This window comes from Lacinutrix himadriensis (assembly GCF_001418105.1).
Classification (GTDB): domain Bacteria; phylum Bacteroidota; class Bacteroidia; order Flavobacteriales; family Flavobacteriaceae; genus Oceanihabitans; species Oceanihabitans himadriense.
Map to the genome: position 1 here is coordinate 346,030 of NZ_LIQI01000027.1, position 57,671 is coordinate 403,700.

The 57,671-nt window shown below is 32.6% G+C and carries 44 protein-coding genes and 1 pseudogene (2 of these 45 only partly in view); 35 read left to right on the forward strand and 10 right to left on the reverse strand.

Annotated elements, in window-relative coordinates:
* Nucleotides 1-345, reverse strand: partial view of a DUF6268 family outer membrane beta-barrel protein gene (locus AMD28_RS14765; RefSeq protein ID WP_055444898.1) — the beginning only. The gene continues 555 nt to the left of window position 1, outside the view; the window shows 345 of its 900 coding nt (coding positions 1-345); the start codon lies at nucleotides 343-345; its stop codon lies off the left edge, out of view.
* A gap of 235 nt (nucleotides 346-580) precedes the next feature.
* On the opposite strand from AMD28_RS14765, the gene AMD28_RS14770 reads away from it, so the two are divergent.
* From AMD28_RS14770 to AMD28_RS14785, 4 genes are all read left to right on the forward strand, one after another.
* A complete protein-coding gene (locus AMD28_RS14770) occupies nucleotides 581-1,879 on the forward strand; it encodes a DUF4270 family protein (protein WP_055444899.1) in 1,299 nt (432 codons plus the stop codon).
* Nucleotides 1,872-3,107, forward strand: coding sequence for a BamG family beta-barrel-assembly machinery protein (bamG, locus tag AMD28_RS14775; protein ID WP_055444900.1), 1,236 nt, complete (start codon nucleotides 1,872-1,874; stop codon nucleotides 3,105-3,107). The genes AMD28_RS14770 and bamG overlap by 8 nt, the downstream gene beginning before the upstream one ends.
* A gap of 187 nt (nucleotides 3,108-3,294) precedes the next feature.
* Nucleotides 3,295-4,638: a sensor histidine kinase gene (locus AMD28_RS14780; protein ID WP_083478330.1), complete on the forward strand. Its 1,344-nt coding sequence runs from the start codon at nucleotides 3,295-3,297 to the stop codon at nucleotides 4,636-4,638.
* A gap of 80 nt (nucleotides 4,639-4,718) precedes the next feature.
* Entirely contained in the window at nucleotides 4,719-5,642 is a 924-nt protein-coding gene (locus AMD28_RS14785; protein WP_055444901.1) for a 1-phosphofructokinase family hexose kinase, read from the forward strand.
* 77 nt (nucleotides 5,643-5,719) lie between these two features.
* On the opposite strand, the gene AMD28_RS14790 is transcribed toward AMD28_RS14785, so the two are convergent.
* A complete protein-coding gene (locus tag AMD28_RS14790) occupies nucleotides 5,720-6,463 on the reverse strand; it encodes an arylesterase (protein WP_055444902.1) in 744 nt (247 codons plus the stop codon).
* A 25-nt stretch (nucleotides 6,464-6,488) separates the two neighbouring features.
* On the opposite strand from AMD28_RS14790, the gene AMD28_RS14795 reads away from it, so the two are divergent.
* The 13 genes and pseudogenes from AMD28_RS14795 to AMD28_RS14855 all read left to right on the forward strand — a co-directional run bounded on the left by AMD28_RS14795 (nucleotide 6,489) and on the right by AMD28_RS14855 (nucleotide 26,702).
* Nucleotides 6,489-7,178 (forward strand): ABC transporter ATP-binding protein, encoded by a 690-nt coding sequence (locus AMD28_RS14795; RefSeq protein ID WP_055444903.1) that lies wholly within the window; start codon nucleotides 6,489-6,491, stop codon nucleotides 7,176-7,178.
* Nucleotides 7,179-7,222: 44 nt separating this feature from the next.
* The gene (locus tag AMD28_RS14800) at nucleotides 7,223-9,718 is read left to right on the forward strand and encodes an ABC transporter permease (protein ID WP_055445063.1); all 2,496 of its coding nucleotides are present in this window, start codon (nucleotides 7,223-7,225) and stop codon (nucleotides 9,716-9,718) included.
* A gap of 312 nt (nucleotides 9,719-10,030) precedes the next feature.
* Nucleotides 10,031-10,906 carry a leucine-rich repeat domain-containing protein gene (locus AMD28_RS14805; protein WP_055444904.1) on the forward strand — a complete coding sequence of 292 codons (876 nt, stop codon included), beginning with the start codon at nucleotides 10,031-10,033 and terminating at the stop codon, nucleotides 10,904-10,906.
* A 200-nt stretch (nucleotides 10,907-11,106) separates the two neighbouring features.
* On the forward strand, nucleotides 11,107-13,293 hold the full coding sequence (locus AMD28_RS14810) for a tetratricopeptide repeat-containing sensor histidine kinase (protein WP_241492528.1): 2,187 nt from the start codon (nucleotides 11,107-11,109) through the stop codon (nucleotides 13,291-13,293).
* Entirely contained in the window at nucleotides 13,293-14,030 is a 738-nt protein-coding gene (locus AMD28_RS14815) for a LytR/AlgR family response regulator transcription factor (protein WP_055444906.1), read from the forward strand. Before AMD28_RS14810 ends, AMD28_RS14815 begins: the two co-directional genes overlap by 1 nt.
* A gap of 414 nt (nucleotides 14,031-14,444) precedes the next feature.
* The gene (locus AMD28_RS14820; RefSeq protein WP_055444907.1) at nucleotides 14,445-15,044 is read left to right on the forward strand and encodes a DUF6642 family protein; all 600 of its coding nucleotides are present in this window, start codon (nucleotides 14,445-14,447) and stop codon (nucleotides 15,042-15,044) included.
* A 117-nt stretch (nucleotides 15,045-15,161) separates the two neighbouring features.
* Nucleotides 15,162-16,264 (forward strand): annotated as a pseudogene (locus AMD28_RS14825) (alkene reductase).
* A 254-nt stretch (nucleotides 16,265-16,518) separates the two neighbouring features.
* On the forward strand, nucleotides 16,519-18,045 hold the full coding sequence (locus tag AMD28_RS14830) for a T9SS type A sorting domain-containing protein (protein WP_055444908.1): 1,527 nt from the start codon (nucleotides 16,519-16,521) through the stop codon (nucleotides 18,043-18,045).
* Nucleotides 18,046-18,781: 736 nt separating this feature from the next.
* Nucleotides 18,782-20,788 carry an ATP-dependent nuclease gene (locus AMD28_RS14835; RefSeq protein ID WP_055444909.1) on the forward strand — a complete coding sequence of 669 codons (2,007 nt, stop codon included), beginning with the start codon at nucleotides 18,782-18,784 and terminating at the stop codon, nucleotides 20,786-20,788.
* Complete coding sequence (locus AMD28_RS14840; protein WP_055444910.1) at nucleotides 20,781-22,640, forward strand: UvrD-helicase domain-containing protein; 1,860 nt, start codon at nucleotides 20,781-20,783, stop codon at nucleotides 22,638-22,640. The genes AMD28_RS14835 and AMD28_RS14840 overlap by 8 nt, the downstream gene beginning before the upstream one ends.
* 17 nt (nucleotides 22,641-22,657) lie before the next feature.
* Nucleotides 22,658-23,518, forward strand: a complete 861-nt coding sequence (locus tag AMD28_RS14845; protein WP_055444911.1) for a hypothetical protein — start codon at nucleotides 22,658-22,660, stop codon at nucleotides 23,516-23,518.
* 1,158 nt (nucleotides 23,519-24,676) lie between these two features.
* On the forward strand, nucleotides 24,677-25,297 hold the full coding sequence (locus AMD28_RS14850) for a YqaA family protein (RefSeq protein ID WP_055444912.1): 621 nt from the start codon (nucleotides 24,677-24,679) through the stop codon (nucleotides 25,295-25,297).
* A 142-nt stretch (nucleotides 25,298-25,439) separates the two neighbouring features.
* Nucleotides 25,440-26,702 (forward strand): mechanosensitive ion channel family protein, encoded by a 1,263-nt coding sequence (locus AMD28_RS14855; protein ID WP_055444913.1) that lies wholly within the window; start codon nucleotides 25,440-25,442, stop codon nucleotides 26,700-26,702.
* Nucleotides 26,703-26,820: 118 nt separating this feature from the next.
* On the opposite strand, the gene AMD28_RS14860 is transcribed toward AMD28_RS14855, so the two are convergent.
* Complete coding sequence (locus AMD28_RS14860; protein ID WP_055444914.1) at nucleotides 26,821-27,282, reverse strand: cold-shock protein; 462 nt, start codon at nucleotides 27,280-27,282, stop codon at nucleotides 26,821-26,823.
* 111 nt (nucleotides 27,283-27,393) lie between these two features.
* Nucleotides 27,394-28,332 (reverse strand): pyridoxal-phosphate dependent enzyme, encoded by a 939-nt coding sequence (locus tag AMD28_RS14865; protein WP_055444915.1) that lies wholly within the window; start codon nucleotides 28,330-28,332, stop codon nucleotides 27,394-27,396.
* A gap of 204 nt (nucleotides 28,333-28,536) precedes the next feature.
* Between AMD28_RS14865 and AMD28_RS14870 the strand changes: the two genes are divergently transcribed.
* The gene (locus tag AMD28_RS14870; RefSeq protein ID WP_055444916.1) at nucleotides 28,537-29,265 is read left to right on the forward strand and encodes a DUF6928 family protein; all 729 of its coding nucleotides are present in this window, start codon (nucleotides 28,537-28,539) and stop codon (nucleotides 29,263-29,265) included.
* 365 nt (nucleotides 29,266-29,630) lie between these two features.
* A complete protein-coding gene (locus AMD28_RS14880) occupies nucleotides 29,631-31,925 on the forward strand; it encodes a type IA DNA topoisomerase (protein ID WP_055444918.1) in 2,295 nt (764 codons plus the stop codon).
* A 312-nt stretch (nucleotides 31,926-32,237) separates the two neighbouring features.
* On the opposite strand, the gene AMD28_RS14885 is transcribed toward AMD28_RS14880, so the two are convergent.
* The gene (locus AMD28_RS14885; protein WP_152975626.1) at nucleotides 32,238-33,794 is read right to left on the reverse strand and encodes a DEAD/DEAH box helicase; all 1,557 of its coding nucleotides are present in this window, start codon (nucleotides 33,792-33,794) and stop codon (nucleotides 32,238-32,240) included.
* Nucleotides 33,795-33,874: 80 nt separating this feature from the next.
* Complete coding sequence (locus tag AMD28_RS14890; protein ID WP_055444919.1) at nucleotides 33,875-34,528, reverse strand: hypothetical protein; 654 nt, start codon at nucleotides 34,526-34,528, stop codon at nucleotides 33,875-33,877.
* Nucleotides 34,529-35,117: 589 nt separating this feature from the next.
* Here AMD28_RS14890 and AMD28_RS19050 point away from each other — a divergent pair.
* Both AMD28_RS19050 and AMD28_RS14895 read left to right on the forward strand, forming a co-directional pair.
* Nucleotides 35,118-35,252 (forward strand): hypothetical protein, encoded by a 135-nt coding sequence (locus tag AMD28_RS19050; RefSeq protein ID WP_275077410.1) that lies wholly within the window; start codon nucleotides 35,118-35,120, stop codon nucleotides 35,250-35,252.
* 216 nt (nucleotides 35,253-35,468) lie between these two features.
* The gene (locus AMD28_RS14895) at nucleotides 35,469-36,026 is read left to right on the forward strand and encodes an ExbD/TolR family protein (protein ID WP_055444920.1); all 558 of its coding nucleotides are present in this window, start codon (nucleotides 35,469-35,471) and stop codon (nucleotides 36,024-36,026) included.
* Between the two features lie 114 nt (nucleotides 36,027-36,140).
* Here the strand turns inward: AMD28_RS14895 and AMD28_RS14900 are convergent, their stop codons facing one another.
* From AMD28_RS14900 to AMD28_RS14910, 3 genes are all read right to left on the reverse strand, one after another.
* A complete protein-coding gene (locus AMD28_RS14900) occupies nucleotides 36,141-38,300 on the reverse strand; it encodes a S9 family peptidase (RefSeq protein WP_055444921.1) in 2,160 nt (719 codons plus the stop codon).
* A gap of 153 nt (nucleotides 38,301-38,453) precedes the next feature.
* Nucleotides 38,454-39,077: a hypothetical protein gene (locus AMD28_RS14905; RefSeq protein WP_055444922.1), complete on the reverse strand. Its 624-nt coding sequence runs from the start codon at nucleotides 39,075-39,077 to the stop codon at nucleotides 38,454-38,456.
* A gap of 23 nt (nucleotides 39,078-39,100) precedes the next feature.
* Nucleotides 39,101-41,101 carry an alpha-ketoacid dehydrogenase subunit alpha/beta gene (locus tag AMD28_RS14910; RefSeq protein WP_055444923.1) on the reverse strand — a complete coding sequence of 667 codons (2,001 nt, stop codon included), beginning with the start codon at nucleotides 41,099-41,101 and terminating at the stop codon, nucleotides 39,101-39,103.
* Between the two features lie 115 nt (nucleotides 41,102-41,216).
* Here AMD28_RS14910 and AMD28_RS14915 point away from each other — a divergent pair, with 115 nt between their 5' ends.
* The 5 genes from AMD28_RS14915 (at nucleotide 41,217) to AMD28_RS14935 (ending at nucleotide 45,296) form a co-directional block, all read left to right on the forward strand.
* Nucleotides 41,217-42,167, forward strand: a complete 951-nt coding sequence (locus AMD28_RS14915; protein ID WP_055444924.1) for an isopenicillin N synthase family dioxygenase — start codon at nucleotides 41,217-41,219, stop codon at nucleotides 42,165-42,167.
* A gap of 72 nt (nucleotides 42,168-42,239) precedes the next feature.
* Complete coding sequence (locus AMD28_RS14920) at nucleotides 42,240-42,569, forward strand: translation initiation factor (RefSeq protein ID WP_055444925.1); 330 nt, start codon at nucleotides 42,240-42,242, stop codon at nucleotides 42,567-42,569.
* Entirely contained in the window at nucleotides 42,570-43,511 is a 942-nt protein-coding gene (locus AMD28_RS14925) for a DUF1835 domain-containing protein (protein ID WP_055444926.1), read from the forward strand.
* Complete coding sequence (locus tag AMD28_RS14930) at nucleotides 43,501-44,370, forward strand: nucleoside phosphorylase (RefSeq protein WP_055444927.1); 870 nt, start codon at nucleotides 43,501-43,503, stop codon at nucleotides 44,368-44,370. Before AMD28_RS14925 ends, AMD28_RS14930 begins: the two co-directional genes overlap by 11 nt.
* A gap of 71 nt (nucleotides 44,371-44,441) precedes the next feature.
* Nucleotides 44,442-45,296 (forward strand): substrate-binding domain-containing protein, encoded by an 855-nt coding sequence (locus tag AMD28_RS14935; protein WP_055444928.1) that lies wholly within the window; start codon nucleotides 44,442-44,444, stop codon nucleotides 45,294-45,296.
* Nucleotides 45,297-45,579: 283 nt separating this feature from the next.
* Here the strand turns inward: AMD28_RS14935 and AMD28_RS14940 are convergent, their stop codons facing one another.
* Nucleotides 45,580-46,245, reverse strand: coding sequence for a uracil-DNA glycosylase (locus AMD28_RS14940; RefSeq protein WP_055444929.1), 666 nt, complete (start codon nucleotides 46,243-46,245; stop codon nucleotides 45,580-45,582).
* 77 nt (nucleotides 46,246-46,322) lie between these two features.
* Between AMD28_RS14940 and AMD28_RS14945 the strand changes: the two genes are divergently transcribed.
* From AMD28_RS14945 to AMD28_RS14985, 9 genes are all read left to right on the forward strand, one after another.
* A complete protein-coding gene (locus AMD28_RS14945) occupies nucleotides 46,323-47,816 on the forward strand; it encodes a YfcC family protein (RefSeq protein ID WP_055444930.1) in 1,494 nt (497 codons plus the stop codon).
* Between the two features lie 289 nt (nucleotides 47,817-48,105).
* A complete protein-coding gene (locus tag AMD28_RS14950) occupies nucleotides 48,106-49,029 on the forward strand; it encodes a hypothetical protein (RefSeq protein WP_152975627.1) in 924 nt (307 codons plus the stop codon).
* A gap of 127 nt (nucleotides 49,030-49,156) precedes the next feature.
* Complete coding sequence (locus AMD28_RS14955) at nucleotides 49,157-49,960, forward strand: hypothetical protein (RefSeq protein ID WP_055444931.1); 804 nt, start codon at nucleotides 49,157-49,159, stop codon at nucleotides 49,958-49,960.
* A gap of 178 nt (nucleotides 49,961-50,138) precedes the next feature.
* Entirely contained in the window at nucleotides 50,139-51,095 is a 957-nt protein-coding gene (locus AMD28_RS14960) for a hypothetical protein (RefSeq protein WP_055444932.1), read from the forward strand.
* Nucleotides 51,096-51,445: 350 nt separating this feature from the next.
* Nucleotides 51,446-53,161: an amidohydrolase gene (locus AMD28_RS14965; protein ID WP_055444933.1), complete on the forward strand. Its 1,716-nt coding sequence runs from the start codon at nucleotides 51,446-51,448 to the stop codon at nucleotides 53,159-53,161.
* A gap of 161 nt (nucleotides 53,162-53,322) precedes the next feature.
* The gene (locus tag AMD28_RS14970; RefSeq protein WP_055444934.1) at nucleotides 53,323-54,243 is read left to right on the forward strand and encodes a VOC family protein; all 921 of its coding nucleotides are present in this window, start codon (nucleotides 53,323-53,325) and stop codon (nucleotides 54,241-54,243) included.
* 130 nt (nucleotides 54,244-54,373) lie between these two features.
* Nucleotides 54,374-54,940 (forward strand): DUF6090 family protein, encoded by a 567-nt coding sequence (locus AMD28_RS18685; RefSeq protein WP_152975628.1) that lies wholly within the window; start codon nucleotides 54,374-54,376, stop codon nucleotides 54,938-54,940.
* A 509-nt stretch (nucleotides 54,941-55,449) separates the two neighbouring features.
* On the forward strand, nucleotides 55,450-56,619 hold the full coding sequence (locus AMD28_RS14980) for a DmpA family aminopeptidase (protein WP_055444936.1): 1,170 nt from the start codon (nucleotides 55,450-55,452) through the stop codon (nucleotides 56,617-56,619).
* Between the two features lie 226 nt (nucleotides 56,620-56,845).
* Nucleotides 56,846-57,671: the 5' portion of an acetyltransferase domain-containing protein gene (locus tag AMD28_RS14985; RefSeq protein WP_083478332.1), read on the forward strand. 356 nt of this gene lie beyond the right edge of the window; the window shows 826 of its 1,182 coding nt (coding positions 1-826); its start codon is at nucleotides 56,846-56,848; its stop codon lies beyond the right edge, outside the window.

Genomic DNA, 57,671 nt, shown 5'->3' on the forward strand with positions numbered 1-57,671 from the left:
CACATTTAAATCCCAATTCTGTTTTAGTGGTTGTTTGTAGTTTGCATACAATTGTACGGTATGCAATGCTTCAAAAGCACTAAAATCATTATACAGGCTATGATCTTTAAAATCGATACTATTATGGGTGTAGTTAAGTCCAAAACCAATTGCTGACTTATCTAATAAAGATGAAAAATCAACAGTAAGGCTTTTGTCTACTAGTTGTACATCTTTACTATTGGGTATTATTTCATAATCTAAAGCAACAAAATCTTCCATATCTGTTGTTGTGAAAATTTCTTGCCCATAAGACATTATAGAAACCAAACTAAAGGCTAAATAATGTATTGTATGTTTACTCATGAATGTGTGTTTTTTACTCATCGAGTGCTAACATACTAACAGAACCTTTTAGGTTAATTATAAAATATACCTATCCTGTTTTTTTGTAGACAAACCTTTGTTTTTAATCTACAAACTCTGTTGCTAAGTTTTGTAGTATAAATTATCTTATTTGTAGATAAATAGCAGTCATAGGTATATTTGACTTTTTATTAGGTGTAATGCGTAGTTGATTTGTAGAAATACTTAAAAGCACATGTTTAAATTACACTTAAAATTAATTACTATAATAACGGTTTTGTTATTCATAGTATCCTGTTCTGCAGATACAGAAGAATCTAGCCTTATAGCAGGAGAAGAGTTTACCAGTACTAATATTAGAGTACTATCTATTGATACTTTTGCTGTGGCATTTTCGACCATGAAGTTTGATTCCATTACAACCTCTTCAGAGGATAGAGTTATGATTGGAAAATACACCGATGCTGCCATGGGAATAATGAATACTTCGGCATATTTCAAACTAAGTCCTTCTTCCTATTATTTAAATAATGAAGCGGTTTTAGATAGCGTTGGTTTAATTCTTGGTTATGATAATTACTACTATAATGATACCACGCAAGTAGCAACGCTAAACATTCATAAACTAACTAATAAATTAAGTTCCGAAGATTCTTATTATTACAATACTTCAGCCTTTGCTTATGAAACGACACCTTTGGTTAGTAAAACCTATTTTCCTACACCAAATAAAGATTCTCTGTATGTAGGATTGCCCTATAATTTTGGTGCAGGTATATTTGATGAAATTAGAGATAAAACGATTACAGATGAAGAATCGTTTTACCAACAATTAAAAGGACTTACCATTCGTCCTGAAGATACAGATAATGGTGCTGTAATAGGTTTTTCAACAGCTAGTGAAGATACTTATTTACGATTTTACTATAGCATTCCAGACGAATTAGAAACCGAAGAAAACACTTATGACATCTCCATCAATGAGTATTACAGTCATATAGAAAGTGATGTTAGCGGTTTGTCTTTGGAAACCTTAATCGATCAAGAAGATAATCTTTATTCTCCCGAAAGTGACCATATAAGTTACAATCAAGCAGGAACTGGTTATGTCACAAAAATTGAGTTTCCAACCATAAAAAATCTTTATAATATTGGTGATAAAGGAACCATTCTAGATGCAATTTTATACATAGAACCTAAAGTAGATTCTTATTCAGATATTCAACCATTACCGGAAGAATTATTGTTGTATACCATGGACCAAAACAATGACTTTGCAAGTCAAGTTACCAATAGCGAAGATGTAGTAACAGCAACACTTACTACAGATAATTCTGAATTTAATCAAATAGTATATGCCGTTCCGGTTTTAGATTTTATCGATCAGAAACTAAATGAAAGTCCAGAAACCGAAGATGCGCTTATTTTAATTTCTGGTGATTATAATTCCACAATAAATAAAATAATATTTAACGATAGTGAAAAATCTAATTTCACAACAAAACTAATTGTAACCTATGCTATATATGAATAAATCGAAGTGCTTAACTGCTTTTGCCATGCTTTTTTTGCTATTTGGATATGCACAAGATAATAACCTAACGAGCTCACCTTATTCCCTTTTTGGGCTAGGAGTAGAGAGTAATTCTAACACCGGAAGAAATAGTGGTCTTGGTAAAACAGGAATTGCTTTAGACGCAAAAAGAGGTATAAACCTTAATAATCCTGCTTCGTTTGCATCTTTAAAGGAGAATGAATTTGTACTTGATTTTGGTGGTTCTGCAGAGTTAATGAATCAATATACAGATAATTCGAACGAGCAAGATCTCACGAGTAGTTTTACTAATATTTCTTTAGGATTTAATAGTAATGGCAAATACGGAATGGGATTAACACTTAAACCAGCAAGTAATGTTGGCTATTCTTTAACGGGTTTAGAAAGTAATATCGAAGGTAGTAATGAGTCCTTTATAACCAATATTGAAGGTTCTGGTGGATTAAATGAATTGCGATTAGATTATGGAAGAAAAATGAGTAAAGATTTAAATTTAGGAATAAAAGCGTCTTATTTATTTGGTAAAATTGAAGAAAGCGAATCCATTTCTACTAATGATAGCTATTTTGATATTACGGAAGAGAACTATTATAGCGGATTTCAATTGGGTTTAGGTTTGCAATATCAATTATTACCGAAACATAATTTTGGATTGACGGTAGATTTCCCAACGGCTTTACAAGGAACTAAAGATGTACAAATTGGTAAATATTTAAATTCGGCATATTCTTTATTAGACGACACAAATGGAGAAACCATTGATGATTTTAATCTTCCTTTAAAAGTAGGAATAGGGTATAGCACGATGTATAAAAACCTGCTTTTAACCGCAGATTATAATAAAAGTTTTTGGTCTTCTACAAATCAATCGGATGCAATAGGAGAGTACACAGATCAAAATATCTTTGGTTTAGGAGCTTCGTATTCTAAAAATCCTAACGGACTTAAATATTGGGATCGTGTAGATTATAGAATGGGCTTAAATTATAATTCAGGATACTTAAAAGTTGCCGATAAAAACATAGATACTTATGCTGCTTCTTTAGGTATTGGCTTACCTATTGGTCAAAGATCCCTTCTTAATCTTTCCTATTCGCTTAGTAAAAAAGGAACCACAGAAAGCATACTTGTAGAAGAGTATATTCATACCCTAAATATCAATATTTCATTATCAGATATATGGTTTCAAAAAACAAAGTATGAATAATAGCTAATAATGTTTAATGTCTTAAATTCTTACATTCTATTAATCACATCGCGTTTTATATACTTCTTTTTGCTGTTTATTCTTTAATAACTGATTTTCAATACGTTTTCGCTTTTATAATAAAAATGGAAATATTATATTCGTAAAATGCTAAGCAGCAACGTTTATTATAACCCCAAAGAGTCGAATGCAAAAAGAAAATCTAGATAGTTCTAATCCTATTTCAGCAGAAAATAAAAGCCAAACTAATTTAGAGGTTAGCCAGTTAGGAAAAGATAAAATTATAGAAAGACACCTACGTTTTCAAGACTTATTAATTAGTATTTCTACAAAATATATTAATTCCGATCTATCCGATATAGATAAACTAGTACGCGAATCTTTGCAACAAATTGGAGAGTTTGTAACCTCCGACAGAAGTTATGTTTTTTCCTACGATTTTGTAAACAACACCTGCTCTAACACCTATGAATGGTGTGCTGAAGATATAGAGCCAGAATTAGATAATTTACAAAACATACCATTAGATTATATTACACATTGGTTGGAAGCGCACAAAAAAGGAGAAGCTTTTTATGTAGAAGATGTAAGTCTTTTAGAGGAAGATGGTGAGTTTGGTTTACGTGCTATTTTAGAACCTCAAGGTATAAAAAGTTTAATAACCATTCCAAAAATTAAAAACGGGGAACTCATTGGTTTTATTGGTTTCGATTCGGTTAAAAAATTAAATAGCTATTCTAAAAATGAACAACAAATTCTTTTTGTTTATGCAAATATGCTGGTTAATGTGATTCAGAAAAAAGAATATGAAGAACGTATAAAAGCACAGAACAAGAAGCAGGAAGAATTATTAAAAAGCTTATCCATTCAAAACGAAGAGCTAAATGAATATGCACACGTAGTTTCACATGATTTAAAAGCGCCACTAATTAACATTCATACCTTAGTGGGTTGGTTTATGGAAGATAATAAAGAAGCTTTAGACGAAAAGGCCTTTAAACCATTGCACCAAGTATTGTTTAATGTAGAAAAAATGGACTTTCTAATTAAAGGGATTTTAGACTATTCTATTATTGACAAATTAGAAGCAGAAGATAAACTTGTAAATTTTAATCTAATCACGCAAGAGGTATTACAAACGCTATTAGTACCAAACCATATACACGTTACTATACAAGAAAATTTACCTAGTTTATTTGGGAACACCTGGAGGTTTAAACAGGTTTTTCAAAACCTTATACAAAACGCTATAAATTATTGCGATAAAGAAAATGGTAGGATAGAAGTAGGTTACGAAGAAAAAGATACCCATCATTTATTTTTTGTAAAAGACAACGGCATTGGTATTAAAGCCGATTATTTTGATAAAATATTTAAAGTATTTACCAAATTAGAAAGTACAGGTTCTTCTTCTGGAATTGGACTTTCCATTGTTAAAAAAATCATTAGCTATTATAATGGTTCTATTTGGTTGGAAAGCGAACAAGGCGTTGGTACTACCTTTTATTTTACGCTTTTGAAAAAGGAATAAAAACTGCGGCTATTAAATTTATTTTTCCTTTTGGTGCGTAATCTGCTATTTTACAACAACTTAATAATATTACATCTTTTATGAATATTGTAACCTTAACTATAAATCCAGCTTTAGATAAAAGCGCAAAAATAGATCAACTTATTCCAGAGCAAAAACTAAAATGCCATGCCATTCAATATCAAGCTGGAGGAGGAGGCGTAAATATCTCCCGTGTGTTGCATACTTTGGGTGTGAAAAACAATTGTGTTTTTACTTGTGGTGGTGATACTGGACAAACATTAAAGCGTTTATTAGAGGAAGAAAAATTGGATATCACACCAGTTTCTGTAACAGATTGGACACGTGAAAATTTAGCGATTGTAGATGCTAAAACCGATCTACAATATCGATTTGGGATGCCTGGAAAAGGATTAAGTGATAGTGAAGTAGAAGTGATTAAAAACACTACAAACAAGTTAGTTACAGAAAATTCTATTTTTATAATTAGCGGTAGTATTCCTGATAGTATGTCTCCAGATTTTTATGTGGAATTAATAGATAGTTTAACTGCTAAAAACGTTAAACTTATTATAGATACTTCTGGTGAGGCCTTAAAATCTAGTCTTAAAAAAACCGTGTTTTTAATGAAACCTAACCAAGGTGAATTGGCGCAATTAGCAGGAAAAGACTTTTTAACCAAAACGGAACAAGAAGCCTTTGCCATGGAGTTAATCACGAATAAGCGTGCGCAGTATGTTATCGTATCTTTAGGCGCACGTGGTGCGTTTTTAGCTTCAGCGCAAGGTATTTTTTACCAAACAACGCCTTCGGTAAAAGTAAAAAGTACCATTGGTGCTGGTGATAGTATGGTAGCAGGTATGGTTTATGCCATAGCGCAAGGCCATTCCCCTAAAGACATATTAAAATGGGGAGTTGTTTGTGGTGTTGCTACCACCATGACAGGAGGTACTAATTTAGCTTCCAAAGAGAATATTCAGACCGTTTTAGAGCTACTACATTAAAACATACCATAGAGTAGCTAATTTGTTTAATAAAAAAGGAATGAGGAATATTGTCTTTTAGCTATTCCTCTAAAACATCACAATACCAAAGGTTGCAATACTTCCCAAACCGTGTCTGCCACTAATTTGTGTCCTGCAACATTGGGATGAATGCCATCTCGTTGATTCAGTGAGGCAATGCCACCAACATCTTTCAAAATAAAAGGAATAAAAGCAATGTTATTTTTTGCTGCTAAATCGGCAAACAGTTTTCTAAACTCCGTAGTATATTCTTGTCCCATATTTGGAGGTAATTCCATCCCTGCAAGAACAATAATACTTTCCGGGCTTTTATCTTTTACCACATCAATTATGGCTTGTAAGTTAGCTTGTGTTTCGGTTAAAGGCACACCACGTAAACCATCATTGGCTCCCAATTCCAATAAAAATACGGTAGGCGCTTGTTTAATCACCCAATCAATACGGCTTTTACCTCCAGCACTCGTTTCGCCACTAACACCAGAATTAATTACTGTAAAGTCTAGCTGTAACGAATCTATGGTGTGTTGCAACACTGCAGGATAAGCATCATTGGTGTCGTCTAGACCGTAGCCTGCCGTAATACTATCTCCAAAACACAAAATGGTTTTGCTTTTTACAGGAAGCGTTTCTACCGTTTCTATAGAAGTTTCCGTAGGTTGGACTTCTGTAGTTTTGTCCGTTTTAGTATCTCCACAAGAATAGAGGGAAACTACTAAAATAAAATAACAAAATTTTAAGAGTTTATATCCGCTTAAGATTGGTAGATATGCGTGTAATTGATTAATTTGAGCCTCGGACATTCGTCTGTATTTAATTTAAACTTATATGCCAAAGATATTAAAGATTACTGGGTTGGAAAAGACATATACCAGTGGTAACAAAGAATTAACGGTTTTACACGATATTTCCTTTGCTGTAGAGCAAGGACAAACCTTCTCTATTGTAGGTCCGTCGGGAAGTGGAAAGACCACCTTACTAGGCCTTTGTGCGGGTCTCGACTATCCGAATGCAGGTACTGTAGAATTATGCGGACAAGATTTAAGTACGTTAAATGAAGACCAACGAGCACAATTAAGAAATAAGGAAGTTGGTTTTATTTTTCAGAATTTTCAATTGCTACCTACATTAACGGCTCTTGAAAATGTTAGTGTGCCTCTAGAATTACAAGGCGCAAAAAACGCTACTTCAAAAAGCATGGCTTTATTGGAAAAAGTGGGATTAACAGATAGAGTACACCATTATCCTTCGCAACTCTCTGGTGGCGAACAGCAACGTGTGGCATTAGCTAGAGCGTTTGCAAATGCGCCATCCATATTGTTTGCAGATGAACCTACTGGGAATTTGGATGATGAAACGGGTGAAAAGGTAGTACAATTACTTTTCGAATTGAATAAAGAAAATGGAACGACCTTAGTGATTATTACGCATGATTTGGAATTAGCAAATCGAACACAGCAGATATTAAAACTGAAAGGTGGAAAAATAGTCACTAACCAATCTACTACAGCACTGTAATGCCTATGAACACTAAAAAGGTACAAGTACGTTGGCTGTTTAAAATGGCATGGCGTGATGCAAAGGCTAGTAAAGTACGCCTATTGTTATTTATGGCATCTATTATTTTGGGAATAGCTGCTGTGGTTTCTATACAGTTATTTAGCACCAATTTAAAGGATAATATTCAGAGTCAATCTAAAACCTTAATGGGTGCCGATTATATTATCGATGCCAGACAAATACCCACCGAAAGAGCGCAAGCCATCATTGATTCCTTAAAACCGGGAGCTTCAGAAGTGAACTTTGTTTCCATGATTGCATTTCCAAAGAATGGCGGTACCAAATTAGTCAAAGTGCAAGGTATGGAAGGGGATTTTCCCTTTTATGGAAATATTAATACAGAACCAGCTGCTGCTGCAAGTAGTTATCAAGAATCTGGTGGCGCATTAGTAGATGCTACTTTATTGTTGCAATACAACATACAACCAGGCGATTCTATTAAAATAGGGCAAATTACGCTACCCATTGCAGGTGCTTTAAAATCCATGCCAGGAAATTCTGCGGTATCCAGTTCTGTAGCACCACCAGTAGTTATTCCATATCGTTTTATTGAAGCTACCGAATTACTTCAGTTTGGAAGTAGAAAAGAATACCAATATTTTTATAAAGTTTCCGATACGGTAAACTTAAAACGTCTAGAAGATAAAATAGGACCATTACTAGATTTAGAAAGTGCCGATTTAGATACGCATACAAGTACTACCCGACGTTTAGGTAAACGTTACGATAATGTGGGTAAATTCTTAAATTTAGCAGCATTTATCGCATTACTACTCGGTTGTATTGGAATTGCTAGTTCGGTACATATTTATATTAAAGAGAAATTAAAACCCATAGCCATTTTAAAATGTATGGGTGCATCCAGACTGCAAAGCTTTCTCATTTTCCTGATTCAAATTGCAGGTATCGGAATCATTGGTGGTATTATAGGATCGTTATTAGGTATTGGATTACAAGCTGTATTTCCATATCTATTAAAAGACTTTTTACCTTTTGCGTTGGAAATTAAAATCACCGCACAACCCGTTTTAATTGGTGTGCTTTTAGGATTGTTTATGTCCGTTTTATTTGCGCTCTTGCCATTACTTCGTACTTGGTATGTTTCACCACTAGACGTGTTACGTGTGGATGAAAATGGATCTCAAGAACCAAAAAAGATACGATATCTGGTATATGGAATCCTTTTAGTATTTCTGTTTTTATTTTCCTTTTGGTTGATTAGAGATGCACTGTATGCATTGGTTTTTATTATAGCTACGGTTTTTACTTTTACTATGTTGGCAGCAGTGGCTTTAGGTTTTATAAAAACCATAAAACGGTTTTTTCCAAAACACTGGAGTTTTACCATGCGCCAAAGTTTACTCAACCTTTTTAGACCAAATAACCAAACCGTTGTTTTAGTCGTAGCTATTGGTTTGGGTACGTTTTTAATCAGTACGTTATATTTTACCAAAGACATTCTATTAGCGAAAACAGAAGTTGGGCAGACAGATCAAAATGCCAATATTATCATCTTAGATGTGCAACCAGAGCAACGGGATGCCCTTGCGGAAAGTATTACTTCTAAAAACCTAACTGTACTTAGTAATATTCCTTTGGTTACCATGCGTATGCAAAGCATTAAAGGGAAATTAGTGAATACGCTACGTCAAGATAGTACAAGACAAATTAAAGGATGGATTTTAAATCATGAGTTTAGAACCACCTATCGGGATTCGCTGATAGCATCCGAAGAATTGCTAGAAGGTGTGTGGCGTGCCAACTTGAAACCAGAAGAACCGGTTGTGATTTCCATTTCCGATAATTTAGCGTTTGATGCTAATTTAGCCGTTGGTGATCCTGTGGTTTTTAACGTGCAAGGTGTTTTGATGGAAACCACTGTAGGAAGCATTCGAAAAGTAGATTGGTCACAAATACAACTTAATTTTTCCATTGTATTTCCCGCAGGTGTTTTAGAACAAGCACCACAGTTTAACGTGCTTACTACTTTTGTACCAGATGATGCAAGTTCTGCCGCATTACAGCAAGATTTAGTGGCGAAGTTCCCAAATGTATCCATAATTGATTTGCGACAAATATTCACTGTAGTGGATAATATATTAGATAAGGTATCTTGGGTTATTAATTTTATGGCATTTTTTAGTATTTTCACTGGTATTATTGTGTTGATTGGCTCGGTACGAACCAGTAAATACCAACGCATTAAAGAGAGTGTTTTGTTGCGAACATTAGGTGCTAAAAACAAACAAATTTTGCAAATTTCTGCCTTCGAATATCTCTTTTTAGGACTTCTAGGAAGTTTGGTTGGCTTGCTATTGGCATTGGTTAGTAGCCTGTGTTTAGCACTGTTTGTTTTTAAAGAACCTTTTGTACCATCACCAATTCCATTTTTAATCTTTTTACCTGGTATTACAATACTAGTTTTGGGAATAGGATTAAGCAATATTCAAACCGTATTACGAAGTTCGCCATTAGAAGTTTTACGAAGGGAAAGTTAAAATTTGGGTGGTATTAAGGTGGATTGACGCAGGAACGAGTACAAACGATTTTTATGAAAACGAAGCAGAAAGTTTATAAACTCCTATAAAACAATATTAATCCTTTGCATAAACACTTGTACAAACCCACTTTCCCTCTTGTTTTTCAACACGAGTTCTACGATACTCCAATAATTTCCAATAGAAAATAACGCATATCAAGTACATCCTAACGCTTATGACTTAAAACCTTACAAAAAAAGATTTCCTATTTTTTACTGTGTTTCATAAAACTACTTTGGCTTTAAATAAACTTTTAAAACCTATTTCCTTATGAAAAAATCACTACTTATTTTAATGGCTCTATTTATAACTATAATAGGGCATTCGCAAACGTTTACAGATGCTAATTTTATAGAGTATACCATTATTTCTGGTACAAATACTGTTGAAGTTACAGGTTATGATTTCGCTAATGGTGGTTCAGATGTTGCTATTCCTGAAACAGTTGATAATGCCACAACAACTTATAGTGTTACTGCAATTGGCACTACTGCATTTCAAAATAATGATTTAACTAGTGTTATTATTCCTGACAGTGTTCTTACAATTGGCGTTGGTGCTTTTGTCCAAAATTACAATCTAGATAATGTTATTATTGGTAATAACGTTACTAGTATAGGTGATGCTGCTTTTCGTTATGCTGCTTTGACGAGTATTACTATACCAGCTAGTGTTACCTATATGGGTTTTGTCGTTTTTTCTAATAATCTATCTTTAACGGATGTTTTTTCTGAAAGCGCAACACCACCTACTATAATTACAGGAACTAACGATACTTTTGGTAGTAGTACTATTAATAGTCTTCGTAGTGGTATTCATTTACACATACCAGCTGGTACTATGGGAGCATACATTACAGATGCTGGTGCTTTATGGACTGGTTTTATGTCGGTAACAGAAGATGCATTAAGTATCTCTGATTTTGAGTTAGCTAACGAGGTAAAAGTTGTCAATACTTTTAATGCATTAAAGATAATCTCTACAGGTGTAGCTAGATTAGAAAACTATACCATTTACAGTATTACAGGTGCTAAAGTAAAAAAAGGTACAAATAGTACTATAGCAATAGATGCGCTGTCTAGTGGGATTTATATTTTAGAACTTAATTTTGATACAGGGAAACTTACTAAAAAGTTTGCAAAGTAAATTACTTATTATGCTATTAATCATTTTATTAGCTACTTTGGTTTCCCTTATTTTAGTAACCGCAAGCGTTTTAATTAAAGTGCTTGCGGTTTTGTTCTTTATTTAGTTTTTTGTTTCTATCAGAAATCTTATATTCTGGTTTTTATAAATAACAATTAAGATTATATTGTTAATTAGTTTAAAATACGTCTTTGTTTCCTATGAAAATCATTAACATCCTTATTGTATTTTTAATAATCTCCTTGTTTTTTCCAGTTTCCGTTATTGCTCAAAATAAATATATGGATAGTCTTCATGTAGAATTACAAAAGCATAAAGAACGCGATACTACAAGAGCAGATATTTTATACGATTTGGCATTTACCTATTTTCAACGAGATATGAAATTAACAAATTTATATATTGACGAAGCCGAAGCCATAAATGATAGCTTAAACTTTACGAGAGGGAAAGCTAATATTTTTTATATAAAAGGCATTATTGAAAGTAGAAAGTCTAACTATGCTGCCGGGTTAGATTATTATAAGCAGTCTCTTAAATTATTTGACAGTCTTAATGATGAAAAGGGAATGGCGTCTTTATATAATGCAATAGGAGTCTCACACTATCAGCAATCACAGTATGATGAGGCATTAAACTATTACAATAAAGCATTGCTAATATATGAAGCCATGCATGCTAAGAAAAAACTGGTTGCAAGTTTATTAAACATAGGAACTATATATGCAGAAACAGGACAATATCCGGAAGCTATTTCTAATTATAAAAAAGGATTAACGTATAGTAGAGAAATAAACCACGAATATGGTATTCCGTATGCGCTTAGTAACCTAGGTATTGTTTATAAATATTTAGGAAATTTTCCACTTGCGATAGAACATTATAAGCAAGCTTTTGCGTATTTAGAAAAAGAAGGAGATACTATTGGCATGTCAAATGCACTCAATAGTCTTGGTACTGTCTATAGATCTATGGGTAAATATGATAAAGCTCTAGCGTATCACAACCAGTCTATAGATTTTCAGTCCAATAACGGAAGTAAAAGCCTAATAGCAACCAATAAAGCAAACATAGGTCTTATATATAAAAGCAAAAAGGAATACACTAAAGCGCTTCAATTTATTAACGAATCTTTACTGATAAGTCAAGATATTAATGCTGTAAAACAAACTTCTATCTGTTTAAAGAACATTGCTGAAGTTCACTTGCTGCTTAAAAAACCAGCGATTGCACGAGAGAATTATATAAAGTCGATGGATATCAGTAAAGAAATTGGTGATCAACAAGGCTTAGCGGAAACCTATTTAGGAATTGCAGCAACCTATTTGGAGGAAAAACAATATAAAAAAGCGCTTTCCTATACTTTAAAAGGAGAAGAGATTGCTAATAATTTGAAGGTGCTTCCTTCTCAAAAAAAAGCATCCGAATTACTTTTTCAAATTTACGAACATCAAGGAGATTATAAAAAAGCTTTGATAAACCATCAAAAGTTTAAAGCATTTCAGGACAGCCTTTTTAATAAGGAAAATATTGAAAAGATTACGCAGTTAGAATATGAATATAAGTACAAGCAACAATTAGATTCTTCTCGTATTAGAGAATTACAATTAACAAAAGTAGTAACAGCTACTAGTAAAGATTTACAAAAATCTAAGCAAGATTATTTATGGGCAATTATAGGTTTTCTTTTGATTTCCATACTTTTGGGAGGCATTATTTTCTATCAAAAATTAAAAAATATAAAATCTAAAACACAAAATATAGTTATCGAGCAAAAGTTGTTACGTTCTCAAATGACGCCGCACTTTATATTTAACTCGCTTTCCGTTTTACAAGGGATGATTTTAAATAAAGAAGAAAAAAAATCTGTTTATTATCTCTCGAAATTTTCAAAATTACTCCGTATTATATTAGAAAACTCCAGAGATAAAACGGTTTCTTTATCTCAAGAATTGACAGCCATTCAAAATTATTTAGCCCTTCAGAATTTAGAAAATGACGACTATCAATCTACTGTTTTAGTAGAAGACAGTATTGATATTCCTTTATTTGAAGTACCACCAATGCTCATTCAGCCCTTTGTAGAAAATGCTATAGAGCACGCCTTTGTAGATCAAAAAGAAAACAGAAAAATAGATATTCGTTTAAGTTATTTAGAAAAAAAGCTAATTTGTACTATAATAGATAATGGGGTAGGAGTTGCTTCTAAGAAAGAAGGAAAGAATACACATAAAAAATCATTATCCACACTAATAACTTCGGAACGGTTAGAAGTATTATCTAAAGATTTTAATATGCAAGGTTCTGTGTCTATAGAAGATAGAAAAAAATATAACGAACAAGGAACCATTGTTACTTTAATAATTCCGTATAAAACAGTAGCATAATGAAAACACTACTAGTAGAAGATAAAGCATATATTAGAAAAGGACTGCTTAATTTATTGCAATTAATAGATGCCAAAGTAGAAGTAATTGGCGAGTGCGAATCTGTAAAAGATGCCGTTATAGTTACGAATGCTTGTAAACCAGATTTAATTTTTTTAGATATTAATCTTCTAGATGGTACTGCTTTCGATTTTTTAGAACAAACAGAAAACTTAGCGTTTAAAGTAATATTTATAACCGCTTATGAAGAATTTGCACTACAAGCTTTAAAAATGGGAGCTGTAGATTATCTTTTAAAACCTGTGGATGTAGAAGAACTGGAACTGGCATTACAAAAAGTAGAAAAATTACCTATTGCCACACAAAGGAAGCAAATACAAACCGTAAAAGAAGCTTGGAATAAGGAAGATAACACCTTAGTATTATCGCTTCATGATAGCTTTCAGGTGGTAGATTTAAAGGAATTAATGTTCTGTGAATCAGATAAAGGATATACCACGTTTTATTGTAGCGATAATAAAAAGTATTTGGTTTCCAAAACCTTGAAGGAATTTGAAGAACGACTAATTACAGCTAATTTTATTCGTCCACATCAATCGTTTATAGTCAACTTAAAATTTATTGATAAGTATGAGAAATCTGGAATTATTCATTTGAAAAATGGTAAAAAAATACCGGTATCCTTTAGAAAAAAAGAACACTTTGTAACTACATTTTTAAATTGGAATAATAGTTAACCTAAATATTAATGTAACCAACAAAGGCGGTTCACGACTCTTATTTCTCAAATATAGGCGATCGTGTAAACACTTTTTATGGAAGTATCTATAGAGGGGAAGTATAATATTTATTCCGATTTCTATAAAAAAATCAGTCTTTAATAAAACGTTCTATCTGAAGGTTGTTCGTATTATAAATTTTCATAAAACACACACCAGTAGGAGATGTCTTAATCAAAGGATGTTGCTCCCTTAAACATAGTATTCATTTCTTCAACTAAAGAAACCTCCCTATTATTAATGGGTTGAATAAAACTAACTGCTCCCTAAAACATTCTAAACATATTCTATGTGTTTTATATGAAATCCCTGAAAAAAATAAAAGATTTGCATTAATTTTGCGTTTTATAGACTTGACATAAATACAGAGATTTGTTAGAGAAAACACAGCAATTACCCCAAGAACAATTAATAGATGCCGATTATTTCATTTACTGTTTAGAAGCAGTGGAAGACATAGAAATAGATACCGTTACCGAAGCACAAAAAAAATTAGAACAATTGACCATGCAATATGGAGTAGCCAGTATTTATAATACATGTGACACCATTGAAGGATTAGAATCTAGCTTAAATGCATTGGTTTTGGATGATCATCATTTTAAAGACTATGAAATAATTTACATGGTTATAACAGGGGAAGCAAATAGTATTTGTTTAAATGATTATTACTATAGTTTACAAGAAATTGCAGAAATGTTTGAAGGACGATTAGAAGGAAAGATTTTACATTTCTCCAATGCAAAAGTTCTAGATTTAGACGCAGAAGAAGCACAATATTTTTTGGATATCACTGGAGCAAAAGCAGTTTCCGGATATGGAAATGCATCTAATGGAATAACTAGTTCACATCTGGATATGGCATTCTTTAACTTATTTAAAGAAGATGATAATATGCTAGATGTTGTGGAAGAGCTGCATCAAAGGCATCACAAAATTTGTAATTTACTAGATTTTAGAATGTATTATTAAACTTAGGATTTTATTATAAATATGGTTACTGTTAAATCTATTCATAAAAAAGGTGTAAATCTGAAAAAGAATAAAGACGTCTTGTAAATTTGTATCCATCTTACAATAAATAATAAAATGAGTACACAACCCTTATTAACTCCATATAATAAAAATTTACATTTAAAAAATAGAGTCGTTATGGCACCTATGACACGTAGTCGTGCAGATAACGAAGGTAAAATAGCAACAGATGAATTACAAGGCTTGTATTATGAGCAACGTGCTTCCGCTGGTTAATTATTACGGAAGGTTCTCAAGTATCGGAACAAGCAGTAGGATATATTAATACACCCGGAATTTATACCGACGCACAAGTGGAAGGCTGGAAAAAAGTAACCAAGCGTGTACACGATAAAGGCGGGAAAATCTTTATTCAGTTATGGCATGTTGGACGCATGTCGCATCCAGATTTTCATCATGGCGAATTACCAGTTTCGGCTTCTGCCATAAATCCCAATTCAAAATCATTTACTCCAGAAGGTTTCAAAGATACGGTTACACCAAAGGAAATGACTATTGCCGATATAAAGCGAACGGTTTCCGATTTTAAAAATGCAGCTGCCAATGCAGTAAAAGCAGGTTTTGATGGTGTAGAAATTCATTCTTCCAATGGCTATTTATTTCATCAATTCTTCAACGGAACATCCAATATAAGAACAGATGAATACGGCGGAAGTATAGAAAATAGAACCCGTTTTTTCTTCGAAGTTTTAGATGCTATGAAAGAAGTGATTCCGCAGGAAAAAATTGGTGTTCGTTTTAATCCGTCTTTAGATGGTTTATTCGGAATTACCATGGATAAGGATACCATTCCAACTTTCGAATACCTTATTAAAAAACTAAACGATTACGATTTAGCCTACGTACATTTATCAGAACCGTTTACAGATGTTTCTGAAAATCCTTTTGCGGTAACAGAAATAGCAAAACACTTTAGACCATTATACAACGGTACTTTAATGATTAACACCGCGTTTGATCAAAATAAAGGAAACAAAGTATTAGAAGCTGGTGATGCCGATTTGATCGCTTACGGAAAACTGTTTATCTCTAATCCAGATTTGGTAGCACGTTTTGAAAACCATTTAGAATTAGCAGATTGGGACCAAGACACCTTTTATACAACAGGAGCAAAAGGATATACAGATTATCCTATGGCTTCTAAGTCATTAAAATAAGTAGACTAATATATAAGAAACTACTTTTTAGAATAATGCTTAATAAAACAGCATCTAAGTTATTTAGATGCTGTTTTATGTTTTTGATTAAAATGGAATGCACGAGCTCTTATTTCTAAAATATAAGAGAGCGATGGATAAATGATGCTAGGAGTGTAGTGGAATTTGTGTGGAATGGAGCTACAACAAAAAACATCCTTAGGATAAGTATATTATTTAGATTATTATTGTAAGATATTTAAATACTACTTTTTATGAGAAAAATTTACTTTATACTATCCATTTTATTTTGCCAAATTCTGAATGCTCAAATCCAAATAGGTCAGGATATAGATGGAGAAAATGTATGGGATCGATCTGGTTCTTCTGTAGCATATTCAGAGGATGGCAATATTGTTGCAATAGGTGCGCCCAGACCTGCGTATTCTTCTGGAAATGACCCAGGGCCAGGAAGCGTAAAAGTATATTCTTATAATGGTAGTAGTTGGGGTTTAATGGGGCAAAAATTAGAAGGAGACATAAATTTCAGTAATGAGTTTGGGGCATCAGTAGATTTATCAGCAGATGGACTGATACTCGCTGTCGGAAGCCCAGGTGGTAGTAGAGTAAATGTTTATCATTTTGTAAATGGAGCATGGGTGTTGCTGGGAGCAAGTATTGAAGTTGTAGTCGATTTTCAAACTGGTCAAAATGCTTATTTTGGAGGTAAAGTTTCCTTGTCAGCTAATGGACATATAATTACAGTTGGTGCATCAGGATTAGGAGTAGATTTAGGATCTAATAATGCCTCAGGATATGTTAGATCATACCAATATAATATTACTAATCAAACCTGGGAACTTCTCGGGCAACAAATAGAGGTAGTAAATCCGGTAAATGTACCTGATCGTTTTGGTTATGATGTATCGCTATCCGCAGATGGTAGTAGGTTTGCTACGATATTACGAAGTCCTTCCATGGCTAAAATATATGAATATGATGGTAGTCAATGGCAACAAATGGGGGGCGACATTGTAGTCATTATTCATTCAGACGGTGCAATAGAAGAACTAAGTAATGTAAGAATAACTGACGATGGTTTAACAATAGCTCTTGGAATAGGTTATGATTTGGGTGATATTCCAAATTCAGATGAAGGAGCTGTTCAAGTATATACTTTTGATGGTACAGATTGGATACAAAAAGGGCAAAATCTATATGGTGTTCGATATGAAGGCTTAGGTACATCTATTTCATTCTCTAATGATGGAAATATTTTAGCTGTAGGAAGTGAATTTAATGATGCTGATGTCAATTTTCATTCATATAATATTGGCAGTGTAAGGCTTTTTAATTTTGAAAATGAAGAATGGCAAACTATTGGCGATGTAATTTATGGTGAATCCTATGCAGATAGATCAGGAAATAGTATTGCACTTTCTGGAGATGGAACTCGAATCGCAATTGGAGCTTATCATAATGATGCTGATACAGGAGATGCAGGTAGTGAAAATGGGCACGTTAGAGTTTATGATATTTCTTCGGCAGTATTAAATGTATTAGAAAACGAGGGAAACAATACCGTTTCTATTTCCCCTAATCCAACTAAAGATATAATTTCGATTAGTTCAACCATTCATATCCAATCCATTCAAGTGTATTCTGTTATAGGTAAATTACTTTTTGAGCAAAAAAATAATTTGAAGAATGTAAACCTTAAATCTTATCCTGATGGTTTATTTTTTATAAAAATTAATTCAAAAAATGGAACAGTACTAAAAAAAGTAATTAAGAAAAGTTAAATATTTTTTTGGTTAAACTTATATTTTAAGATTTATAGTATAGCTAAAAGGTTTCATCTAATTACCAATATTTTATCGAATACGCGATTTTTAATACAGCCCAAAAAGGTTAGCTTTTATTTTGGTACTTCAACTACGGTCAGTATAAATAAAGGCAAGAGTTGGATAATTATTCGCAAGATTTTTATTGTTTTAGAGGAGCTTATGAATGCTACGCATTTGTGTGTGAAATAGGAGTGAGTGAAATTTATCCTGTGGATGAATTTTAAGAATCTGCGAGTTGATGCGGCTGTGAAGAAATTTGATTTTATAGGATTAAACAGTAATTAGGTATAACTTATCGCTATTTTATATAACGTCGGATTATAATTCTTTTTCTGTATTATAATGTTCTGCGTTATGTAACCTGAGCTTTGGTTAAAAGCGAAAGTTGTTACTTCAGTTTCTTGAAAAAAATTTAATCCTAAAAAGTTTCTTCTACAATGCTAATGGAACACTTTTTATGCGACGACGTAGGAGGGAAGCATAATGTGTGTGGAATGGTTATAAATTAACAAATATTCATGCGTTTACGGTTTTCCTCATAAACAATTCCTACAAAATTCACTATATTTAAACTCTCCCTATAATTAATTATTCAATAGACATTTTGTGCCTAATTTGTTTTTGATGTGTATAATAAAACACCTCAATTTCAAACACAATCATTTTTTAAAATAATTCATAATCAAATTATATGAAAAGCCCATTTATATCAAGAGTTAAAATTAAAAACTTTCGAAATTTCTTAGATATTGACGTAAAATTAAATCATAAACAAGTATTAGTCGGAGAGAATGGAATTGGAAAAACAAATTTTTTAAGAGCAATCCAAATCATACTTGACCAAAGTTTTTCTGATTTTGATAGAGAGTTAAGCTCTAGCGATTTTAATGATAGTATAGAAACACCTATTGAAAATGGAGAAGAAATAAAAATAACAATTGAAATTCAAAATTATGAGCATAACAGACAATTAGTTGCTCAGTTTGAAGATGCTGTTATTTCTACTAATCCGCCAACATTACAGATTAATTATAAATATTATCCTATAAAAGATGAAGTAGAAAAAATTATTAGATATCAGTATATTATTTATAAAGGAATAAACGAAGAAAAAATATTTCGTCGCGAGGATAGAGATTTATTAAACATAAAAGTTATTGGTGCTTTACGAGATGTTGAAAGAGAACTAAATGCAAATAAAAGATCTCCTTTATATAAGCTTGTAAAACAATATAATATTGAACAAGATGAATTAAAAAAAATTGCTGAATCAATGAAAGATGCAGCTGAAGAAATTTTGAATTTAGATGAAATTAGAGATGTTAAAAATGTAATTGAGAAAAAATTCACAACTTTAGCAGGTTTACAACAAGACAATACCGTAAATCTTCGCCCATATGATATTGACATAGAGAGATTATTATATACAATTCAAGTATATATGGGAATAAAGGAGCGTCCAGTAGCTGAATTAAGTTTGGGATTGGCAAACATTTTATATGTTTCGATGATGATGTTATTATTGAAAGATAAAACTGTTCCTAGAATACTTAAGGTAGAAGATTATAAAAATTTATTGGATAAAGAAGGAGTAGAAATAGTAACTAATAATTACAAGATAAGTGTAACAGAAAATAATTATATTCTAAAAGATGAAATAAATGCAGATACAAATAAAAGCCTGTACTCATTTTTTGATAGATATAATTACCAACCACATACAGCAACAATATTGGCTTTAGAAGAACCCGAAGCTCATTTACATCCAGTTTTACAAAGATTAATTTATAGAGAAGTTTTACACAAAAGTGAGAGTTCTGTTATCTTCACTACACACTCGCCTTATATAACTTCTGTCGCTCCATTAGAAACAATTGTACATGGTAGGTATGAAGTGAATCAAACTAAAATGTTTTCAACAGCAAGCTTGAAGATAGATGAAAAAGATAAAGAAGACATTGAACGATATCTTGATGCCAAGAGAGGTGAAATATACTTTGGCAAAGGTGTACTCTTAGTCGAAGGAATTACTGAAGAATATATAATCCCTAAAGTGGCTCAATTGATGGGTACACCTTTGGAAGATTTAGGTATTGTAGTATGTAATATTCATTCAACAAATTTCAAACCGTATGTACAATTATTAGAATCACTTGGAATACCTTGGAGTTTAATTACAGATGGAGATTACTATGAATTAGAAATTAAAAAAGATAAAGAAGGTAAAGAGAAAAGCGTAAAACATTATCATCGAGATTGGTTAGAAGGGACTCAACAAAATTTCAGAGGAATAGAATTAATGAATAAAATGTTGATTGATCTTAAAATTTGTGAAGATAAAGATATACCTAAAGCAAGTTTTCCAGATCAACTTGAACTGCTTAGAAATAACAATTGCCATGTTGGTTTTTATACTTTTGAAGTTGATTCAATGGCAAATTCTAACGAAGAAGGCTTGTTGACTTTTAAGAAAGTTTATTCAGAAGTTAGAAGTGGAGGTGAAAAACAACAGGAAAATTTTGATAACGAAATAGATGACAGAAACTTTTGGAATGCTTTGAAAAAAATTGACAACAACATTAGTAAAGGAAGGTTTGCACAACGCCTTTCTTCTCAATTAACTTTGGAAATGGTTCCCATTTATATAAAAAATGGAGTTAACGGAATAATTAATAAGGTTAGAGCTAATCATGAATAAATTATTCTATAAAGATCAAACACTTATAAGTAAAGATGTTAGTCAATGGAAAGCATATAATTCAAATAACAACACAGTTGTTATTGCTGGTCCAGGAAGTGGAAAAACTAGAGTTCTTACATTAAAAGCTATAAAGTTAGTTCAATCAAATATCCATTCTCCATCAGGTTTAGCATGTATAAGTTATAGTAGAGAAACTGTTAGAGAATTAAAAAAGCGATTAAGAGAGTACGGTTATCAAAGAAATCAGTATGATTTTATAGGAACTATGCATGGTTTTTGTTTGATTCATATACTTCAACCCTTTGGTCATCTTTTTCCAGAATATAATGTTCCTGTGCCTCTAAAAATTGCTTCAAATGAATTAATTGGTCAAATATACAATGGAGTTATATCTGATTTAGGTGTAGAATTTAATGGAATTTCAATGATGGATATCAATAAGCAAAGATCTTTATCATTTATTGGAATTAGTGAAGTTCAAATTCAGACAGATGCTTTTCATGTTCAAGCTTCTGAATTATTTGAGAAGAAATTAAAAGAATCAGGATCAGTTGATTTTATTAGTATGGTTAATATATCAACAAAAATGATTAAGGAACAAGATTATGTCAAGAAAACTTTAGAAGCTAGGTTTCCGTGGTTTCTTATTGATGAGTATCAGGATTTAGGAAAGGCATTACATGAAATTGTTTTAGAGTTAAAAAATCAAACAGGGGCAAAAATATTTGCAGTGGGAGATATGAATCAGTCCATTTATGGGTTTAATGGAGCATATCCAGATTTTTTAAATGAGCTTGATACTATGTCAGATTTCGAATCTATTCCCTTAACTTCAAATTATAGAAGTAATCAAGATATAATAGAGGGCTCAATTGATACATTAGCTTTAAATCCTCCTCGATTAAGTTATGATGCAAAAAAGCGTATTGGAGAAAGTGCTGAATTAACTTTTATTACGTGTGAGGCAGAACGACAACAACAATATGATGTTGTTGCTAAAAAAATAATACCCAAATTACTTGAGAAAGGAATACCATATAAAGAAATTGGAATATTAGTTGGAGCCAATTCATTTGCTAACCCTGAGGTTACAGAAATGGCTGCTGTTTTAAAAGATTATAAAATACCTTTCTATATAGTAAAATGGACATTTACAAATACAGATATTGTTTTTTGGTTGCAAGATTGTGCTCAATGGTGCTTAGACAAATCAAAACAATCATTTGATGGGCTATTCAAATTTTGGCATTCACAACTTAAATTACATAACGATAGTAGATTTTTATGGGAAGAAATTAGACAGAAAACTTTATTTCATGAAATTCTAATTGGAAGTAAAAACAAAGAAAATGTCTTTGATTGGTTAGAGTTTATATTCAATAGCTTAGAGTTAAATGAAATGCTTGTAGACTCAAATCGTTACCCAGATGAGAATGAAAATTTAGCCTTATTACTAGATGAGGCCAAAAATAAAAATTTAAAAAATTCAAAATTAAGTAGATTTGCTTATTTAGGAGAACCTGAAGATGAGATTACTGTAACTACAAGGCATAGTTCTAAAGGATTGGAATTTGAAGCTGTTATTATGTTAGGAATGGAAGAAGGTAGATTTCCTTATACTTATAGGGTTGAAGAAGGATCACGACAAATGCAAGAAGCTCATCGACTTTGCTATGTATGTATTAGTAGAGCAAAAAGAGAATGTATACTAATTAGATCAAAAAAAATCACCATAATGACAAGAAGAGGAGATCCATGGACAATTGATTATCAACCTTCTCGTTTTTGGAATATTTTGATAGATAGATTTGGGAATATAGAAAATACGTTTAGCTCTAAAGACTATTAATTATTAGATAAAAATACATGGAACTAGGAAAAACATATTTTACTAATCGTGACCAAGAACTTCCTAGAGCTATAAGGGAATTGACAGAAAACGAATCTAAAGAAATAAAACAAGCGAATGATATTCTACACGAGTTTGACTATTTCCAAAGAAGATTATTAGAAATACAATTAAACAAAGACGATTATTTCAGGACTGTTGAAAGATATCAGAAATTATATCAAGAAGATGAAGAGAGTAGTAGTCTCGGTTATGATTACAAACGAAAAGGATTTGTAGACATTAATAGAGCTTTTATTAATTATATAAGTTGCTTTAAATCATTTGTCGAACATATGTTTAATGATTTAGAATCCAAAAATGGTAAAAGCTCTGATAAATATAAAGAGTTCACAAAATTTACGAATGATTTATACGATGGATATTTATCTTATCGTTTATTAATAAGATTAAGAGATTTTGCATTACATAGAAGATACCCAATACAATCTGTCCATTATGATAGAGAGATTATAAAAGATGATAAGTACGATTATAAAGTAAAAGTTCAATTCAATAAATCGGTTTTTTTAAGTAATACAAAGCTTAATAAAATATTTAGTAAAGATTTTGAAGCTTATGGCGAATTGTTTTATGTTGAGCCTTTTGTAAACGAATTAATGCCAATTATAGAAAGATTATTCAAAAAATATGTAAGTATAACTGAAGATTATTTTATTGAAAGTGCGGATTTAATAAATGCATTATTTAAAGAATCTGGAACAGAAAATATAGGGACAACGATTATAGAAATGGATGGAAGTTTAGCAAAACATAGCACTAAAATAATTCCTGTTCAAATGAGTTTAGATTTTTATCAGTGTTTGGATAAATCTTGAAACAAATATATTATGTAAAATAGAATCTTGGAATTTAACTTGGCCTCATAAAATTTTGGTTAAAACAATAGGTGAAATGAGCGTCCATATTTTAGGGGTTTAGTAATACAGTTTCTTAAGAATTTCAATTACACAAGGGATTTCAAAGCAATGTTAACAAGTTACAATGTTTCCTAAAATATAGCGAATGAGCCGTTAATTGTTTCCAAAAGTTTATGCAGCCTTGAATTTTTGTTTCTTTTGTTTCAAGACAAAAGATAATGAATCATTAAAAAAAGTATTAATTGAAGTTCTAAGCATAACAAGTGCATAGAATTTTATTTTTCTTAAAATTTATGCTCTTGTGGCAAGCTTACGAGAATCGTCTAAATTTTTTTATTACGTGCATTTTATCGAATACGCGATTTTTAATAAGTGCAAAAATGTTAGCTTTTATTTTGGCGTTGGCAAGCGATGGATAATTGTGTTTAAAATAAATTGCCAAAGCAATTTGATTTTATAAAACAATCGAGCGCTTGGTAGCGGCTATTTTACATAACGGCTAATTATAGATACAAATGTTTTTTAAACGCTGCGAAGCAAACCGCTTATTAGCTTAATGACCCAAGTTCTAATTATTCTTATGAAAACAAATGCTTCTGGGATATTTTACATAATACTACATTATAGCTATCAAATGGATAAACCACTCTTATTAACTAAACAATACATTTGTACTATAATTAATATTATGTAAAATAGAATTTATTGATTCATACTCTAGTTTCTTATTGTATCAAAAACATAGATACTTAATCTATATTTTTAATAGTATGTAAAATAGAATTTTGAATACTATACTCTAGTTCCAAATTGAATTAATAAAAAGATTCTCCTTCTATATTTCTAATTGCATTTAAAGATTATATTCTAATGTTACTACTAATTCCTTTCCAAATAAATCAGTAAACAGAATCCGGTAGCATTTCAAACTACAATCTTATTCATCCCATAACAAAAACCAACTACCAAAAAAAGAATAAATCGTAAGAAATTCCGCTAAAACAACAATACATACGTTAAAAAAGCGTGTTTTTAATCGTTTTATTCTGCTTTTAATCCGATTTATGTAAATTAATTGTATCTTGCAAACCCCAATAGTACCTAAATATTAACCTAATGAAACCTACTAGAACCCGATCTAAAGTAGACAAATCGCGTCTGCAATTATTACATCAATACTATATATACACCGGATTTTATAGTTTTATTTTAAAAGCACTTAGAAAAGCGATTCCTATTGTGATTGTTTTAATCGCAGCTATAATAGTTATAAATCAATTTATTGACATTAACGCATCCTTGGTATACCTCACGCAAATATTACCTGTTTACGGCGTATTAGGTTTCTTTTTTATATCCGAAACCATCCTTGGACTTGTACCTCCTGAGATGTTTATTGCTTGGGCAGGAAAATTGAAATCGCCCTGGCTATTTCTATGCGTATTATCTATCTTATCCTATTTTGGTGGTTTATTGGCATATTGGTTAGGACAATTATTTACTAAAAACGCTTCGTTTCATCGCTATTTAGAAGTGAAAATGAAAAAACAGCTTGAAAACTCTAAAAAATGGGGCGGTTTTCTAATTATCATTGGCGCACTACTTCCCGTTCCTTTTGCGGTATCTTGTATGACTGCCGGAATAATAAAATTCCCTTTCAAAAAAGTGATTATGTATGGCTCCCTTAGAATGATCCGTATTTTTGGCTATGGTATGGTAGTATATCATTTACTATAAGTAATTACTCCTCTCCTTTTGTAGACTAAAATTTCCTTTTAAAACCGGTACTTTTATTTACTATATTAATAAACGTTAATAAAAAATTAATCTCTCGTATAGTCGCAAAACATAAAGTATTTTTGTAGTTAAATTTTAGTACATGAATTCTCAGTTACCTATTATATCTATTAAGCATTTACTTTACGACTACTTCATCGAATTTGGTTTATCGGAAAGTACAGCCAAGTACCTAAATATGCTTGGTTTATTTATAACATTGCTTCTTGTTGCTTTTATTATTGACTTTATCATTAAAAAGATACTCATTAATGCCTTTAATATCTTTGCTGTAAAGACAAAATCGAAATTTGATAATATCCTTATTAAAAATAAAGTACCTCGTAATATTGCACATATTATTCCGCTTATTATTGCTTTAGAGTTTATTCCTATTGTGTTTACAGATTTTTCTTATTTAGAAAATATCATTGAAAAATCACTGCAAGTCTTCGGAATTGTTCTAACACTTTGGATTGCTCGTAGTATTTTACAATCGGTGAAAGATTATCTTAAAACCCTTCCTCGTTTTAAAGACAAACCTATTGATAGTTATATTCAAGTGATTATGATTTTTGCTTGGATGGTTGGCCTTTTCTCCATTTTTGCTATTATTTCTGGTATTTCTTTTTGGAAATTTGTAACCACTATTGGTGCTGCTTCTGCTATTATTATTTTGGTTTTTAAAGATACTATTCTTGGTTTTGTAGCGAGTATTCAAGTATCTATTAACGATATGGTACGTATTGGAGATTGGATTACCTTCGAGAAATATGGAGCAGATGGTGATGTGATAGAAATTAATCTTTCTACAGTAAAAGTGCAGAATTTTGATATGACCATTACCACAATTCCAACCTATGCACTTATTTCTGATTCGTTTAAAAACTGGCGAGGAATGAGTGACTCTGGAGGAAGACGAATTAAAAGATCGATTCTTTTAAAAGCAACCAGTGTGCATTACTTAACGGATGAAGATGTTGAAAAATTGCAAAAAATCGGACTTATCACAGATTATCTGAAGGACAGAAAAAAGGATATTGATACCTATAATGGAGATCACAATATCGATAAATCGGTATTAATTAATGGTCGTAACCTTACGAATTTGGGTGTTTTTAGAAAATATATACAATCGTATATTGAAAGTCATTCGGCTATCAATAAAGATATGACTATCATGACGCGACAATTAGCACCAACTTCGCAAGGTCTTCCTCTTGAAATTTATGCGTTTAGTAGCGATAAACGTTGGGCAAACTACGAATATATCATGTCTGATATCTTTGATCATAGTTTATCTGCTGTTCCTTATTTCGATTTAGAGTTATTCGAATTAAGCTCCGCAATTGGAACCCTTAAATAAAAGTACCACTACTCCTCTATTCTTTAAAAGAATACCTTGAAGGTATCTCAAAATAATCCAACTAAAAAAGCTCCTTATTTTATATAAGGAGCTTTTTTAAATATGGTTTAAAATAAAATTACTTAAGTATTTTTACTTTCACTGCATTCATACCACGTTGTCCTTTTTCAAGTTCAAAAGAAACTCTATTACCTTCTGTTATTTGGTCTATTAAACCACTAACATGGCAAAAGTATTTTTCGTTGTTTTCAGAATCAATAATAAACCCGAAACCTTTAGAGGTATCAAAAAAGGATACATTACCAGATCTAACTGGATCAAATGCTTCTTTATCTCCTTCTAAAGTTTTAGGAATACTTACTTCTATATTGGCAGCTTTTACTTTAACTTTTAAAGCAGGGTCTGGAGGAGTATCTGTTAAATTTCCGTTATGATCTACGTATGCGAATTGAATTCCTTCTGATCCATTTTCGTCTCTGTCCGCCTTACGAGCTTCCATCTTCTTACGCTTATCTTCACGTTTCTTTAAACGTTTCTTTTCCTTCTCGCTTTTGTTAAATGTTTGTTGTGATTTTGCCATTAATTTACCTAAAATATTTTTTTTACTAGTTATTAAGTCCCAAAGATATTGATTTCCTTACTTGTAAGCAAAAATAACGGCTTACTTTTATTGATGTTTATGTAATTATTTTTAAAAAGGTAGTTTTTGCAAATCTACATTTCCACCAGAAAGGACTATCCCAACCGATTTATTTTTAAAGTTTTTTTTATTCTTTAAAACTACCGCTAAAGCCACAGCACTAGAAGGTTCTACCACTATTTTTAGCCGTTGATAAATGAGCTGCATGGCTTCCAAAATATCCTGTTCTTCCACACAAATAATCTGATCTACATGTTTCTGTAAAATTGGAAAATTTATATTTCCTAAATTTGTTCTTAAACCATCTGCAATCGTATTTGTGCTACTATTGGTTTCTATTTTTCCACTTTTTAAAGAGCGATACGCATCATTTACTACAGTAGGTTCTCCTCCAATTGCAATGCAATTCTTTCCAAAATGATGTGTAGCTAAAGCAGTTCCTGCAAGTAATCCTCCTCCTCCAACTGGCGCAATTACCATTTCTAAATTAGGATGTTCTTCTAATAATTCTAAACATGCAGTCGCATTTCCATGAATCACATCGATATCATTAGAAGGATGCACAAAAGTAGCTCCTGTTTCTTTAGCGATTTTAGCAGAAGTACTTTCTCGTGCTTCTATAGTTGCTTCACATATTGTAATTTGTCCGTGATAACTTATAACTGCATCTTTTTTTACTTGTGGCGCATTTTCAGGCATCACTATATATGCAGGAATACCTAAACTTTTTGCCGCTAAAGATAATGCTTGGGCAAAGTTTCCGGAAGAATGGGTTACCACACCTTTACTTCTTTGTGCTTCGGTTAACTGCAGAATAGCATTGGTTGCACCACGCATTTTAAATGCTCCCATTTTCTGAAAGTTTTCACATTTGAAAAATAATTCTGCACCAGATATAGCATTAATTCCTTCCGAAGTAAACACAGGAGTTTTATGTATATATGGTGAAATACGCTGGTAACTGCCTAAAATGGCTTCTCTGTGTTGCATGAAAAATGATGAATAATGTGAAATTCAATAAGTACGAAATATAGCTACAATAAATTATTCGATGAAATTATTAGGACATAAATATGTGTAGGATGCAACTTCTTATATGGTATGATATTGTTTATAACTCCATAGAATTGTTGCCGATTTTCATTTTATATGGCAGTTTAATTTATGTATTTTGTGAAATCAATATATCACAATATGGGCTGGAAACTTTCTACAATATTTATTAATTCGAATAAGGAAATAAACGATGTCGAATTATTTAATAGTTTAGGATTTCAAGATATAACACCAATAGAACCCAAGGCTTTTGAAGAGATTTTAAATCCAGAGGATGGCGAATTATACATTGGCCATTACAAAGACAGTACTATTCTTTGTATCCCAACACTTCCATATCTGTTTTTAGAAGCATCTCTATCTAATGAAGAATCTATTTTAATGAATACGTTTCCTAATACAGATATTTCAAGTTTGGTACTACAAAGTGTGGTTAATTTTTGGGGATTTACATTAATTAAAGACGGAACTAAAGTTAGAGCAAAAGGAGGATCTTCAGAGGAAGGCTTACTTGTAGACTTTGGAACTCCTTTAAAAGAAGAATTAGAATTACTTAAAAATTCTAAAATTAATGCAGACGGAGAACGAGTTTATCATTTGGATGCGTATCCAGATGAAGAATTTACAGAAGATGAATTGGGAGAAGAATATGTCTTTAAAGTTTGTGAACGTTATATCGGTGCAACCTTAGATCATGCAGATGATTTACTTTTCGAAACAAAATTTAGAGGCTACAGTTATAAAGACACCCACGAAGATAGTAAGCAATCAGAAAAAATAGAAAAGAAAACGAAATGGATTAAATTCATAATCTATATTGCTATATTCTTTATTCTTAGATTTGCTGTAAAACACCTATTAGAATAAAATAAATACTTTAATAACTTTAATACGAATTTGAATAAAGGAGCCGTACAAACTTTAATGTTTTACTTAATTAGCATCCTAATCTACCTAGTAATGTCGATTTGTACAGCTAATGAAGACATTTTCTTTTATAGGTGGAAATTAGTTTTTTGGTTTGTTCTTTTTACTTTAGCAGCATTAGTCATGTTTATTAATTGTGTGTGTATTTTATTAATTAAAAATAAAAAATGGCATGAAGGCTCTTTTTTTGTTTCTTCTTTTTTAGTACTATTTTATTGGCTAATTATTAGTTAATAACTCACAACAACTTCGCTTTAATGAGACGATGGAATTTCATATTTTGCAATCTATAATTTTACAAGTAAATGAAAGTCTGTATTGCCGAAAAACCATCTGTAGCTAGAGAAATTGCTTCTGTTTTAGGAGCCAACACAAAACGTGATGGTTACTATGAAGGCAATGGCTATGCAGTAACCTACACTTTTGGACATCTTTGCACATTAAAAGAACCTAATGATTATAAACCGTATTGGAAAAGTTGGGATTTAAACAATTTACCCATGCTTCCAGAGCGTTTTGAAACAAAGGTTTCTAAAGATGCTGGTATAAAAAAGCAGTTTAAAATTGTAAAGAGTTTATTTGATAAAGCAGATGTGGTTATAAACTGTGGCGATGCAGGACAAGAAGGAGAACTTATACAACGTTGGGTTTTAAACCAAGCGGGTTATAAAGGTAAAGTAGAAAGACTTTGGATTTCCTCCTTAACCACTGAAGCGATAAAAGAAGGTTTTAACAACCTGAAACCATCTGAAGATTACGATAATTTATACTACGCCGGATTTTCGCGTGCTATTGGCGATTGGCTTTTAGGAATGAATGCCACCCGTTTGTACACCGTAAAACATGGTGGTTATAAGCAAGTGCTTTCTGTTGGAAGAGTGCAAACACCTACCCTTGCTATGTTGGTGAATCGTTTTAAAGAAATTGAAAACTTTAAACCACAACCCTACTGGGAATTGCAAACCATGTATCGCGATACGTTGTTTAGTTATGAAGAAGGTCGTTTTCTTAAAGTGGAAGACGGAGAAAAACTAGCGTCGATTGTTAAGGAACATGATTTTGAAATTGTTTCTACAACGAAAAAAGCAGGGAATGAATATGCGCCAAAACTATTCGATTTAACTGGTTTACAGGTATATTGTAATACGAAATTCGGATTTAGTGCAGACGAGACTTTAAAGATTGTTCAGAAACTATACGAACAAAAAGTAGTTACCTACCCAAGAGTAGATACTACCTTTTTACCAAATGATGTGTACCCAAAAGTGCCAGGAATATTAAAGCATTTAACAAAATATGCTGCTTTAACAGAACCGCTTCATGGTAAGAAATTAAAGAAAACGAAAAAGGTTTTTGACGATAGTAAAGTTACCGATCACCACGCTATTATTCCTACCGGACAACAAATGAACTTGCAATACAATCAGCAACAGGTGTATGATATTATTGTGCGTCGTTTTATCGCTGTGTTTTATCCGGATTGTAAAGTGTCGAATACCACAGTAATTGGTAAAGCGGAAAAAGTAAAATTTAAAACCACAGGAAAAGAAATTCTAGAAAAAGGATGGCGAATTGTTTTTGAAACGCCGAATGCATCTTCTAAAGAATCAGGAATGCTACCTACTTTTGTGAAAGGTGAAAAAGGGCCACATGAGCCTTCGTTTTTAGAAAAACAAACCAAACCACCAAACCAATATACAGAAGCTTCCCTCCTGCGTGCTATGGAAACCGCAGGAAAACAAGTCGATGACGATGAGTTACGTGAGATTATGAAAGAGAATGGTATTGGTCGTCCTTCTACACGTGCAAATATTATTGAAACGCTATTTAGAAGGAAATATATAAAACGAAATAAAAAACAAGTGATTCCTACAATAACTGGGATTCAGCTGATTGATACCATTCAAAATGAAATGCTGAAATCTGCCGAGCTTACTGGGAAATGGGAAAAACAGTTAAAAGATATTGAAAAAGGAACCTATAGTGCTGGAAGTTTTATCAAACAGATGAAACAAATGGTAGATCGTTTGGTGTACGAAGTGAGAAGTGAAACGAAGAAAGCCAATATCTCTTCCGTGAATAATAAACCTGCAGGCGCTGTAGCGAAGAAAAAAGCGGTAAAAAAGGCAACTGGATTAACTTCTGAGAAATGCCCGAAATGTAAAACCGGTAGTATTATTAAAGGGAAATCGGCGTATGGCTGTTCGGAGTTTAAGAAGACTTGCGACTTTGTAATTCCGTTTAAGTTTGAAGGTAAAACGATTTCCGAAAAACAATATGCTCGCTTATTTCAAAAAGGATCGACAGTAAATTTAAAAGGTTTTAAAACCGATAGCGGAACCGTAGAAGGTTTAGTCCGTTTTAATGAAAGTTTCCAATTGGTATTAGAACCAAAAAAGGCTGCTAAAGCTGCAATTCCGGATACACTTACTTGTCCGAAATGTAAACAAGGAACCGTAATAAAAGGAAAATCTGCCTATGGTTGTTCTGCATACAAAACCGGTTGTAATTTTGTTTTTACTTTTGATGATTTGCGGAAGAAAGCTGGGAATGAAACCCTTACAAAAGAACTGGTTTTTAAAATATTGAGCAGTAACTAGAAACTATTTGTCGTACGAAGCCTTTCAACTGCGCTCCAAACAGGCTTCATTGAAGCATCTTACACCCTACATAATCAAGCTACCTGTCATGCTGAGCGCAGTCGAAGTATCTTATATTTTTAAAAATCAAACTGTCATGCTACCCCTTTCGACTACACTCCAGACAAGCTTCGTTCAAGCATCTTATATCCTTCAAATAAAACAGTCTTATTTACATTAAAATTCAAACAAAAAAAAACCAACTAAACAGTTGGTTTTTAATCTTTTAATACATTTCATTTAAATAATTAAATCAAATGTTTTATTTTATGTTTATTCTGGTTTTCTCCCGTGAATTTCTTCAAAAACAGTATCAAAATTATCACGTAAATACGCACGAAGCTTTAATCTGTAGTCGTTCTTTAACCAATCTACAAAGTTGTAGGTACTCTTACTAATACACTTGGTATATCTACCAATTCTGTAATCGATATCATCACCTAACATTTTTGCAAGACCTAATGCGTCATAAACATCTTCGGAGTTTTCAATACAAATTTTTGCATGATGAATAATAGAACGTTCTAATACTACTTTAGAAGATTCTCCATTAGTTACAGATGCGATATATGTTTTCTTGATATCGAAATACACATCTTTAGAATTAGAAAATTCTGCACGAAGTTCTTCTGGCATTTCATATCTGAAAGCTTCCTCTAGCTCTTCATCATTGACAAGACCATCTAAATAGAAATTAGGTGTTCTAAATATACGTTGCCAATCTAAATCTGCTCCCCAAGGTCCGAAACGGTGTAAATTATTCCCTAAATCAATGACTTGAAAAGTAGATTTATTCTTTAAAATACGAGACCCTCTACCAATCATTTGGTAGTATAGTGTTAACGATTTTGTCGCTCTATTTAAAATAATAGCTTCTACTGTTGGTTCATCAAAACCAGTAGTTAAGATACTTACAGAAGTTAATACCGCATCCGGAGTTTCATGAAACCACTTTAAAATGGCTTTACGCTCTTTTTTAGTATTGGTATTATCTAAGTGAGCAACTGGGTAGCCTGCTCTTTTAAAGGTATCATACACGTGTAACGATGTATTAATACCATTATTAAAGATTAGTGTTTTCTTTCCTTTACATCTTTCTTCATAAGCTTGAATAAGCTTAGAAAGCATGTCGGTATTGGTATATAAATCTTCCGAAGATTTTACCGTATAATCTCCATTAGCACCAACAATTAAAGAAGTTAATCCTACATTATAAGAATATACTTCCGCTTGTGCTAAAAATTCATTTTGAATAAGGTGTTCAATAGTTTCACCAACGATAAGCTCATTATAGTTATCGTTCATTGGAAGCTTAATATTCGAACTTAAAGGTGTTGCAGTAACTCCTAAGATAAAGGACTTTTCAAAAAACTTGAACAGTTTTGTAAAAGAGTTGTAATGTGCTTCATCAATAATTACTAATCCGATATCTGAAATATCCAGTTTCCCTTCTTGTAATCTATTATTTAGCGTTTCTACCATTGCTACAAAGCAACCGTATTGTTCTTGATCGTCTAGATTCGCTTTACTACTTACAATTTTATTTTCTACACCAAAACCAGTAAGCATGCTCGAAGTTTGCTTACACAATTCTATTCTGTGTGTCATCACTAAAACTTTCTTTTTGTGATGTTTTAAATATTGTCTAACAATTTCTGAAAAAATAACCGTTTTCCCTCCACCAGTTGGTAATTGGTATAACAAATGATAGTCTTCTGGAGCATCCTCAAATGCTTTAAAGATTTTGTTAATAGCACCTCTTTGGTAGCTGTAAAGATCTTTTCCAGCTTTGTTTTCTTCTTGTTCTGTAGTTGTAATAGCGTTCCCCATAATTTTTACCGATGTGCAAAAATAACATCTTTTTGTAGTTTATAGAGGGTAATTAGAAAGAAATTTGAAAAATAGTTAATCTATTCTTTAATTATAATGATAGTAGCTTTTACGCCTTTGGCTAAATTCCATTGATTTCCAGAAATCACTTCACCAAATTCATCGAGTATTTGAAACTCTGCAGTGTTTGGAGAAACCTGACCTGTATCTAAAGCAAAAAAGTCGATTTTATTAATTCCTGGAACTAAATTAAATTTAAAACCACTGTAACTAGGAGTTAATAGTACGGATGCTTTTACAACATCACCATTTATAAATACTCGAATATGATCGCCATCAAAAGCACCATAATCTCTATAAACGATATTTATTTTTCCGGAAGTAGTTCTATAATCTCCAAAAAACTGAGTAGTTGTATTCCCTCGATATTGCTGTTCCTTTCTTAAATCGGTATATTTTGCATGTTTATTAATTCGATCTTCATACAATTCACCAGGATCACCAAATTCTTCTTTATTAAACATCGAGAACTCTTCTTTTGGTAAATCTGTAGGTTGGTTTTGTTTTGGAACCGTTAAACCGTTTATATTATCTTCTTTAGGAACAATAAATCCTTGGTTATTTATAGGCTTCCCTTCTTCTTTAACTTCTTTCTGTATTTCTCCTTCTTCGCTTTCTATAACAGGAATAGCAACAGATTTTTGTTCACTATCTATTTGTGCCTGTAGTGTCAAACTGAAAAAACATAAAAAAACTAAAAAGTATAATCGCATAGTATATTAGAATAATTCTATTCTCGTTTTTCAAAAATCGTTCCTAAGTTTCAAATTTCCTATTTAAATATACTCTTTTTGATTTATTTAACTACTTCATACGTTTTTATTAGGCCTTCTACTCGCTTTACATGTTTAAAATGAGCCTTTTATTGTTAAAATATGTTAAATTACTATTATGTATTGCATAGTACTGTAACATTTTGAAATCTCTGTCGTCTATTAGGTATAACAATCAAAAAAACTATAATCATGAGAACTCTAAACAACAATCAATTATCAGGAACTTTAAACAATACGAAAAGTCATGCTTGGAACAGCAAAAGACGTTTCAGAAAATAGTACTTAAAAACAGCAATTCATCAATCAATCAAACCATCCATCAAAAATCAAATATTATGAGAACGCTAAACAACAATCAATTATCAGGAACTTTAAACAACACGAAAAGTCATACTTGGAATAGTAAAAGACGTTTCAGATAAGTTTTCCTTAGAAACAGCAATTCATCAATCAATTAATCAATCATCATCAAAAAACCACCAGAACTATGAGAACATTAGCAAAATTATCTAAAAAAGTAAGTGGTATTGTAGAAGAACAAAACCTTATAAATAGACATGTTATTCGTTTTTGTAATTCTAACACTACCCTTTGGAAAGGAACCAACAGGTTCGCACATTAAAAGAATTAGTCACTCTTTAAAAAGCCAATTAGCATAATTTGTTAATTGGCTTTTTTTGTTTGTATGTGATTTCACTAATTAATTAGCGTTCCTCTTTATATTCAATGCGGAGAATGAATTTTAGTTTCCTATAGAAAAATGGAAGAAAGAGGAGTTAAAAATAGCGGTACTGTTTTTGTGAATAGTACATTCTATTAATCTTAAATATTTACTAGCATGAGATACTCAAAATCTTCACCAACAGTAAATGCAGGTTCTATGGCAGACATTGCATTTTTATTATTAATCTTCTTTTTAGTAACCACAACAATTGCTTCCGATGAAGGCATAAACAGAAAATTACCCAGGGAATGTCCGCCAAATGTAGATTGTTCTAAAAATTTAAATGAACGTAATGTATTGCGAATTCTACTAAATGCAAATGATGAAATCCTTGTAGAAAATGAATTGGTAGACTTACAAGAGATCAAAAACATTACTAAAGATTTTATTGATAATAATGGCGAAACTACTTGTTTGTATTGCAATGGTAAACAATTAGCCGATGCATCAGATACACCTACAGAAGCTGTTATTTCCCTTCAAAATGATAGAAGTACCAGTTATGCGCTTTTTGTAAAAGTGCAAGATGAAATTACCAAAGCATATTATGAATTACGAAGCACATACGGTAAAAACAAATTCCATAAAACGGAAAGTGAATTAACGCCGAGAGAAATAAAAGAAATTCGGGAAGCATATCCTTTTATAATTAGTGAAGCGGAAACAAAATAGTCTATAAAAAGAAACCTATCCAAATAACTTTCTGGATAGGTTTTCTTTTTAATGTTAAACTAGATGCTGAAACAAGTTCAGAGTGACCATATCTATATTTGTTTTTAAAGGATGTTATTCTGCGATTCCTTCTAAATCTAATAAGAAACTGTAGGTTAATGCTCGTTTTTTGTATCGCTCGAACCTTCCTGATGCTCCAAAATGACCATTCTCCATATTACAATCCATAATTAATATATTATCATCTGTTTTAAGGTCTCTTAGTTTGGCAATCCATTTTACAGGTTCCCAATATTGTACTTGACTATCCCAATAACCGGTAGTTATTAAAATATTTGGATAGGCTTTGGCTTCTACATTATCATATGGTGAATAGGATTTCATATAATCATAATATTCTTTTACTTTCGGATTTCCCCATTCGTCAAATTCAGAAGTGGTTAACGGAATACTTTCATCTAACATGGTAGAAACAATATCTACAAAAGGAACTGCTGCTATTACGCCATTCCATAAATCTGGTCGCATATTAAGTATTGCTCCCATTAATAATCCTCCAGCACTTGCACCCCAAGCATAAAGTTGATCGCTATTGGTATATCCTTCCGTTATTAAAAATTCTCCACAATCTATAAAATCTGTAAAGGTATTTTTCTTCTTTAATAATTTACCTTCTTCATACCAATGACGTCCCATTTCTTGTCCGCCACGAATATGTGCGATTGCAAAAATAAATCCACGATCTAATAAACTCAATTCTGAAGACCTAAATGTGGCGTCTTGAGTAGCGCCATACGAACCATAAGCATACAGCAATAATGGATTTTTCCCATCTTTAACAATGCCTTTTTTAGACACTATAGAGATAGGTACTTTAGTACCATCTTTAGCAGTAGCAAATTTACGTTCGGACACATAATTGTCACTACTAAAATTTGGGTCTAGTACTTCTTCTACTTTTAAAACAGTGGACTCTTTAGTATCCATATTAAGTTCATAATTGGTATTTGGAGTCGTTAAAGAAGTATAATTATATCGTAATGTATTGGTATTAAAATCCACGTTTGAAGTGGTATACGCTTTATATGAAGGGTCTTTAAAAGGAATATAATACGCTTCGCTACCCCATTTTCTTACTTGTATTTTTCCTAATCCATCCTTACGCTCTTCCACCACTAAAAAGTCTTTAAACAAATCAAAACCTTGAAAAAACACATCTTTTCTATGCGGAATTACATCCACCCAGTTTTCTTTAGTCGATGTATTAATAGGTGTTTTTACTAAACGAAAGTTTGTAGCATCTAAGTTGGTTCTAATATAAAAATCATCTTTATAATGATCCGCCATATAATCTAAATTACGTTCTCTTGGTTGTATCACTTTCCAATCGCCATTTGGTGTGTTTGCATCTAAATATTGTATTTCAGTAGATAAGGTTTGAACGCTTCCAATAAATAAAAACTTCTTGGATTTTGATTTCCATATAAAGCAACTAAAAGCCGCATCTTTTTCTTCAAAAACTAATTCATCCTGAGATTGATTTGTACCCAAAACGTGTTTGTATATTTTATTTAGTCTTAAAGTTTCTGGATCTTTAGTGGTATAGAAAACAGTTTTATTATCATTTGCCCAAGTTGCATTTCCGTTTGTATTACTTAACGTATCCTCTAAAAGTTTTCCGGTTTTTAAATCTTTAAAATACATGGTGTATTGCAGTCTTGAAACGGTATCCACAGCAAAAGTAATCCGTTCGTTATTTGGACTTACAGATTGTCCTCCAAAACCGTAATACGCGAATCCTTTTGCCATTTCTGGTCCATTAAGCATAATTTCTTCCTTCGCGTTTTCTTCATTTTTCTTTCTGCAATACAATGCATAATCATCACCTTCTACGTAGCGTGTGTAGTACGAATATCCATTATCTGAAACAGGAACGGAAGCATCGTCTTTTTTGATTCTGCCAACTATTTCCTTATAAAGCTTGTCTTGAAATTTTTCGGTATGGCGCATTGCCTTACTTAGATATTCGTTTTCTTGCTCTAAATAATCTAGAACATCTTGCGTTTGTGCATCTGGAGTTTCGGCATTTTTCTGTGCATCACTTAATCGCATCCAGAAATAATTATCGGTTCTAGAATCCCCATGCGTGACTAATTCTTTTGGGATTTTTTTCGCAACTGGTGCTTCTGTATTTTTATGTGCTGTTTGCTTTTCTTCGGTTTTGCAACTGCATACTAAAACCAAAAAACAAATGGAGTAAATAAAATTTTTCATAGAAACTTATGGATTAATAGTTTCTACTAAAATAAGTAATAAATGAAGAACAACCTTGAAAGTACTGAAAATCAGGTGTTAATACTTGTTTTGGTTTCTTTAGTAGTAAATTAAAAAAATACAAGCCTAGTCTAAATGACAAGAATTTAATTTTTACTCACAAATAAGATTATAATCGTTTACTAATTCAAATACATCCTTTTCTTCATACATATCGTTACGTAGATATTCAACTATATCCTTGCAATCCGAAAAATAATTAATAGTTTTTTCTTTAAACTCCAAAAAGGAGTAATGAGAAATCAAAGGAGTGAGAGAAGACTCTCCGTCTCTTAAAATATAATACTCCTTTTCTTCTTCATATTCTGTTCGTATAACATAACCACTATGATTGGTTATATCTGTTGCAACAACTATAGTTCTAGTGTATAACTTTACTTTACCATTAACTATTAATTTGAATAATCTAAACTTGTTCTTTTTAATAGGGACATATTCATAATGACCATGATTTGCATCATATGCATCATATGCATCAAAATATATTTTATCTACTTGTGATTTATCAAAAAGTTGGATTTTATGATCTTCATCTTTCTTGAATTCAACTCTAGACTTTCCAAATGAAATTAAACTTGCAACAGTCATCGGTATTTGAATCAGCCCTTCTTTTGTTTCTCCGTTTTTTAAAATTATTACACCAGAAGTCCATTCGTATTGCCCATAGATTAAAGAACAATTAGAAATTAATAAAATTAAAATAAGCTTTTTAAACATTAGAAATCCAATTTACTACATTTCTAATACGCCAACAACTTCAGTAATTCTCCTTCAAACTTATCTCGAGATAAATACTGATCTTCCAATTGATTAATAAATGGAATTGGTGTTTCCATACTAGCAACTCGTTTTACCGGAGCGTCTAATTCCTCGAAGCAGTTTTCCATAATTAGTGCCGAAATATCACTGGCTATTCCTCCAAACAGAGAATCTTCTTGTAATATAATGGCTCTTCCTGTTTTCTTTACGGAAGCATAAATAGCTTCGGTATCTAAAGGTTGTAGCGAACGTAAATCGATGACATCTGCTTGTATATTACTATGTTTATCTAAAGTATTTAAAGCCCAATGTACTGCTGCTCCATAAGAGATTATTGTAACGTCATTACCTTCTCGTAAAAGGGAAGCTTTACCAAGTGGTAGTGTGAAATAATCTGTTGGTACTTCTTGACGAATACTTCTATACAAAGCCTTGTGCTCAAAGAATAATACCGGATTTGGATCGTTAATAGCAGACGCTAAAAGTCCTTTTGCATCATAAGGAAACGCTGGGTACACTACTTTTAAACCTGGTGTTTTAGTAAACCAAGCTTCGTTAGTTTGGCTATGAAAAGGTCCCGCAGCAACTCCTGCTCCGCAAGGCATTCGTAACACAACATCTGCATTTTGATTCCATCTATAATGTGATTTTGCTAAATAGTTTACTACAGGATTAAATCCGGAAGTAACAAAATCTGCAAATTGCATCTCCACAACACTTTTAATTCCCGAAATAGAAAGTCCCATTGCTGCTTCTACAATTGCCGATTCACAAATTGGCGTATTACGTACTCTATCTTTTCCAAAAGCTTCTACAAAACCATCTGTGATCTTAAAAACACCTCCATATTCTGCAACGTCTTGTCCCATGATTACTAAATCATCATGACGTTCCATGCTTTGTTTTAATCCTTCAGAAATAGCATCAACCAAACGTAACTCTTCCGTTTTTTTATTCGGACTAACTTCTTGATATAAATGATTTTGATACACGTCATTTAACTCTTCACTTTCAGATGCAATTATTACTTCTTCTGCATAAGCTAAATCTAAATGTTCATTAATTTCATGAACTATTTCCTCTTTGAACTTCACCTCTAAAGCTTCGTCAAGAATACCTTCGTTCTTTAAAAATTCTTGATAATTTTCTAAAGGATCCTTCTTTGCCCAAGTATCTAATAAGTCTTGAGGCACGTATTTTGTTCCGCTAGCTTCCTCATGACCACGCATTCTAAAGGTTTTAAATTCTAGTAAAACAGGACGTGGATTTTCACGAATGTCTTCCGCTAAAGCGCTCACTTTAGTATACACTTCTAGAATATTGTTTCCGTCAATAATATGACTTTCCATACCATAACCCAAAGCACGATCGGCTAAATCCTTACAATTATATTGCTCACTGGTTGGTGTTGATAATCCGTAACCATTATTTTCTATACAGAATAAAACGGGTAATTGCCAAACCGAAGCTACGTTTAAAGCCTCGTGAAAATCCCCTTCACTAGTTCCGCCTTCACCAGTAAAAACAGCCGTTACTTGATTTTTGTTTTGCAATTTACTTGCTAAAGCGATACCATCTGCAACCCCTAATTGCGGTCCAAGATGCGAGATCATACCAACAATTTTGTATTCTTGCGTTCCAAAGTGAAAACTTCGGTCTCTACCTTTTGTAAATCCGCTAGCCTTACCTTGCCACTGACTAAAAAGTCGGTATAATGGAATTTCGCGAGTAGTAAAAACACCAAGATTTCTGTGCATTGGTAAAATATACTCTTCTGCTAACATGGCTTTTGTAACACCAACAGAAATAGCTTCTTGTCCAATACCAGAAAACCATTTAGAGATTTTCCCTTGTCGTAATAAAATGAGCATCTTTTCCTCTATTAATCGAGGTTTAAGCATGCTTTTGTATAAGTCGATTAAGGTTTCTTTGTTTAAACCTTCTTTATTGTAGTTAATCATAGCTTTAGAAAACGTTTCCATTACCTTATAAATTTATATATCAAATGTAACTAAATTTTTATGCTAAGCATATTATAAGTTTAATTTTACTGAAGATTTTCGTTACATTTGTAATTCGACTTATAAAAAAACGATTATGGATAGAATACCTAGTGTGAACCTGAAAGACTTTGTTTCGGGCGATGCAGCAAAAAAGCAAAAATTTGTTGAAGAAATTGGTAAAGCTTATGAAGATATAGGTTTTGTTGCGCTTAAAGGGCATTTTTTAGACGATACTTTAGTAGATAATTTATACGGAGAAGTAAAGAATTTCTTTGATCTTCCAATAGAAACCAAACGTAGTTATGAAGTACCAGGAATTGGTGGTCAACGTGGTTATATTTCTTTTGGTAAAGAAAGTGCTAAAGGTAAAAAAGAAGGCGATTTAAAAGAGTTTTGGCATTTTGGTCAGTTTGTAGAAAACGATCCAAAATTAGAGGAAGAATATCCAGCAAACGTTTCGGTTAACGAATTACCAGCATTTAATGAAACTGGAAAAGAAACGTATAGAATGCTAGAAAAAACGGCTAAATACGTTTTACGAGCTTTAGCTTTATACTTAAATTTAGAAGAAACGTATTTTGATCAATACATACATAATGGTAATTCTATTTTAAGACCTATACACTATCCTCCTATTATTAATGAACCTAAAAATGCAGTTCGTGCTGCAGCACATGGTGACATTAATTTAATTACGCTTTTAATGGGAGCCCAAGGAAGAGGTTTACAAGTACAAAAGCATGATGGCGAATGGATTGATGCCATTGCAGAACCAGATGAACTAATGATAAATGTTGGTGACATGCTTTCTCGTCATACCAACAACAAACTAAAATCTACAATACACAGAGTTATAAATCCGCCAAGAGAACTTTGGGGAACTTCTCGTTATTCGATGCCTTTTTTCATGCACCCAATAAGTGATATGAAATTAGATGTATTAGAAAGTTGTATTGATGAAAATAACCCAAAGCAATATGAAGATATTACTGCAGGTGAATTTTTACACGAACGTCTTGTGGACTTAGGATTAATTAAAAAATAAATAAAAAGTCTCCATTTTTAGTCAACAGTTGAAGAACTGTATACTGAATTCGGATACGGTATACTAAAAAAAATGGATTTACAAGACCAACTTAAAAACTTGTTTCCAGATCATGTGGATGAAACTCCTGTAGCAGTAGATTCTAAGAAAAAAGATCTATGGTTACAAGACGATCCTATTATCTGTAAATACGAAAAACGTAAAGGAAAACCCATTACTATTTTAGAAGGCTATACTGGAGCAACCGAAGATTTTAAAGCCTTAGCAAAAGAGCTTAAAACCAAACTTAGTGTTGGCGGAAGTTTTAAAGAGGATAAAATTATTATTCAAGGGGATTACAGAGATAAAATCATGGCAATGCTTAAAGAAAAAGGGTTTAATGTAAAACGAGTTGGAGGTTAAATGAACGAAAACATCTTACATATTACCAATGGTGGTAATTTAACGGGCTATTTAAAAGACCTAAGTTACGCAGGCGATTATTTAACTTGGCATGAAATGCTATGTGAAGGTCCTGCGAATCGTCTTATTAATTCGGATGCATTTATAAAGGTTAGAAAAGACTTTTTAAAAGAATGTTATGCTATCGAAGTAGACGAATATCAATATAAAAAAGAACTACATAAGCTAGACGATACCGATAAATACACCGAAATTGTATTGTGGTTTGAATACGATCTGTTTTGCCACATCAATATGTTGGCTGTTCTTAGTCTGTTAAACGAAAGAAAAATAAAAACACCTATCACTTTAGTTTGTAGTGGTAGAATTCCCAATGAAGATAGCCTAAAAGGATTAAGTGAACTTACTCCAGAACAACTAGATTCGCATTTTAAAGACAGAATACAATTAACCGAAAAAGACAAAGATATTGCTGTAAATATTTGGCAAATTTATTGTGGTAAAGACCATAATTTATTGAAAGAATATATTACAAAAAAATCTTCTTTTGAATACCTAGGAATTTGCCTAAAAGCACATTTAGAACGTTTTCCAGATTCTAAAAGCGGACTAAGCACTTTAGAGCATAATATTTTAAGTCTGCTGGATAAATACGACGTAAAATCGAAACATCACTTGTTAGGTTATGCACTAAACTATCAAGGATATTATGGTTTTGGTGATATACAGCTTATGCGAATAATAGACAACCTTGCTATATTCTATATAGAAGAAAACGATACTATTAAATTAAATAGAAAAGGTCACGAAGTACTTTTAGGACATAAAAATTATGCTTTAGAAATAAAGGATAACATGATTTATGGAAATGTAAATCGTTTGGATTTTCAATTTAATAAAAAAGAAAATAAACTTATAAAAACAATATTACATGCCAATTAAAGAATCTGAATTAATTTTAAATCCGGATGGAAGCGTTTATCACTTAAACCTGAAACCAGAACATGTAGCTAACGATATCATTTTTGTAGGTGATCAAGATCGTGTGGAGAAAATAACCAAGCATTTTGATAGTATTGAATTCACAAAGCAAAAAAGAGAATTTAAAACACAAACAGGATTATATAAAGGAAAAAGATTTACTGTAATCTCTACAGGAATTGGTCCAGATAATATTGATATTGTACTTAATGAGTTAGATGCTTTAGTAAACATTGACTTGCAAACTAGAATGCCAAAAGAAAAACTGACTAGTTTAAACATCGTTCGTATTGGTACTTCAGGTTCGTTACAAAAAGATATCCCAGTAGATTCCTTTGTTATGAGTACGCACGGATTGGATTTAAACGGTATGTTACATTTCTATCAAATAGATACTATTTCAAATCCAGAAATTGAAGATGCATTTATAGCATTTACAAATTGGAGTAAAAAGAAAGCAAGACCAATAGTAATTAATAATAGTAAAAAGTTAGAAGCTTTATTAGATAGTGATAAAATACATAAAGGAATGACTGCTACAGCAGGAGGATTTTATGGACCACAAGGTCGCGTTTTACGTTTACCTCTAGAAGACACTACACTAAACACCAAAATGGACACCTTTAATTTTAAAGATTTTAGAGTTACAAATCTTGAAATGGAAACTTCTGTTATATATGGTTTATCTAAACTTTTAGGGCATCACGCACTATCCATGAATGCTATTATTGCAAACCGAGCAACTGGAGAGTTTAGTGCAGATCCAAAAGCTGTGGTTAATAAGCTAATCACATATACTTTAGATAAATTAGTAGAATAATTTTTTCACTCCTATTCCATTAGGTTTATGAAAATGAAAATTAATGAGATTACCGCTTTCGCGGAAAAAATATGAAGACAGTAAAAATTGGTGGTGTACCTGAGCATTTTAATCTTGCTTGGTATCTTACACTTAAAAATGGAGAATACAAAGACGAAGGAATTAATCTGCGTTGGAAAGATTATTTTGGTGGTACCGGACAAATGTGTACAGCACTTCGTGATGGAGAAATAGATTTAGCAGTAATACTAACCGAAGGTATTGTTAAAGATATTATTGATGGAAACCCAAGTACCATAGTACAAACCTTTGTAGCATCTCCTTTAATTTGGGGAATTCACGTTGCAGAGCATTCTAACTACAAAACTATTGAAGACCTAAAAGGAACAAAAGCTGCCATTAGTAGATATGGTTCTGGATCCCATTTAATGGCCTATATAAATGCGCAAAACAATAATTGGGACTTAGATAAAGACCTGAATTTTGAGGTTATTAAAAACCTAGATGGTGCAGTAGAAGGACTTACCAATGAAAAAGCGGACTACTTTATGTGGGAAAAATTCACCACAAAACCCTTAGTAGATGATGGTACCTTTAGACGTGTCGCCAACTGCCCTTCGCCTTGGCCTTGCTTTGTAATTGCTGTAAGAACAGAGTTTTTAGAAAATAACAAAGAGGACGTGCAAACCATTTTGAACATTATTAATAATACTACAAAAGAATTTAAAGATATTCCTTCTATTGATAAATCGATTGCCAATCGCTACGATCAAAAACTAGAAGATGTACAAGAATGGCTAAGCTTAACAGAATGGTCTCAGGAAGTTATGGACGAAAAAACAGTCGCTAACGTACAAGAAAAACTATTTGACTTAGAAATAATTCCAGAAAAATGGGAATACAATAAATTAATTACAAAAATTTAAACCCCCAAACCTCTACAATAAGTAACGTTTCAACCGTAAAATGTTGCAGTTTAACCACTTAATTATTTAGAATTGTTAAATTTTGTTAACTTTAATTAACAAAAATTGTATCTTTGTACTCCAAACCTACATATTCTAAATTAGTTCTTTATGCTATTATTTATTACATCCGTTCTTATTTTTCTAGTTGCCATCAACTTTATTTTATTGGCATTTAGTTGTAATAAGACTTCTAGACGCCTTAAGGCTTTAAACAAAAACAAAAGAGTAGTTAGTGTTCTACCTACCAAAACAGAGGTGACAGGCCAACTTGCTCCAACTGGGAGTTAGTCTTACTAAAATGCTTGTTACCAAACCAATACCCCCTATTTGCGCTTAACGGCGAAGGATGTCCTGAATTTAAAATATAGTGCTTTTTAATATCAATTAGTTTCGCTTTCTTTTTTGCAAAACCTCCCCAAAGTAAAAAAACTACATTTTCCTTTTTATCACTTATTAACTTAATTACAGAATCTGTAAAAGTTTCCCAGCCCTTTTTTTGATGGCTTCCTGCTTGATGTGCCCTAACGGTTAATGTAGCATTAAGCAACAAAACACCTTGCTTCGCCCAAGATTCTAGGTTTCCAGTATTAGAAACCACAGTTCCTATATCACTTTCAAGCTCTTTATAAATGTTTTTTAAGGAAGGTGGAATCGCAATACCATCATTCACACTAAAACATAAACCATTGGCTTGACCCACATCATGATAAGGATCTTGACCAATAATAACCACCTTTACATCTTCAAAAGCACACAAATTAAAAGCATTGAAAATTTTATCACTTTCCGGAAAACATGCATGCGCTTTGTATTCTTCCGCTACAAAATCCATTAAAGATTTAAAATAATCGGCATGAAACGTTTCATTTAAATGTGCTTTCCAACTAGAATCTATGTTATATTGCATTTTTTTTACCAAATTTTAAGAAAGTCTAAAATAATACTATCTTTAAACTTGATACCCTTTTTAGCATTTAATTATATATGAAAAAATTAAAATTTCCTTCTGCACAAACCATTTTACTTATCATAGCTGGTTTAGTAACCATACTAACTTGGTTTGTTCCTGCAGGTAAATACGAAACTTTAGGCTACAATAAAGACCATAATACATTCACTAGAGTTGGTATCGAAAAATCGGAAACCATTCCCGCAACACAAGACCATTTAGAAACACTAAATATTAAGATTCCGTTAGAAAAATTCACCAATGGCGATATTTACAAACCTATAAACATACCTAATACCTACCAAAAACTAGAATCCAAACCACAAGGTATTTTAGCCTTTATAAAATCACCGGTAAAAGGAATTATTGAAGCCGCAGACATCATTTTTCTCGTTTTAATTATTGGAGGTTTAATCGGAATTATCAATAGTACTGGTGCTTTTGATGCTGGAATAAATTGGCTCGCGAATGCGTTTAAAGGTCGCGAATTTATCCTAATCATTTTAGTAACCACCTTAGTGGCAGCTGGAGGAACCACCTTTGGCTTTGCCGAAGAAACCATTGCCTTCTTCCCTATTCTAATTCCCGTTTTTTTAGCAGCAAAATATGATGCTATGGTTGGTATCGCTTGTATCTTCTTAGGAAGTTCTATTGGTACCATGTGCTCTACCATAAATCCGTTTAGTACTATTATAGCAAGTGATGCCGCTGGAATAGCTTGGACTACAGGACTTGGCGGAAGACTCTTTATGTTAGTTGCCTGTTTAACTATTGCACTAATATACATTATACGTTATGGTAAACGCGTACAAAAAGATCCTACAAAATCTATTATTTACGACCAACAAGAACAAATAACAGCATTATTTACACACACGAATACAAAAATAGTAGCATTTACAACCCGGTTACGTTTAGCATTAATCGTATTTGCGCTTTGTTTTATTATCATGATATACGGCGTGGTAGCACTCGAATGGTGGTTTGTAGAAATGACAGCAACCTTTTTAGTAGGATCCATTCTTATTGGTTTTATAGCCAAAATGAAAGAAACCGACTTTATCGACACCTTTGTAAAAGGTGCAGGAGATTTACTTGGTGTCGCCTTAATTATCGGGATTGCACGTGGTGTAACCGTTATTATGGCCGACGGATTAATTAGCGATACCCTTTTGCATTATGCAAGTTCGATGACCCAAGATATGAATAAAGGAATTTTTGCAAGCGCAATGACAGCAGTCTATGCCGGACTTTCCTTTTTCATTCCAAGTAGTTCTGGAATGGCAGTTCTAACCATGCCAATCATGTCGCCATTAGCAGATAGCGTTGGCGTTGGACGAGAAATTGTAGTGAATGCCTACCAATACGGTATGGGACTTTTCTATTTTGTAAATCCTACAGGTTTAATTTTAGCCTCGCTAGCAGTAGTGAAAGTCGGGTTCAATAAATGGTTAAAATTCGTGATGCCTTTATTCATTACATTAATAATTTTTACTTTAATTGTAATGACCGTTTCTAGTTATTTATAAAAATAGCGCTTTCGCGGAATCGATTCCGTTAGCATAAAACGAGTTTAGTAATAGCATATTCCTTAGTAGCTACAGTGTTTTTTTGTACTGCAGTTTCATAGGATTATGATCTTTTCACTAATAAATCTACGACTAATCGGGACCACTTCGAAATACTATTAAAAGCCTACTTCCCTAGCCTACGCCATAAAAAAACGCAGCTATTTTCTATTCTAATTTTATTTACTAAATTAGAGGGAACAAATAATGTAACTCCTTGTATATAAAAACCTTATACACTACAAAAGCAATGCATAGATTTTTAGGAATACTGGCAGTAGCGATCACTTTCATTTCTTGTAAAAATGTGGACAAACAAAATACCGAAAGCATTGTACCAGCAGCATACACCGAAATAACAAACGACCAATACCATTTATATACACCTTCCGAAAACATAAAAAAAGTAGTAGTCCTTTTTGGTGGCTATCCAGAAACACCAGAATACATTAAACGAGAATTCCAAATCCGCGATCAAGCGAAAGCAAATAATATCGCCGTTCTTTATATGAACTACAATCAAAAATTGTGGTTAGAAGAAAACGAAAAGCAAGCACTTGCCAAGCAACTTCAAAACATCTTTATCGAAAATAAGCTTCCGACGAAGGAAACCTATATCGGCGGATTTTCAAGTGGAGGAAATATAGCAGTACTAATTAGTGCTTTCCTATCCCAAAATAAAAATTTTCAGATCACACCAAAAGGTGTTTTTATAGTGGACTCGCCAATAGACTTAATAGCACTGTATAGAAGTTCCGAAAAAAACATAGAAAGAAATTTTTCAGAACCTGCAATACAAGAATCCAATTGGATCATTGCAACCTTAGAAGAAAACTTCGGAACGCCAGAAGCCAATCTACCGCAATATGAAAAGCATGCGATTTATACCTCCAAAACAAACACCATCACCAATTGGAAAGGTTTAAAAAATACAAAAATCAGATTGTATACCGAACCAGATACGCTTTGGTGGCAAGAAAATAGAAAGGCAGATTACGACCAAATGAATGCCTATTACATTCAAAAGCTTTCCGAAAGCCTGCAAAATGCAGAATTTAATCAGGTACAATATATTCCTACAGAAAACAAAGGATATCGATCCAACGGAGAAAGACATCCGCATAGTTGGTCTATCATAGATAAAACCGATTGGATGGCATGGATTATGGAATAAAAACCACGTAAACCCCTTTTAAAAGTACAAAACACCGTTTGTGCTTTTTGCTTTTAAATTGGTATAATATTAAGATTATTCCTTCCTTAAAATTGAAAAGCTTATACTACTTTTGCCCTTAAAAAAAATGATAGAATTACTATTCTTAGTAAAGTTAGTGGTAGCCATTACCTTTGTAATTGGCTTATCTTTTCTTGCCGAAAATGTAAGTCCGAAAGTTGCCGGAATCCTATCTGGATATCCTACAGGTTCTGCCATCACTTTGTTTTTTTTCGGATTAGAAGTCAGTCCAGAATACGCAGCAAAAAGCGCTGTGTTTAATATGATTGGACTAACGGCCGCTTTAACCTTTGTGTATATCTATTATATAGCATCTAGGTATTTTAAAAAACATACTATTATCCTTTCATCTTTAGCTGCTATAATCGCATATTTTGTGGTGGTTACGTTATTGCATCGTATTGAAATTAATAAATACATCGTCATATTAATTCCAATTTCCGTTTCGTTATTATGTATCTATCTTTTTAAAGACATTAAGAATATTGGCATTCAAACCAAGGCAAAAATCAATTTTAGAATTCTATTCGTCCGAGCCTTTTTTGCTGCTCTAATTATTTTACTCATCACCACCGTTCCAAAATTTGTTGGTCCTACTTGGGCAGGACTTTTTTCGGCCTTTCCTACTACCCTATTTCCTTTAATGATAATCATTCATTTCACCTATTCTAAAGAACATGTTCATACTATTATTAAGAATGTTCCCATAGGCATGTTTTCTTTGATTATTTACTCCTTAACCATATCTATTGTATATCCGTTGTATGGTATCTATTTAGGCACGCTTATTTCCTTTGGTGCAGCAACCTTATATTTATTGGTATATAGCAAAATTAAAAGTTGGATCGATAAGCAATCCCGACTAAAATAATAACGTTTTCGAGCTAATACCTTATTTACTAATTACCCACTTCAAAAACATAAACCCTAGTTTGTGTTTTTTGTTTATAAGTAAATGCATAATAGTATGAATTCCCAAATTTATTATAGCTTGAATTGTTATACTTTTGATAATCTGCTAGCAGGTAAAAACAAACGCTACTTACCTTATGGAAATACTTATACTTTATACTGGTTTTTTACTTGCAGCCTATGCCGTAATAGGAAATGATGTTATACAAACCTTAGGTACTTTTATTTCTTCCAATAACAAAACACATTGGACGGTGCTTTGGGGATTTGCAGGTATTATTCTATCGGCTACTTTAATTTTTGGTTGGTGTATGTATGATGGCGATGTTTCCTACCAAAGATTAAATAGCATCACACTTCCAGAAACCTTAAAATGGTGGCATTTAATAGCACCACTAGCCTTATTGATAATTACCCGTTTGGGAATACCAGTAAGCACGACCTTTATGATTCTTAGTGTTTTTTCTAGTCAGCAATTTATTGAGAAAATGATTCTTAAATCGGTGTATGGTTATGGGATTTCGGTAATTACCGCCTTTTTAATTTATCTTTTAATTGCTCAAAGACTAGAATCTAAGGCCTCTTTAGAGAACGTACATAAAACCAATCAAAAGAGATTCTGGATTGTTGCGCAATGGCTTTCTACGGCATTTTTATGGTCGCAATGGCTTATTCAAGATTTTGCAAACATTTATGTTTTTCTACCGCGAAGATTATCTATTTGGGAACTGCTTGGTTCTCTAGTGGTTATCTTGTCTATTATGGCCTATATTTTTAAAAATCGCGGTGGTAAAATCCAGGAAATGGTGAACCAAAAAGTCAATACTAGAAACATTCGTTCTGCAACTATTATTGATCTTTTTTATGGTGTTATTCTTTTTATATACGGAAACTATAATGCCATACCAATGAGTACCACTTGGACTTTTATTGGTATTCTTGCCGGACGAGAAATAGCCATAAACTACTTGCTTAATAAAGGGAAATTAAAAAGTTCCTACCAACTCATCGCTAAAGATTTTGCTAAAGTAAGTCTAGGTTTGGCTATTAGTATTTCTATAGTGTACTTGATTCAACTCATCAAAACTTTCTAAAAAAACATGGCATCCGGGGTTCCGTTAAGGTAATACCCTAAGGTGTGGTATATCTTCAAATGACAAACTATTGTCGATTACTTTACAAATACACGTAGAACTACGTATTGTAAATCAGAGGTTTAAATGCTATCTTAGTTTTCCAAACATTATAACTAGAATTGCTTTATTTATAGAAAAAGGTAATCTTAGTTGTTATGCTACAAGTTGTGCTTCTTTACCAGAAACCGCTAACCAATGCGTTTGTTTTAAAAATAGATATAAGAAAGAATAAACAACAGATTCTATAGTACGCTAGCTAAAGTATAGGACGAATATTAATTAACCAACTAAAACGAATTACAACTATTATGACACTACGATTTTACAAATTAAACATAATAATAGCCTGCCTTTTTTTAAGTTCCTGTGCTAATAATAAAAAAGAATTTGGCACCATGATTATTCATGGAGGAACCATTTATACCGTAGACTCTATACAGCCAACAGTAGAGGCCGTGGTAACAAAAAAGGATAAAATTCTCTTTGCTGGAAGTTTTGAGGAAGCCAAAAGCTATCAAAATGAACAAACGGAACTTATAAATTTAGAAGGTAAGACGATGACGCCTGGTTTAATTGAGGGTCATGGTCATTTTATGGGTTTAGGTTATAATGAATTAGAACTTGACCTTATGCATACCAATAGCTATCAAGATATTGTAGATGCTGTTGCTGCGAAAGTGAAAACGTCTAAACCAGGTGAATGGATAATAGGTAGCGGTTGGCACCAAAGCAAATGGGACAGTATGCCTGCAAACACCGTTAAAGGATTTCAAACGCATCATTTACTTAGCGAAGTATCACCAGATAATCCTGTTTTTTTATTTCATGCAAGTGGTCACGCAGGATTCGCAAATGCTAAGGCTATGGAAATTGCAGGTTTAAAAAGCTTACGTAAAGAGGGAATCCAGTCGTATAATACGGAAGGAGGAGAAGTCATTGTAGATCAATTTGGTATGCCAACAGGTATTTTCAATGAACATGCAATATCTATGATATACAAGTATATCCCAGAAGAGACGCCAGAAACAAACATACAAGCGTTTCATCTAGCTATGGAAGCATGCCATAAAAATGGTATCACTAGTTTTCATGACGCAGGTATTTCAAAAGATATTATAGCGCTCTATGATGACATGAAATCGGCTGGAAAAATGAATGTTAGAATGTATGCCATGTTACGAGGTGGTGAAGAATTACTTGAGGAATGGTTTGAAAAAGGTCCAAGGATAGATCCAGACCATCGTTTTACTATACGTTCTATAAAATTAAGTTGTGATGGTGCTTTAGGCTCCAGAGGTGCTTGGCTTTTAGAACCGTACACAGATCGCCAAGGGCATTATGGCCACGAAACGCTTCCAATGGATATAGTAAAAGAAGTAGCAATACAAGGACTGCAAAACAATTTTCAAGTCTGTTCCCATGCCATTGGAGACCGTGCTAATAGAGAAATTCTGGATCAATATGAATTAGCGTTTAAGGAATTAAACATGTTAGATGCCGATCATAGATTCCGTATTGAACATGCGCAACATCTACATCCAGATGACATTCCTCGTTTTGCAGCGTTGCATGTAATTCCTGCAATGCAGACCATACACTTGTCTTCCGATAGACCTTGGGCTATTGACCGTTTGGGTGAAAAACGAATCAAAGAAGGCGCTTACATGTGGCAAGCTTTACTACAGAGTGGCGTTCCTATTGTTAATGGAACGGACGTGCCTGTAGAACCGCTTAATCCTATTGCTAGTTTCTATGCTAGTGTAAGTCGAAAAACCCTGAAAGGAACTCCTGAAGGCGGTTATGAGCCAGAACAAAAAATGACACGAATGCAAGCATTAAAATCATATACTTTAGATGCTGCTTATGGTGCCTTCGAAGAAAACATTAAAGGTTCTATTCGCAGTGGTAAACTTGCTGATTTTACCATTTACAATCAAGATTTAATGACTGTGGAAGAAAATCAGATATTAAATACGGAAATCGCCATGACTATTTTTAATGGTGAAGTCGTTTACAAGAAATAAACAAAATAACGATAAAACAACAATGTATAGCGCTAATTTTTAGACCAATACTATCTTAAGAACATTCCTACGGAATATTCTATCTGTGATTTATTTGCTAAATTAGGTACTAATCAACGGCACTAATTATATACAAATCCGTTAGTGGCAATTAGAAGAAAATGAATAGTTTCCTGGAAATAAAATTTAGAATTCCCTTGTTTGTATTTACAGCGCTACTATTTCAAATGCTTGGCTGTAAACAGACATCTGAAAATGCGGATGCTACTGAAAATGAAATCCAAGCTAATTTTCATCATGTGCATCTAAATGTCAGAGATAGAGATTCAACCATAGCATATTATGAAAAATACTTTGGCGCAACTCGCGTAAAATACCGAGACCAAGCGGATGCTCTGTTTACGGAGAAATCCTTTTTATTAATGGATCTTGTGGATAATAAGCCATCATCACATTTAGGTTCTAGTTTATGGAATATTGGTTGGTCTGGTGTAGATGGGCAATCTGAATATGATTGGAGAGTGAAAGAAGGAATAGCAATTCATACACCTATTACGCCACTTTACGATAATTTTTGGATGTACTTTCTTGGCCCAGAAAAAGAAGTCATAGAGGTGTATACAGGAAATAAAAACCACAGATTTGAACACATACACTTACTAGCAACTGATGTGGATAAAACGATGGATTGGTTCGAATCTAATTTGGGTTTGCTTCCGGTGTATGAAAAGGCAAAACAATGGGAGAACAACAAGCTTCGGTGGAAATGGAATTTACTAACCGTCGATAATATTAATATCATTGTGTTTGGCAAACCAGTGGAGGAAGAAGCATGGTGGCCTAAAGAAAAAATAAAACTAACAGATGGTAGTGCAATCGATCATATTAGTTTTTCATTTGAAAATTTGGAGCCAGTAATGGATAAAATGAGCGCTGCTGGGTTAGCTATTGTACAGGATATAAAAATAGACTCTATTTATGGTATGAAAAGTTTTTTCGTTAGAGGCCTGGACGGTCTGCTAGTCGAAATAGTAGAGGAAAAGCGAATCCCTGAAGGTATCACACGTTGTGCTTCGTTATGACTAACCAACAACAAAAGGATTAAATTCTTTAGATTATAGAAACATAATTTTGTAAAAAAAAATGAAAGGTCTAGTAGACCTTTGGAAGAGAAAGCCGCTTGCGGTCGTCTTAAAAAACCGCTTTAAAAATATGATTAAGTTCTTTCGTAAGATTAGACAAAACGTACTTTCACAAGGAAAGACTGGAAAGTATTTTAAATATGCCGTTGGAGAAATAGTTCTTGTGGTTATTGGGATTTTAATTGCGTTACAAATAAATAACTGGAACGAAAATCGGAAAATACTAAATCAAGAAACACAGATTTATGAAGAACTTAAAAGCGATTTGTTGCTAACCAAAAAGGATAGACTCCAAGTAATTTCAAAGAATAAAGAAGTTATCCAATCCAATCAACAATTATTGAATGCTATTGGTAATAAAAAACCCTATTCCGATACCATGTACAGCCTTTTCGCAAATGTTGGTGAAGACTTTAAAATATTTCCTAAAACAAGTGCTTTTGAAAATTTAAAAAATAGTGGTTTGAATATCTTATCCAATGATAGTCTACGTATTTCTATAACCAATTTATTTCAATTAGAACTAAAGCGTTTAGTAGATGCAACAGGAATGAAAAGTGCTGACATGATGCAGAAATTATTTCCTTACCAATTCAAATATTTATATGCCGATACAAACAAACAAACAAACCTGTAACTTACGGATTCACACATTCAGATTCCATAACTGTTTACAAATTAGGAATAAAGAACTACGACCAACTTTTAACAGACAATAACCTTTTATTGACACTACAACTTGTGTTCTATAATAGGAGCTTATTTATAGATGAAGAAGTAAAAGTTGTGGAATCTATAGACAATGTGCTTGATAAAATTGAAGTGGAACTTAATAGTAAAAATAAATAACGAAAGCACAACCACACCTATAATTAATTACCAGCTTCTCGCCTACTTACAAAAGGTTTCGCAGATTTTCTGTCTACTATACGGTTTTCCGTGTGACAATTACAAGACCTTAATAGCTTCAAATAACGAACTACTGCGCATTACTTTATAAATACACGTAGAAATACGTATTGCAAAAAGGAGTTTTAAATGGTAACTTAGTTCCGTCAAGTACCTGACTACAAATGATTTATTAATAAAAAAACCATTACTTTAGTTGTTATATAACAGGTTGTACCACATTAAAAACCAATCAATATGAATAGAATATTTTCAATTTTTATAACTATTCTCATTTGTTCACAATCCTACGGACAAAAGCCAAGAGCTAGAGATTTAGGAATACCTCTAGATGGAAAAACTGGAAAACTAAATGCAATTACAGATGTTAAGGGAATTGAAGTCGGTCATACAACATTGATATCAGGTGAAGGTAAATTAGTTGTTGGCGATGGTCCAATTAGAACTGGAGTGACAGCAGTATTACCGCGAGGTAAAAAATACGACCCTGTTTTTGCTGGATGGTATAGTCTAAATGGAAATGGAGAAATGACAGGTACTACTTGGATAGAGGAGTCTGGCTTTTTAGAAGGCCCTATAATGATAACAAATACACATAGTGTAGGAATTGTAAGAGATGCAGTAGTTGAATGGCAATTTAAAAATAAACATTTCGACCCACTTCCTAATGAACCAGACATTTTTTGGGCTTTACCAGTTGTCGCCGAAACCTATGATGGCGATTTAAACGATATTAATGGGTTTCATGTAAAAAAAGAACATGCTTTTTCAGCTTTGAACAATGCTAAATCAGGTGTGGTAGCTGAAGGAAATGTGGGTGGTGGAACTGGAATGATTTGCCATCTTTTTAAAGGTGGAATTGGAACATCTTCACGTGAAGTAATTATTGATTCTACGACCTACACACTAGGTGTCATTGTTCAGGCTAACTACGGTAGTCGAAAATCGCTGACTATAGCAGGTGTACCAGTAGGTAAAGAAATTGCTGACCAAATGCCCCTTTGGGACCCAATAAGGTCTGAAGAAGATAGAGGTTCAATTATAGTTATTATTGCTACAGATGCACCACTACTTCCTCACCAATTAAAGAGGCTTGCTCGTAGAGCACCAATAGGTATTAGCCGACTAGGTGGATATGGTAGTAATGGCTCTGGAGATATTTTTGTTGCATTTTCAACGGCTAATAAAGAGGCGGCCGATAGAGAAAAAACCCAGCAGGTTGAAATGATACCTAATGACAAAATGTCTATCCTTTTTGAAGCAACGGCACAAGCAACAGAAGAATCGATATTAAACGCGCTAGTAGCCGCTGAAACGATGGTTGGCAAAAATAATACGACCGTATATGAGATGCCAGAAGAAAAAGTAATTGAAATACTCAAAAAGTATGGTAGAATAAAAAAATAACGTGTACAACAATGGCTATAATTAATGCGGGTTTTAGGGGTTTACGTTAAGTCTGAGTAAATTTATAAGGTCCGTCAAATCTTTTGGATTTGGCTTTTAAAATGAAAAAGATAAAAACAAACAAAAAGATTTGACTAATCGCTTAAACGGAAACAAAAGTTCTCTTTTATTCCCGTACTAATCATAGCCGAGACGTTGGCGGTAATTAAACATCACAGTCAGAAGAATGAACACATTTACAAACAAAAGAATTCAGTCCATAGACCTGCTAAGAGGTTTGGTGATTTTGCTAATGGCACTTGACCATGTAAGAGATTATTTTCACTATGATTCTTTCATGTATGACCCATCGGATTTAACCCAAACGACTGTTCCGATATTTTTCACCAGATTTATTACTCATCTTTGTGCACCGGTTTTTTGTTTTTTAGCAGGAACTTCTGCTTTTTTTGTTGGTCAAAAGAAAGATTTAAATTCACTATCGGTTTGGCTTTTAAAAAGGGGATTATGGTTGATTATTGTTGAGTTTACAATTGTAAATTTTGGATGGTATTTTAAATTCAATACTACGTTTATTGATTTAGCAGTTATTTGGTGTTTAGGCGCTTCAATGATTTTCCTTGCGGGCTTAATCCGCCTACCCAAATCCATGGCGATATTAATAGCGCTGTTTTTTGTGTTTGGTCATAATTTATTTGATTCCTTTAAACCAATACCAAACGATATATTTAGCAAGCTTTGGTATGTTTTTCATGTTGAAGGTGAGTTTAAACTGGGGTCATTAACTGTGTATTCTGTTTACCCTTTAATGCCTTGGATTGGATTGATGACATTAGGTTATTTCCTTGGTCAACTTTACCTGCCGACTTTCAACAGTAAAAAGAGAATAAAAATACTGTATGGCGCAGGTATTTTATTACTTGTTTTATTTCTTGTTTTTAGAATTAGTAACCTATATGGCGATTTGCACCCATGGACAAAACAGAACTCATTGACATATTCTATATTGTCAATATTAAAAGTTACTAAATACCCTCCATCATTTGCCTTTA

Excerpts from the sequence above, each read along its gene's own strand:
- AMD28_RS14770 (WP_055444899.1), top strand. The coding sequence starts at position 581 with ATGTTTAAATTACACTTAAAATTAATTACTATAATAACGGTTTTGTTA.
- bamG (WP_055444900.1), top strand. The coding sequence starts at position 1,872 with ATGAATAAATCGAAGTGCTTAACTGCTTTTGCCATGCTTTTTTTGCTA.
- AMD28_RS14780 (WP_083478330.1), top strand. The coding sequence starts at position 3,295 with ATGCAAAAAGAAAATCTAGATAGTTCTAATCCTATTTCAGCAGAAAAT.
- AMD28_RS14785 (WP_055444901.1), top strand. The coding sequence starts at position 4,719 with ATGAATATTGTAACCTTAACTATAAATCCAGCTTTAGATAAAAGCGCA.
- AMD28_RS14790 (WP_055444902.1), bottom strand. The coding sequence starts at position 6,463 with ATGTCCGAGGCTCAAATTAATCAATTACACGCATATCTACCAATCTTA.
- AMD28_RS14795 (WP_055444903.1), top strand. The coding sequence starts at position 6,489 with ATGCCAAAGATATTAAAGATTACTGGGTTGGAAAAGACATATACCAGT.
- AMD28_RS14800 (WP_055445063.1), top strand. The coding sequence starts at position 7,223 with ATGGCATGGCGTGATGCAAAGGCTAGTAAAGTACGCCTATTGTTATTT.
- AMD28_RS14805 (WP_055444904.1), top strand. The coding sequence starts at position 10,031 with ATGAAAAAATCACTACTTATTTTAATGGCTCTATTTATAACTATAATA.
- AMD28_RS14810 (WP_241492528.1), top strand. The coding sequence starts at position 11,107 with ATGAAAATCATTAACATCCTTATTGTATTTTTAATAATCTCCTTGTTT.
- AMD28_RS14815 (WP_055444906.1), top strand. The coding sequence starts at position 13,293 with ATGAAAACACTACTAGTAGAAGATAAAGCATATATTAGAAAAGGACTG.
- AMD28_RS14830 (WP_055444908.1), top strand. The coding sequence starts at position 16,519 with ATGAGAAAAATTTACTTTATACTATCCATTTTATTTTGCCAAATTCTG.
- AMD28_RS14835 (WP_055444909.1), top strand. The coding sequence starts at position 18,782 with ATGAAAAGCCCATTTATATCAAGAGTTAAAATTAAAAACTTTCGAAAT.
- AMD28_RS14840 (WP_055444910.1), top strand. The coding sequence starts at position 20,781 with ATGAATAAATTATTCTATAAAGATCAAACACTTATAAGTAAAGATGTT.
- AMD28_RS14845 (WP_055444911.1), top strand. The coding sequence starts at position 22,658 with ATGGAACTAGGAAAAACATATTTTACTAATCGTGACCAAGAACTTCCT.
- AMD28_RS14850 (WP_055444912.1), top strand. The coding sequence starts at position 24,677 with ATGAAACCTACTAGAACCCGATCTAAAGTAGACAAATCGCGTCTGCAA.
- AMD28_RS14855 (WP_055444913.1), top strand. The coding sequence starts at position 25,440 with ATGAATTCTCAGTTACCTATTATATCTATTAAGCATTTACTTTACGAC.
- AMD28_RS14860 (WP_055444914.1), bottom strand. The coding sequence starts at position 27,282 with ATGGCAAAATCACAACAAACATTTAACAAAAGCGAGAAGGAAAAGAAA.
- AMD28_RS14865 (WP_055444915.1), bottom strand. The coding sequence starts at position 28,332 with ATGCAACACAGAGAAGCCATTTTAGGCAGTTACCAGCGTATTTCACCA.
- AMD28_RS14870 (WP_055444916.1), top strand. The coding sequence starts at position 28,537 with ATGGGCTGGAAACTTTCTACAATATTTATTAATTCGAATAAGGAAATA.
- AMD28_RS14880 (WP_055444918.1), top strand. The coding sequence starts at position 29,631 with ATGAAAGTCTGTATTGCCGAAAAACCATCTGTAGCTAGAGAAATTGCT.
- AMD28_RS14885 (WP_152975626.1), bottom strand. The coding sequence starts at position 33,794 with ATGGGGAACGCTATTACAACTACAGAACAAGAAGAAAACAAAGCTGGA.
- AMD28_RS19050 (WP_275077410.1), top strand. The coding sequence starts at position 35,118 with ATGAGAACATTAGCAAAATTATCTAAAAAAGTAAGTGGTATTGTAGAA.
- AMD28_RS14895 (WP_055444920.1), top strand. The coding sequence starts at position 35,469 with ATGAGATACTCAAAATCTTCACCAACAGTAAATGCAGGTTCTATGGCA.
- AMD28_RS14900 (WP_055444921.1), bottom strand. The coding sequence starts at position 38,300 with ATGAAAAATTTTATTTACTCCATTTGTTTTTTGGTTTTAGTATGCAGT.
- AMD28_RS14905 (WP_055444922.1), bottom strand. The coding sequence starts at position 39,077 with ATGTTTAAAAAGCTTATTTTAATTTTATTAATTTCTAATTGTTCTTTA.
- AMD28_RS14910 (WP_055444923.1), bottom strand. The coding sequence starts at position 41,101 with ATGGAAACGTTTTCTAAAGCTATGATTAACTACAATAAAGAAGGTTTA.
- AMD28_RS14915 (WP_055444924.1), top strand. The coding sequence starts at position 41,217 with ATGGATAGAATACCTAGTGTGAACCTGAAAGACTTTGTTTCGGGCGAT.
- AMD28_RS14920 (WP_055444925.1), top strand. The coding sequence starts at position 42,240 with ATGGATTTACAAGACCAACTTAAAAACTTGTTTCCAGATCATGTGGAT.
- AMD28_RS14925 (WP_055444926.1), top strand. The coding sequence starts at position 42,570 with ATGAACGAAAACATCTTACATATTACCAATGGTGGTAATTTAACGGGC.
- AMD28_RS14930 (WP_055444927.1), top strand. The coding sequence starts at position 43,501 with ATGCCAATTAAAGAATCTGAATTAATTTTAAATCCGGATGGAAGCGTT.
- AMD28_RS14935 (WP_055444928.1), top strand. The coding sequence starts at position 44,442 with ATGAAGACAGTAAAAATTGGTGGTGTACCTGAGCATTTTAATCTTGCT.
- AMD28_RS14940 (WP_055444929.1), bottom strand. The coding sequence starts at position 46,245 with ATGCAATATAACATAGATTCTAGTTGGAAAGCACATTTAAATGAAACG.
- AMD28_RS14945 (WP_055444930.1), top strand. The coding sequence starts at position 46,323 with ATGAAAAAATTAAAATTTCCTTCTGCACAAACCATTTTACTTATCATA.
- AMD28_RS14950 (WP_152975627.1), top strand. The coding sequence starts at position 48,106 with ATGCATAGATTTTTAGGAATACTGGCAGTAGCGATCACTTTCATTTCT.
- AMD28_RS14955 (WP_055444931.1), top strand. The coding sequence starts at position 49,157 with ATGATAGAATTACTATTCTTAGTAAAGTTAGTGGTAGCCATTACCTTT.
- AMD28_RS14960 (WP_055444932.1), top strand. The coding sequence starts at position 50,139 with ATGGAAATACTTATACTTTATACTGGTTTTTTACTTGCAGCCTATGCC.
- AMD28_RS14965 (WP_055444933.1), top strand. The coding sequence starts at position 51,446 with ATGACACTACGATTTTACAAATTAAACATAATAATAGCCTGCCTTTTT.
- AMD28_RS14970 (WP_055444934.1), top strand. The coding sequence starts at position 53,323 with ATGAATAGTTTCCTGGAAATAAAATTTAGAATTCCCTTGTTTGTATTT.
- AMD28_RS18685 (WP_152975628.1), top strand. The coding sequence starts at position 54,374 with ATGATTAAGTTCTTTCGTAAGATTAGACAAAACGTACTTTCACAAGGA.
- AMD28_RS14980 (WP_055444936.1), top strand. The coding sequence starts at position 55,450 with ATGAATAGAATATTTTCAATTTTTATAACTATTCTCATTTGTTCACAA.